Origin of the sequence: Neisseria sp. SLRRB23 (assembly GCF_050896295.1) — a bacterium.
In the GTDB taxonomy this organism is placed as follows: Bacteria; Pseudomonadota; Gammaproteobacteria; order Burkholderiales; family Neisseriaceae; genus Neisseria.
Window position 1 is genome coordinate 1 of sequence record NZ_JBPBFH010000004.1, and the last position, 57671, is coordinate 57671.

Annotated in this window: 49 protein-coding genes, 1 tRNA gene, 9 pseudogenes and 1 riboswitch (1 of these 60 running past the window's edge); of the genes and pseudogenes, 33 read left to right on the plus strand and 26 right to left on the minus strand. The window is 52.6% G+C overall.

All coding sequences use genetic code 11. From position 1 onward, the window contains the following. Positions 1–235: 235 nt before the first annotated feature. On the minus strand, positions 236–1459 hold the full coding sequence (locus tag ACRPFF_RS01500) for a sugar MFS transporter (RefSeq protein WP_115437602.1): 1224 nt from the start codon (positions 1457–1459) through the stop codon (positions 236–238). A gap of 205 nt (positions 1460–1664) precedes the next feature. Here ACRPFF_RS01500 and ACRPFF_RS01505 point away from each other — a divergent pair, with 205 nt between their 5' ends. The 6 genes from ACRPFF_RS01505 to ACRPFF_RS01530 all read left to right on the plus strand — a co-directional run bounded on the left by ACRPFF_RS01505 (position 1665) and on the right by ACRPFF_RS01530 (position 7410). Then, on the plus strand, positions 1665–2078 hold the full coding sequence (locus tag ACRPFF_RS01505; protein WP_432673609.1) for a YqaA family protein: 414 nt from the start codon (positions 1665–1667) through the stop codon (positions 2076–2078). Between the two features lie 45 nt (positions 2079–2123). After that, positions 2124–2753, plus strand: coding sequence for an endonuclease III (gene nth / locus ACRPFF_RS01510; RefSeq protein ID WP_432673610.1), 630 nt, complete (start codon positions 2124–2126; stop codon positions 2751–2753). Positions 2754–2890: 137 nt separating this feature from the next. Further along, positions 2891–4390, plus strand: coding sequence for a DegQ family serine endoprotease (locus tag ACRPFF_RS01515; RefSeq protein ID WP_432673611.1), 1500 nt, complete (start codon positions 2891–2893; stop codon positions 4388–4390). A 200-nt stretch (positions 4391–4590) separates the two neighbouring features. Beyond that, positions 4591–6111, plus strand: coding sequence for a Na+/H+ antiporter NhaC family protein (locus ACRPFF_RS01520; protein WP_432673612.1), 1521 nt, complete (start codon positions 4591–4593; stop codon positions 6109–6111). Positions 6112–6167: 56 nt separating this feature from the next. Further along, a complete protein-coding gene (gene nagZ, locus ACRPFF_RS01525) occupies positions 6168–7253 on the plus strand; it encodes a beta-N-acetylhexosaminidase (protein ID WP_432673638.1) in 1086 nt (361 codons plus the stop codon). 80 nt (positions 7254–7333) lie between these two features. Beyond that, positions 7334–7410, plus strand: a tRNA-Pro gene (locus tag ACRPFF_RS01530). A gap of 332 nt (positions 7411–7742) precedes the next feature. Here ACRPFF_RS01530 and ACRPFF_RS01535 read toward each other — a convergent pair. Further along, on the minus strand, positions 7743–8381 hold the full coding sequence (locus tag ACRPFF_RS01535) for a 7-carboxy-7-deazaguanine synthase QueE (protein ID WP_432673613.1): 639 nt from the start codon (positions 8379–8381) through the stop codon (positions 7743–7745). Beyond that, positions 8378–8749 (minus strand): DUF1304 domain-containing protein, encoded by a 372-nt coding sequence (locus ACRPFF_RS01540; protein ID WP_432673614.1) that lies wholly within the window; start codon positions 8747–8749, stop codon positions 8378–8380. The genes ACRPFF_RS01535 and ACRPFF_RS01540 overlap by 4 nt, the downstream gene beginning before the upstream one ends. 71 nt (positions 8750–8820) lie before the next feature. Between ACRPFF_RS01540 and ACRPFF_RS01545 the strand changes: the two are divergent. After that, positions 8821–8934 (plus strand): annotated as a pseudogene (locus tag ACRPFF_RS01545) (IS5/IS1182 family transposase); the annotation flags it as partial. Positions 8935–9121: 187 nt separating this feature from the next. On the opposite strand, the gene queD reads toward ACRPFF_RS01545, so the two are convergent. The 4 genes from queD to wrbA all read right to left on the minus strand — a co-directional run bounded on the left by queD (position 9122) and on the right by wrbA (position 11491). Then, on the minus strand, positions 9122–9544 hold the full coding sequence (queD, locus tag ACRPFF_RS01550; RefSeq protein WP_411713116.1) for a 6-carboxytetrahydropterin synthase QueD: 423 nt from the start codon (positions 9542–9544) through the stop codon (positions 9122–9124). 10 nt (positions 9545–9554) lie between these two features. Next, a complete protein-coding gene (locus ACRPFF_RS01555) occupies positions 9555–10070 on the minus strand; it encodes a DUF1543 domain-containing protein (protein WP_432673615.1) in 516 nt (171 codons plus the stop codon). Between the two features lie 32 nt (positions 10071–10102). After that, positions 10103–10762, minus strand: coding sequence for a 7-cyano-7-deazaguanine synthase QueC (gene queC / locus ACRPFF_RS01560; protein WP_432673616.1), 660 nt, complete (start codon positions 10760–10762; stop codon positions 10103–10105). 126 nt (positions 10763–10888) lie between these two features. Further along, positions 10889–11491, minus strand: a complete 603-nt coding sequence (gene wrbA / locus ACRPFF_RS01565) for an NAD(P)H:quinone oxidoreductase (RefSeq protein ID WP_118792013.1) — start codon at positions 11489–11491, stop codon at positions 10889–10891. Between the two features lie 98 nt (positions 11492–11589). Here wrbA and ACRPFF_RS01570 point away from each other — a divergent pair, with 98 nt between their 5' ends. Next, positions 11590–12816, plus strand: a complete 1227-nt coding sequence (locus ACRPFF_RS01570; RefSeq protein WP_411713119.1) for a YihY family inner membrane protein — start codon at positions 11590–11592, stop codon at positions 12814–12816. Positions 12817–12836: 20 nt separating this feature from the next. On the opposite strand, the gene ACRPFF_RS01575 is transcribed toward ACRPFF_RS01570, so the two are convergent. From ACRPFF_RS01575 to ACRPFF_RS01600, 6 genes and pseudogenes are all read right to left on the minus strand, one after another. Further along, a complete protein-coding gene (locus ACRPFF_RS01575; protein WP_002244020.1) occupies positions 12837–13118 on the minus strand; it encodes an ATP-binding cassette domain-containing protein in 282 nt (93 codons plus the stop codon). A gap of 197 nt (positions 13119–13315) precedes the next feature. Continuing rightward, a pseudogene (locus tag ACRPFF_RS01580) lies at positions 13316–13444 on the minus strand (ABC transporter ATP-binding protein); the annotation flags it as partial. Beyond that, positions 13430–13569: pseudogene (locus tag ACRPFF_RS01585) on the minus strand (cupin domain-containing protein); the annotation flags it as partial. The pseudogenes ACRPFF_RS01585 and ACRPFF_RS01580, both read right to left, overlap by 15 nt. A 16-nt stretch (positions 13570–13585) precedes the next feature. After that, a complete protein-coding gene (locus ACRPFF_RS01590) occupies positions 13586–13858 on the minus strand; it encodes a hypothetical protein (RefSeq protein ID WP_432673644.1) in 273 nt (90 codons plus the stop codon). Between the two features lie 70 nt (positions 13859–13928). Continuing rightward, complete coding sequence (locus tag ACRPFF_RS01595; protein WP_432673639.1) at positions 13929–14156, minus strand: hypothetical protein; 228 nt, start codon at positions 14154–14156, stop codon at positions 13929–13931. Positions 14157–14164: 8 nt separating this feature from the next. Further along, positions 14165–14511: pseudogene (locus tag ACRPFF_RS01600) on the minus strand (winged helix domain-containing protein); the annotation flags it as partial. Positions 14512–14778: 267 nt separating this feature from the next. Between ACRPFF_RS01600 and ACRPFF_RS01605 the strand changes: the two are divergent. Continuing rightward, the gene (locus ACRPFF_RS01605) at positions 14779–16554 is read left to right on the plus strand and encodes an extracellular solute-binding protein (protein ID WP_432673617.1); all 1776 of its coding nucleotides are present in this window, start codon (positions 14779–14781) and stop codon (positions 16552–16554) included. 164 nt (positions 16555–16718) lie between these two features. Here ACRPFF_RS01605 and recG read toward each other — a convergent pair whose 3' ends face one another. The 3 genes from recG to grxC all read right to left on the minus strand — a co-directional run bounded on the left by recG (position 16719) and on the right by grxC (position 19569). Beyond that, a complete protein-coding gene (recG, locus tag ACRPFF_RS01610; RefSeq protein ID WP_432673618.1) occupies positions 16719–18761 on the minus strand; it encodes an ATP-dependent DNA helicase RecG in 2043 nt (680 codons plus the stop codon). Between the two features lie 86 nt (positions 18762–18847). After that, positions 18848–19291, minus strand: coding sequence for a protein-export chaperone SecB (gene secB / locus ACRPFF_RS01615; protein WP_003754271.1), 444 nt, complete (start codon positions 19289–19291; stop codon positions 18848–18850). Positions 19292–19311: 20 nt separating this feature from the next. Further along, a complete protein-coding gene (gene grxC / locus ACRPFF_RS01620) occupies positions 19312–19569 on the minus strand; it encodes a glutaredoxin 3 (RefSeq protein WP_002221441.1) in 258 nt (85 codons plus the stop codon). A 213-nt stretch (positions 19570–19782) separates the two neighbouring features. Here grxC and rng point away from each other — a divergent pair, with 213 nt between their 5' ends. After that, entirely contained in the window at positions 19783–21276 is a 1494-nt protein-coding gene (rng, locus tag ACRPFF_RS01625) for a ribonuclease G (protein ID WP_003754268.1), read from the plus strand. A 36-nt stretch (positions 21277–21312) separates the two neighbouring features. Here the strand turns inward: rng and ACRPFF_RS01630 are convergent. The 3 genes and pseudogenes from ACRPFF_RS01630 to ACRPFF_RS01640 form a co-directional block, all read right to left on the minus strand. Beyond that, a pseudogene (locus tag ACRPFF_RS01630) lies at positions 21313–21477 on the minus strand (two-component sensor histidine kinase); the annotation flags it as partial. A 59-nt stretch (positions 21478–21536) separates the two neighbouring features. Continuing rightward, complete coding sequence (locus ACRPFF_RS01635; RefSeq protein WP_432673640.1) at positions 21537–22787, minus strand: sensor histidine kinase; 1251 nt, start codon at positions 22785–22787, stop codon at positions 21537–21539. An 81-nt stretch (positions 22788–22868) separates the two neighbouring features. Further along, entirely contained in the window at positions 22869–23513 is a 645-nt protein-coding gene (locus tag ACRPFF_RS01640) for a response regulator transcription factor (protein WP_411713133.1), read from the minus strand. Between the two features lie 18 nt (positions 23514–23531). Between ACRPFF_RS01640 and ACRPFF_RS01645 the strand changes: the two are divergent. Beyond that, positions 23532–23597: pseudogene (locus ACRPFF_RS01645) on the plus strand (transposase); the annotation flags it as partial. Positions 23598–23807: 210 nt separating this feature from the next. On the opposite strand, the gene ACRPFF_RS01650 reads toward ACRPFF_RS01645, so the two are convergent. After that, on the minus strand, positions 23808–24374 hold the full coding sequence (locus ACRPFF_RS01650; protein WP_432673619.1) for an NADPH-dependent FMN reductase: 567 nt from the start codon (positions 24372–24374) through the stop codon (positions 23808–23810). Positions 24375–24538: 164 nt separating this feature from the next. Here ACRPFF_RS01650 and dacB point away from each other — a divergent pair, with 164 nt between their 5' ends. Beyond that, positions 24539–25948, plus strand: coding sequence for a D-alanyl-D-alanine carboxypeptidase/D-alanyl-D-alanine endopeptidase (gene dacB, locus ACRPFF_RS01655; RefSeq protein ID WP_411713123.1), 1410 nt, complete (start codon positions 24539–24541; stop codon positions 25946–25948). 214 nt (positions 25949–26162) lie between these two features. Here the strand turns inward: dacB and metK are convergent, their stop codons facing one another. Next, positions 26163–27332: a methionine adenosyltransferase gene (gene metK, locus ACRPFF_RS01660; protein ID WP_411713124.1), complete on the minus strand. Its 1170-nt coding sequence runs from the start codon at positions 27330–27332 to the stop codon at positions 26163–26165. A 174-nt stretch (positions 27333–27506) separates the two neighbouring features. Next, positions 27507–27616: riboswitch (SAM-I-IV-variant riboswitch) on the minus strand. 97 nt (positions 27617–27713) lie between these two features. On the opposite strand from metK, the gene ACRPFF_RS01665 reads away from it, so the two are divergent. Further along, a complete protein-coding gene (locus tag ACRPFF_RS01665; protein WP_432673620.1) occupies positions 27714–28565 on the plus strand; it encodes a lysophospholipid acyltransferase family protein in 852 nt (283 codons plus the stop codon). 43 nt (positions 28566–28608) lie between these two features. Here ACRPFF_RS01665 and tsaD read toward each other — a convergent pair whose 3' ends face one another. The 4 genes from tsaD to ACRPFF_RS01685 all read right to left on the minus strand — a co-directional run bounded on the left by tsaD (position 28609) and on the right by ACRPFF_RS01685 (position 33822). Then, positions 28609–29673, minus strand: a complete 1065-nt coding sequence (tsaD, locus tag ACRPFF_RS01670) for a tRNA (adenosine(37)-N6)-threonylcarbamoyltransferase complex transferase subunit TsaD (RefSeq protein WP_432673621.1) — start codon at positions 29671–29673, stop codon at positions 28609–28611. A gap of 115 nt (positions 29674–29788) precedes the next feature. Beyond that, a complete protein-coding gene (ccsB, locus tag ACRPFF_RS01675; RefSeq protein ID WP_003750256.1) occupies positions 29789–30976 on the minus strand; it encodes a c-type cytochrome biogenesis protein CcsB in 1188 nt (395 codons plus the stop codon). Further along, complete coding sequence (locus ACRPFF_RS01680; RefSeq protein ID WP_411713134.1) at positions 30969–32921, minus strand: cytochrome c biogenesis protein ResB; 1953 nt, start codon at positions 32919–32921, stop codon at positions 30969–30971. Before ACRPFF_RS01680 ends, ccsB begins: the two co-directional genes overlap by 8 nt. 277 nt (positions 32922–33198) lie before the next feature. Next, positions 33199–33822, minus strand: a complete 624-nt coding sequence (locus ACRPFF_RS01685) for a c-type cytochrome (RefSeq protein WP_127231103.1) — start codon at positions 33820–33822, stop codon at positions 33199–33201. 205 nt (positions 33823–34027) lie between these two features. Here ACRPFF_RS01685 and yihA point away from each other — a divergent pair, with 205 nt between their 5' ends. Beyond that, positions 34028–34657 (plus strand): ribosome biogenesis GTP-binding protein YihA/YsxC, encoded by a 630-nt coding sequence (yihA, locus tag ACRPFF_RS01690; RefSeq protein WP_314169388.1) that lies wholly within the window; start codon positions 34028–34030, stop codon positions 34655–34657. A gap of 119 nt (positions 34658–34776) precedes the next feature. On the opposite strand, the gene ACRPFF_RS01695 is transcribed toward yihA, so the two are convergent. Further along, positions 34777–37173 (minus strand): penicillin-binding protein 1A, encoded by a 2397-nt coding sequence (locus ACRPFF_RS01695; RefSeq protein WP_308031168.1) that lies wholly within the window; start codon positions 37171–37173, stop codon positions 34777–34779. 152 nt (positions 37174–37325) lie between these two features. On the opposite strand from ACRPFF_RS01695, the gene pilM reads away from it, so the two are divergent. From pilM to ACRPFF_RS01790, 19 genes and pseudogenes are all read left to right on the plus strand, one after another. Continuing rightward, positions 37326–38435: a type IV pilus biogenesis protein PilM gene (gene pilM / locus ACRPFF_RS01700; protein ID WP_250314846.1), complete on the plus strand. Its 1110-nt coding sequence runs from the start codon at positions 37326–37328 to the stop codon at positions 38433–38435. A 2-nt stretch (positions 38436–38437) separates the two neighbouring features. Continuing rightward, positions 38438–39037: pseudogene (locus ACRPFF_RS01705) on the plus strand (PilN domain-containing protein). After that, complete coding sequence (locus tag ACRPFF_RS01710; protein ID WP_250314844.1) at positions 39038–39706, plus strand: type 4a pilus biogenesis protein PilO; 669 nt, start codon at positions 39038–39040, stop codon at positions 39704–39706. Positions 39707–39723: 17 nt separating this feature from the next. Further along, entirely contained in the window at positions 39724–40275 is a 552-nt protein-coding gene (locus ACRPFF_RS01715; RefSeq protein ID WP_250314843.1) for a pilus assembly protein PilP, read from the plus strand. Between the two features lie 17 nt (positions 40276–40292). Next, positions 40293–42231: pseudogene (gene pilQ / locus ACRPFF_RS01720) on the plus strand (type IV pilus secretin PilQ). 151 nt (positions 42232–42382) lie between these two features. After that, a complete protein-coding gene (locus tag ACRPFF_RS01725) occupies positions 42383–42895 on the plus strand; it encodes a shikimate kinase (protein ID WP_432673622.1) in 513 nt (170 codons plus the stop codon). Between the two features lie 10 nt (positions 42896–42905). Beyond that, entirely contained in the window at positions 42906–43985 is a 1080-nt protein-coding gene (gene aroB, locus ACRPFF_RS01730; RefSeq protein WP_432673623.1) for a 3-dehydroquinate synthase, read from the plus strand. Between the two features lie 788 nt (positions 43986–44773). Beyond that, positions 44774–45616, plus strand: a complete 843-nt coding sequence (locus ACRPFF_RS01735) for a class II glutamine amidotransferase (RefSeq protein WP_432673624.1) — start codon at positions 44774–44776, stop codon at positions 45614–45616. 29 nt (positions 45617–45645) lie between these two features. After that, entirely contained in the window at positions 45646–46110 is a 465-nt protein-coding gene (locus ACRPFF_RS01740; RefSeq protein ID WP_219221974.1) for a transcriptional regulator NrdR, read from the plus strand. Positions 46111–46142: 32 nt separating this feature from the next. Further along, positions 46143–47252, plus strand: coding sequence for a bifunctional diaminohydroxyphosphoribosylaminopyrimidine deaminase/5-amino-6-(5-phosphoribosylamino)uracil reductase RibD (gene ribD, locus ACRPFF_RS01745; RefSeq protein WP_432673625.1), 1110 nt, complete (start codon positions 46143–46145; stop codon positions 47250–47252). Positions 47253–47339: 87 nt separating this feature from the next. Continuing rightward, on the plus strand, positions 47340–48647 hold the full coding sequence (locus ACRPFF_RS01750; RefSeq protein ID WP_432673626.1) for a nucleotide sugar dehydrogenase: 1308 nt from the start codon (positions 47340–47342) through the stop codon (positions 48645–48647). A gap of 57 nt (positions 48648–48704) precedes the next feature. Then, positions 48705–50126 carry a lipopolysaccharide biosynthesis protein gene (locus ACRPFF_RS01755; protein WP_432673627.1) on the plus strand — a complete coding sequence of 474 codons (1422 nt, stop codon included), beginning with the start codon at positions 48705–48707 and terminating at the stop codon, positions 50124–50126. Further along, entirely contained in the window at positions 50123–51193 is a 1071-nt protein-coding gene (locus tag ACRPFF_RS01760; protein WP_432673641.1) for a glycosyltransferase family 4 protein, read from the plus strand. The genes ACRPFF_RS01755 and ACRPFF_RS01760 overlap by 4 nt, the downstream gene beginning before the upstream one ends. A 19-nt stretch (positions 51194–51212) precedes the next feature. Then, positions 51213–52385: a glycosyltransferase gene (locus tag ACRPFF_RS01765; RefSeq protein WP_432673628.1), complete on the plus strand. Its 1173-nt coding sequence runs from the start codon at positions 51213–51215 to the stop codon at positions 52383–52385. Next, positions 52378–53619, plus strand: a complete 1242-nt coding sequence (locus ACRPFF_RS01770; protein ID WP_432673629.1) for a NeuD/PglB/VioB family sugar acetyltransferase — start codon at positions 52378–52380, stop codon at positions 53617–53619. Before ACRPFF_RS01765 ends, ACRPFF_RS01770 begins: the two co-directional genes overlap by 8 nt. Before the next feature lie 7 nt (positions 53620–53626). After that, a pseudogene (locus tag ACRPFF_RS01775) lies at positions 53627–53752 on the plus strand (IS5/IS1182 family transposase); the annotation flags it as partial. A gap of 109 nt (positions 53753–53861) precedes the next feature. Then, on the plus strand, positions 53862–55037 hold the full coding sequence (locus ACRPFF_RS01780; protein WP_432673642.1) for a DegT/DnrJ/EryC1/StrS family aminotransferase: 1176 nt from the start codon (positions 53862–53864) through the stop codon (positions 55035–55037). Between the two features lie 47 nt (positions 55038–55084). After that, positions 55085–56995 carry an NADH-dependent dehydratase PglD gene (gene pglD, locus ACRPFF_RS01785; RefSeq protein WP_432673630.1) on the plus strand — a complete coding sequence of 637 codons (1911 nt, stop codon included), beginning with the start codon at positions 55085–55087 and terminating at the stop codon, positions 56993–56995. Positions 56996–57050: 55 nt separating this feature from the next. Then, positions 57051–57671: the start of a valine--pyruvate transaminase gene (locus ACRPFF_RS01790; protein WP_432673643.1), read on the plus strand. 672 nt of this gene lie beyond the right edge of the window; the window shows 621 of its 1293 coding nt (coding positions 1–621); it begins with the start codon at positions 57051–57053; its stop codon lies off the right edge, out of view.

The window sequence follows — 57671 nt, forward strand, 5'->3', positions numbered from 1 at the left end:
GGATTAACAAAAATCAGGACAAGGCGACGAAGCCGCAGACAGTACAAATAGTACGGAACCGATTCACTTGGTGCTTCAGCACCTTAGAGAATCGTTCTCTTTGAGCTAAGGCGAGGCAACGCCGTACCGGTTTTTGTTAATTCACTATATTAAAACCTCGGCACACACGCCGCAAACACCGGTACGCAAAAATGCCGTCTGAAAGATGTTCAGACGGCATTTCTCAAGAAAAAGATTATTCGTCCGCCCTATATCCGTACACCGCAAAAAACACGATATACAGGTAACAGATAACGGAAACGACAAACGAAGACATCAGGGTGTAAGTATCCGCCGCCCAACCTTGAATCACCGGCACGACCGCACCGCCGACAATCGCGGTACACAGCACACCGGAAGCNGCGTTGGTGAATTTGCCCAATCCTTTGGTTGCCAAAGAGAAAATCGTCGGGAACATAATCGAGTTGAAAAAACCGATGGCAAGCAGCGACCACATCGCCACATCCGCATTGCCGCTGCCCGTCGCCATCGCGACGGCAAGCAGCACGACCGCAGCCGATGCGTTAAACGCCAAATAACGGTTGGGCGCGAATTTCGCCATCACCGCCGAACCGAGGAAACGTCCGACCATCGCGCCGCCCCAATAGAACGACAGGTAATGCGCGGCAGAAGCATGATCCAGCCCTTTCAGATAACCCAATACGTTGACCATCAGCGAACCGATAGACACCTCCGCGCCGACATAGCAGAAAATGCCTGCCGCACCGAACACGAGATGTTTGTATTGCCATACGCCGGTTTTGCCGTCGTGGTTGTGCGCGCTTTCCTCGGCGGCAATTTTTTGCGCGTCGGGCAGCCGGATCATTTTCACGAAAACGGCAAGGATAATCAGCAGCCCCGCCAGTCCCAAATAGGGAATCTGTACGGAAGAAATCTGTTCCGCCTTGCTGACGGTTTGGGTTGCGTCTGCCAGAATCAGGAACGCGCCGATTTGAGGCGCAATGGTCGTACCCAAAGAGTTAAACGCCTGAACCAGCGTCAGCGTTGCCGATTCCTTGCCGGGTTTCGCCAGCAGGGTAACATAAGGATTACCGGCGACCTGAAGCAGCGTTACGCCGGAAGCCAAAATAAACAACGCGCCCAAAAATACCGCATACGAATGGCTGCCCGCAGCAGGATAAAACAACAGGCATCCGACCGCCGTCAGCAGAAAGCCGCCGATAACGCCGTTTTTATAACCGATTTTGCCCACCAGCGTACCCATGGGAATCGACATCACCGCATAGGCGGTAAAGAAACAGAATTGAATCAGCATCGCCTGAACGTAAGTCAGGTCGAAAATTTCTTTCAAATGAGGAATAAGGATGTCGTTCATGCAGGTAATAAAACCCATCATGAAGAACAGCGTGGTCAAGACGACCAACGGGGACGTATGGTTGTTTTGTGATTGCGCAGACATGATTTGCCTTTCATTTTATTGGAATACATTACACGGTTCGGACGGCAAAAATTGACATTCTTCAAGGGCGGCGTGAATCATACTGACATTTCACAAATTTGCAAGCCGTCGGCATATCCTTGCCGGACAACATCCGCTATTATCCCGACAAGCACGCCGACGCTGTATTTTTTCAATCCTCATTTTGATTTATCACAAACCGTACATGACCGTCTTTTACGCCTACGCCGCACTCGCCTTTTCCGCCTTCACTTCCGCCACCCTCCTGCCCGGCACATCGGAAGCCGCCTTTGCCCTATTCGTCCACCGCTTTCCCGAACACGCATACGGCGCGTTGCTGTGCGCCGGCCTTGCCAACGGATTGGGCAGTATGGTTTCCTATTGGATGGGGCGTTTGCTGCCTTCCCGAAAAATGCCGTCTGAAAAAACAATCAGGATAATGAAGCGTTACGGCGTATGGCTGCTTGCGTTTGCCTGGCTGCCCGTCATCGGCGACGCACTGCCGCTTGCCGCGGGCTGGCTGCGGTTGAATCCGTGGACAAGCGGGCTGATGCTGGTTATCGGCAAAACGGCGCGTTACGCCTTCATTCTGTGGGGAATGCAATATTACGCCGCCTGAACCATACGTTATAATGCCGAACACACAAACCCACCGTATAAAAAAATGAACAGACACATCCGCCAAGAAATTTTCGAACGCTTCCGCGCCGCCAACCCCCATCCGACCACCGAGCTGAATTTCAACTCCCCTTTCGAGCTTTTAATTGCCGTTTTACTGTCGGCACAGGCAACCGACGTCGGCGTAAACAAAGCGACGGCGAAGCTGTTTCCGATTGCCGATACGCCGCAAGCGATGCTGGATTTGGGTTTGGACGGCGTGATGGAATATACGAAAACCATCGGGTTGTATAAAACCAAGTCCAAGCACATCATGCAGACCTGCCGCATCCTGCTGGAAAAATACAACGGCGAAGTGCCGGAAGACCGCGAGGCTTTGGAATCCTTGCCGGGCGTGGGGCGCAAAACGGCAAACGTGGTATTGAACACGGCGTTCGGCCATCCCGTTATGGCGGTCGATACGCATATTTTCCGCGTGTCCAACCGAACCAAAATCGCACCCGGAAAAGACGTTCGCGAAGTCGAAGACAAACTGATGCGCTTCATCCCAAAAGACTTCCTGATGGACGCGCACCACTGGCTCATCCTGCACGGACGCTACACCTGCAAGGCACTCAAACCGCAATGCCAAACCTGCATCATCAACGACCTGTGCGAATATCCCGCCAAAGCCTGACCGCTGCCGCCCTTCAAAATGAAATGCTTGAAAATTCGGACGGACGTTGTAGAATTTCATCCCATGCCGTCTGAAGCTGACAAAATGCGCTTCAGACGGCATTGAAGTCAATATCGGCACNACACAAAGGACGAAACGTGTTCAAAAAATACCAATACCTCGCTTTGGCAGCACTGTGTGCCGCCTCGCTGGCAGGCTGCGACAAGGCAGGCAGCTTTTTCGGTGCGGACAAAAAAGAAGCATCCTTCGTAGAACGCATCGAACACACCAAAGACGACGGCAGCGTCAGTATGCTGCTGCCCGACTTTGCCCAACTGGTTCAAAGTGAAGGTCCGGCAGTCGTCAATATTCAGGCAGCCCCCGCCCCGCGCACCCAAAACGGCAGCGGCAATGCCGAAAACGATTCCGACCCGATTGCCGACAACGACCCGTTCTACGAATTTTTCAAACGCCTCGTCCCAAATATGCCCGAAATCCCCCAAGAAGAAGCAGATGACGGTGGATTGAACTTCGGCTCCGGCTTCATCATCAGCAAAGACGGCTACATCCTGACCAATACGCACGTCGTTACCGGCATGGGCAGCATCAAAGTCCTGCTCAACGACAAGCGCGAATATACCGCCAAGCTCATCGGCTCGGATGTCCAATCCGATGTCGCCCTTCTGAAAATCGATGCAACGGAAGAGCTGCCCGTCGTCAAAATCGGCAATCCCAAAGACTTGAAACCCGGCGAATGGGTAGCCGCCATCGGCGCACCCTTCGGCTTCGACAACAGCGTTACCTCCGGCATCGTCTCCGCCAAAGGCCGCAGCCTGCCCAATGAAAGCTATACACCCTTCATCCAAACCGATGTTGCCATCAATCCGGGCAACTCCGGCGGCCCGCTGTTCAACTTAAAAGGGCAGGTCGTCGGCATCAACTCGCAAATATACAGCCGCAGCGGCGGATTTATGGGCATTTCCTTCGCCATCCCGATTGACGTTGCCATGAATGTTGCCGAACAGCTGAAAAATACCGGCAAAGTCCAACGCGGACAACTGGGCGTGATTATTCAAGAAGTATCCTACGGTTTGGCGCAATCGTTCGGTTTGGACAAAGCCGGCGGCGCACTGATTGCCAAAGTCCTGCCCGGCAGCCCCGCAGAACGTGCCGGCCTGCAGGCGGGCGACATCGTCCTCAGCCTCAACGGAGAAGAAATACGTTCTTCCGGAGACCTTCCCGTTATGGTCGGTGCCATTACGCCGGGAAAAGAAGTCAGCCTCGGCGTATGGCGCAAAGGCGAAGAAATCACAGTCAAAGTCAAGCTGGGCAACGCCGCCGAGCATACCGGCGCATCATCCAAAACAGATGAAGCCCCCTACACCGAACAGCAATCCGGTACGTTCTCGGTCGAATCCGCAGGCATTACCCTTCAGACACATACCGACAGCAGCGGCGGACACCTCGTCGTCGTACGGGTTTCCGACGCGGCAGAACGCGCAGGCTTGAGGCGCGGCGACGAAATCCTCGCCGTCGGGCAAGTCCCCGTCAATGACGAAGACGGTTTCGGCAAAGCTATGGACAAGGCAGGCAAAAACGTCCCCCTGCTGGTCATGCGCCGTGGCAACACACTGTTTATCGCATTAACCCTGCAATAACCCACATAATTTGACCAAAATATTTTTTTAGATGATAAAATGCCCGTCAACACTGATTAACGGGCATTTTAAAAAATCAGTTAATTGATTTCAAATAAGTATTTTCCGGAACAGAAAATACTTTCGCCCATTTTGCCAACAAAATCCGAACCGTTGCGGACAGAAACCGCCCCATCCGGACGCTTAACACCCCCATAACCATGCAGCTGATCGACTATTCACATTCATTTTTCTCGGTTGTGCCACCCTTTTTGGCACTGGCACTTGCCGTCATTACCCGCCGCGTACTGCTGTCTTTAGGCATCGGTATTTTGGTCGGCGTTGCCTTTTTGGTCGGCGGCAACCCCGTCGACGGTCTGACACACCTGAAAGACATGGTCGTCGGCTTGGCTTGGTCAGACGGCGATTGGTCGCTGGGCAAACCAAAAATCTTGGTTTTCCTGATACTTTTGGGCATTTTCACTTCACTGCTGACCTACTCCGGCAGCAATCAGGCGTTTGCCGACTGGGCAAAACGGCACATTAAAAACCGGCGCGGCGCGAAAATGCTGACCGCCTGCCTCGTGTTCGTAACCTTTATCGACGACTATTTCCACAGCCTCGCCGTCGGGGCGATTGCCCGCCCCGTTACCGACAAGTTTAAAGTTTCCCGCGCCAAACTCGCCTACATCCTCGACTCCACTGCCGCGCCGATGTGCGTGCTGATGCCCTTTTCAAGCTGGGGCGCGTCGATTATCGCCACGCTTGCCGGATTGCTCGTTACCTACAAAATCACCGGATACACGCCGATGGGGACGTTTGTCGCCATGAGCCTGATGAACTATTACGCGCTGTTTGCCCTGATTATGGTATTCGTCGTCGCATGGTTCTCCTTCGACATCGGCTCGATGGCACGTTTCGAACAAGCCGCCTTGAACGAAACCCATAATGAAACAGCCGTTTCAGACGGCATCGAGGGCAGGGTTTACGCGTTGATTATTCCCGTTTTGACCTTAATCGCCTCAACGGTTTCCGCCATGATCTACACCGGCGCGCAGGCAAGCGAAACCTTCAGCATTTTGGGGGCATTTGAAAATACCGACGTAAACACTTCGCTGGTATTCGGCGGCACTTGCGGCGTCCTTGCCGTCGTTCTCTGCACGCTCGGCACGATTAAAACCGCCGACTATCCCAAAGCCGTTTGGCAGGGTGCGAAATCTATGTTCGGCGCAATCGCCATTTTAATCCTTGCCTGGCTCATCAGTACGGTTGTCGGCGAAATGCACACGGGCGACTACCTCTCCACACTGGTTGCGGACAACATCCATCCCGGCTTCCTGCCCGTCATCCTCTTCCTGCTCGCCAGCGTGATGGCGTTTGCCACCGGCACAAGCTGGGGGACGTTCGGCATTATGCTGCCGATTGCCGCCGCCATGGCGGTCAAAGTCGAACCCGCGCTGATTATCCCGTGTATGTCCGCCGTGATGGCGGGGGCGGTATGCGGCGACCACTGTTCGCCCATATCCGACACGACCATCCTGTCTTCCACCGGCGCGCGCTGTAACCACATCGACCACGTTACCTCGCAACTGCCTTATGCCCTGACGGTTGCCGCCGCAGCCGCAGCCGGTTACCTCGCATTGGGTCTGACAAAATCCGCGCTGCTCGGCTTCGGCACGACCGGCATTGTATTGGCGGTGCTGATTTTTCTGTTGAAAGATAAAAAACGCGCCAACGCCTGACCCCTTTCCCTTTTCAGACGGCATATGCCGTCTGAAGCTTTTTGGAGCAAACCGAAATGACTGTTCCCCATATTCCGCGCGGCCCCGTCATGGCCGACATTGCCGCCTTCCGTCTGACCGAAGAGGAAAAGCAACGCCTTCTCGATCCCGCTGTCGGCGGAGTCATCCTGTTCCGCCGCAACTTCCAAAATATCGTACAGCTCAAAGAACTTACCGCCGAAATCAAAGCACTTCGCACACCCGAACTCATTATCGCCGTCGATCACGAAGGCGGCAGGGTTCAACGGTTTATCGAAGGCTTTACCCGCTTGCCCGCAATGAACGTCTTAGGGCAAATTTGGGACAGTGAAAGCGCATCTGCCGCCGAAACCGCAGCCCGGCAGATAGGCTGGGTTTTGGCAACCGAGCTTTCCGCCTGCGGCATCGACTTGTCCTTCACTCCCGTCTTGGATTTGGACTGGGGAAACTGCCCCGTCATCGGCAACCGCAGTTTCCACCGCAATCCCGAAGCCGTAACCCGCCTTGCCCTCGCCCTTCAAAAAGGTTTGGAAAAAGGAGGCATGAAATCATGCGGCAAACATTTTCCCGGACACGGATTTGTCGAAGGGGACAGCCATTTGGTGCTGCCCGAAGACGGGCGCAGCCTCGACGAACTCGAAGCCGCCGACCTTATCCCTTTCCGCATTATGAGCCGCGAAGGTATGGCGGCGGTTATGCCCGCCCACGTCGTTTATCCGCAAGTGGACACCAAGCCCGCAGGGTTTTCCGAAATCTGGCTCAAACAAATTTTGCGCCGCGATATCGGATTCAAAGGCGTGATTTTCTCGGACGATTTGACCATGGAAGGCGCGTGCGGAGCCGGCGGTATCAAAGAACGCGCCCGACTGTCGTTTGAAGCAGGTTGCGACATCATATTGGTCTGCAACCGTCCCGACTTGGTCGATGAATTGCGCGACGGCTTCACCATTCCCGACAACCCGGATTTGGCCGGACGTTGGCAATACATGGAAAACTCGCTCGGTCATGAGGCAGCACAAGCCATTATGCAGACAACGGATTTCCAAGCGGCGCAAGCCTTTGTTGCCGGTCTGGCCTCGCCGCAAGACACGGCGGGCGGCGTGAAAGTCGGAGAGGCCTTTTAAATCCTCCCGACACGCGGCAAAAAGGCAAAACGGTATAGGCATGCCGCTCTTTTTACGTTATAATCTCGTTCCAATTCATTCGGAATGTAGCGCAGCCCGGTAGCGCACTTCGTTCGGGACGAAGGGGTCGGAGGTTCGAATCCTCTCATTCCGACCAAATCCAAACCGCCTCGGCATCCATTGCCGGGGCGGTTTTTCCTTTTGACGTCAACAGAAAAATGCCGTCTGAAACAGCATTCTGTTTCAGACGGCATTTCGTTTTCCCTAACCCTGCTATTTGCGTGCACTGACAAAGGGTATCGGCAAGGTTCAAAAGACTATCGGAATTTAGGAAGCCGAGCTTGTACTCAACGACGGCATCTTATTCAGTAAGGTTACAAACCAATTAGACAGCGGAAATGTCGGCAATTTCACGCGGAAGCGGTACACTTCCCGTATGTCAAACATCGGTAAAACGGTAAGCCGACCCTTTGAGTTGCACTGCATAAACTACTCTATCCCCGCCCATTTATGCGTCTGCACGCTCAACTGCCAATGGATGGACGCGTCGGGGCGGCTGTTCAGAATACCGATTTGGCGGATGGTGTCGTAGATGTTCATCGCACCGTCTTGTTCGCAGGGCGAAAGGTAGTAATGATGCGCGCGGATTTTGCGTTCCATATTTTCACAGAACGCAACGACATCGCCGTCGGCAACAATCCGCACTTCGTCGGCTGTTTCGATACAGCTTTTTTCGTATTTGGCGGCATAGCAGGCTTTGGGGCTGGTGGCGACATAGTCGATTTGCGGCGGTGCGGGATTGAGTCCGTTGGTTTCGAGACAGAGGAAATAGCCTTCCGCCTTGAGCGCGTCCAGCAGCGTATCGAGATGCGGCTGTATGGTCGGCTCGCCGCCGGTGATGATGATGTTGCGAGCGGCGTAGGTTTTCAGACGGCCTAAAATGTCGGACAGGCTCATCATTCCGAATGTCAAATAATCGGTATCACACCAGCCGCACGCCAGATTGCATTTGCCCAAGCGGACGAAAACGGCAGGCATGCCCGTGTTCCAGCCCTCGCCTTGCAGGCTCTCAAAAATTTCGACGATGCGGTATTGCGGATTTCCGGGGGCAACATTGATTTTTTTCATACCGCCAATACCGCAGCAGCTGCCAGCATCGCGGGCAAACCCTGTTTGACGAGTATGCCTTTGTTGCAAGAAGAGAACGCGCCCCATGCGGCGGCAATCAATACAAAACCGAGAAACAGAATCGTCGCGCCGTACACCGCGTTATCCGGCACGGCAAACCGCGACCACACCAACCCAATGCCGAGAAAGCCGTTATACAGCCCTTGGTTGCTAAACAGGGTCTGCACGCGCTTTTGTTCCATAAATTCATAAGGCAGCTTGAATATTTCCGCCGCCTTTTCGCTGGGAATCTGTGTCATTTCAAGCCAGGCGATGTAGAAATGTTCGGCGGCGACGAAGAGGACGAGAATGGTGGAGAGGAGTTTCATGGGTGTTCCTTTTAATGGGTGTATTTGATATGGAAGGTCGTCTGAAAAAACGGGGGAATCCTTACTGGAAAAAACCGTTTTATAGTGGATTAAATTTAAATCAGGACAAGGCGACGAAGCCGCAGACAGTACAGATAGTACGGCAAGGCGAGGCAACGCTGTACTGGTTTAAATTTAATCCACTATAAAGCAGATTCAAATAAGGACGCCCCACATCGTCATTCCCGCACAGGCGGGAATCCAGAGATTCGGAATTGCTGCAATTTTTAAATATTCCTGATAAATCAAGGTCTGGATTCCCGCCTGCGCGGGAATGACGCGGTTGGACATGTCTTATTTGAATTTACTATATCGATACGTTCAAGATATTCCCTACTCCCCTTCATACTCTGCGCACGATGTCGGCGTTTCCCACAATTTGACGCGGCACACGTTCAGCCCCGCGTTTTTCAGACGGCCGTACATTTCGACCGCCATATTTTCGGCAGTGGTGCGGCAGGGCAGGCTCAGGGTTTTCATGTTCCAACCCTCCAAAAGCGCGGCGATTTGGCATTCACGGCTGTTGCCGCCGTCGTAGATAAACGCGTGGTCGAAGGGGTCGGTAATATATTGTTTCACAATGGCTTTAAGGTCGGTGAAATCCATTACCATACCGTCTTTCGGCCCGCCACTGACGATGCCGTCTGAAACGGTGATTTCGAGTTTGTAGGTATGCCCATGCAGGTTTTGGCATTTGCCGTCATGCCCGTCAAGCATGTGTGAAGAATCGAAGGTAAATATCTTGGTAATTTTCATGGTGGGTACTTTAAATCGGTAGATAGCCCTGAAAACCGATTTCGGCAGGCTTGCCGTGCGGATTCGGGGTCAGGCGGATGGTGTACTTGCCGATGCGGTCGAGTCGGAGCAGGTTGTCCACGTCTTTTAAGTTGTCTTTATGTTGCTGAACATGGTCGGTCAACAGGGTTTGCAGGGCTTTTTGTTTGGCTTCGGCAGGCGTGGCGGCGGCGAACAGCCCGAAAGCGTGTGCCTCGGCAAGCTGACCCGCGCGATAACCGCCGACATTGGCAAAATACAGGCGCGGAGTGTGTTCAGACGGCATTTTCGTTTTGGGCGTTTCGGATACGGCGATGTCGTAACCGTCCGCCCATTCGACAATCTGCCAGCCGTCAATGTGGATTTTGTCCGCATCGCCGAACCACGCGGCTTTGAGTGCGGGGACGGCTTCGCGGTAGTCGTCGCACACGGCAAACTGAATGTCGTGCACTTCGATATTGGAGCGGCCTGCGTTACCGCCGAGATAGAACATATAAAGTTTGGGCATGATAAGGCTTGTATCGGATGATGGTTGTATTTTCAGACGGCCTTTTTACTTTCCAAATATTCCGCCAATCCGCGCTCGCGCAACACGCAGCTCGGGCATTCGTGGCAGCCGCCGACGATGCCGTTGTAGCAGGTGTGGGTCTGCTCGCGGATATAGTCCAGCGCGCCCATTTCATCCGCCAACGCCCAAGTTTGCGCCTTGGTCAGGTACATCAGCGGCGTGTGGATTTGAAAATCGTAGTCCATCGCCAGATTAAGGGTAACGTTCATCGATTTGACGAACACGTCGCGGCAGTCGGGATAGCCGGAAAAGTCGGTTTCGCACACGCCTCTGATAATGTGCCGTATCCCCTGCCCTTTGGCGTAAATCGCTGCGTAGAGCAGGAAAAGCGCGTTGCGGCCGTCTACAAAGGTATTCGGAATGCCGTTTTCGGCAGTTTCGATGGCGGCGGCTTCGTCCATCAGGGCGTTGTGCGTAATCTGCCGCATCAGGCTCAAGTCGAGTACGGTTTGTTTGACGCCCAAATCCTGCGCAATCCAGCGGGCGCGTTCCAGCTCGACGGCGTGGCGTTGCCCGTATTGGAAAGTGATGGCTTGGACGTTTTCGCGCCCGTAGGTTTGAATCGCCTGAATCAGGCAGGTAGTGGAATCTTGGCCGCCCGAAAAGATGACCAAGGCTTGTTGGTTTGACATACTGAATCCTAGTTTTGGTAACGCGGGAGGTTTTCGAACCGCGAATGCGGAAAGGCAAAGATGCGGATTATACAGGCAAACGCTTTCAGACGGCATCATTCCTCATGCCGTCTGAAAGGAGGCTGTTTAAGCCAACTTGACGGCAAGCTCCGCAAGCCGTCTGCCTTGTGCGAAGGCGATGTCGTTTTCTTCTGCGGTCAGGACGGGTTTGCCGTCATGTCCGGCAACGTGGGACGCGCCGTAAGGGGTACCGCCGCTTCGGGTATTGCCGAGGGCGGATTCGGTGTAGGGGATGCCGCTGATAATCATGCCGTGGTGCAGGAGGGGGAGCATCATGGTAAGCAGCGTGGTTTCTTGTCCGCCGTGGAGGGAGGCGGTGCTGGTGAAGACGGTGGCGGGTTTGCCGACGAGTTCTGCGCCGAGCCACAGGGGGATGGTGCCGTCGATGAAGTATTTCATGGCGGCCGCCATGTTGCCGAAGCGGGTGGGGCTGCCTAGGGCGAGGGCGGCGCAGGTTTTGAGGTCTTCGGCAGTGGCGTAGGGCGCACCGCTGTCGGGGATGTCTTCTTCGACGGCTTCGCAGACGGTAGAGACTTTGGGGACGGTACGCAATACGGCTTCACAGCCTGCGACGCTTTCGATGCCGCGTGCGATTTGGCGGGCAAGGTTGAGGGTGCTGCCGTTTTGAGAGTAGTAGAGGACGAGGATTTTGAAGGGATTTGGGTTCATGGGCGGATTCCGTTAAAATAGTTTGGCGTTCAGACGGCATAACGGTTGTCCAGATGCCGTCTGAAACAGTTTGAAAACATGAAATCTGGTAAGAGATTATGACCTTTTTACAACGTTGGCAAGGTTTGGCGGACAATAAAATCTGTGCATTTGCATGGTTCGTCGTCCGCCGTTTCAGTGAAGAGCGCGTACCGCAGGCAGCGGCGAGCATGACGTTTACGACGCTGCTGGCACTCGTCCCCGTACTGACCGTAATGGTCGCGGTCGCTTCGATTTTCCCCGTGTTCGACCGCTGGTCGGATTCGTTCGTCTCCTTCGTCAACCAAACCATTGTGCCGCAGGGCGCGGATATGGTGTTCGACTATATCGACGCATTCCGCGATCAGGCAAACCGGCTGACCGCCATCGGCAGCGTGATGCTGGTCGTAACCTCGCTGATGCTGATTCGGACGATAGACAATGCGTTCAACCACATCTGGCGGGTTAACACGCAACGCCCCTGGATGATGCAGTTCCTCGTTTATTGGGCGTTGCTGACTTTCGGGCCACTGTCTCTGGGTGTGGGCATTTCCTTTATGGTCGGGTCGGTTCAAGACTCCGTACTCTCCTCCGGTGCGCAACAATGGACGGACGCGTTAAAGACGGCGGCAAGGCTGGCTTTCATGACTGTCTTGTTGTGGGGGCTCTACCGCTTCGTGCCCAACCGCTTCGTGCCCGCTCGGCAGGCGTTTGTCGGGGCTTTGATTACGGCATTCTGCCTGGAGACGGCACGTTTCCTGTTCGCCTGGTATATGGGCAATTTCGACGGTTACCGCTCGATTTACGGCGCATTTGCCGCCGTGCCGTTTTTCCTGTTGTGGCTGAACCTGTTGTGGACGCTGGTCTTAGGTGGCGCGGTGCTGACTTCGTCGCTGTCTTATTGGCAGGGCGAGGCCTTCCGCAGGGGGTTCGACTCGCGCGGACGGTTTGACGATGTGTTGAAAATCCTGCTGCTTCTGGATGCGGCGCAAAAAGAAGGCCGAACCCTGTCCGTTCAGGAGTTCAGACGGCATATCAATATGGGCTACGACGAGTTGGGCGAGCTTCTGGAAAAGCTGGCGCGGTACGGCTATATCTATTCCGGCAGACAGGGCTGGGTTTTGAAAACGGGGGCGGATTCCATTGAGTTGAGCGAACTCTTCAAGCTCTTCGTTTACCGTCCATTGCCTGTGGAAAGGGATCATGTGAACCAAGCTGTCGATGCAGTAATGACGCCGTGTTTGCAGACTTTAAACATGACGCTGGCGGAGTTTGACGCTCAGGCGAAAAAACGGCAGCAGTCTTGAGTATTTTTGAAACTGTATTTTTATCCTAAAGACATTTTCCTATCTGCTGATTCCACCGTTTCTTTTCTGTGTGCCGCCATAATTTTTATGATAGACAAGCCATTCAAGTTTGCATTGACTGCTTTTTCATTGGCAATATCCAAATGGCTGGTCGCTTCATCTAAAAATAGGATTTTCGGTTCGCAATATAAGGCCCGCGCCAATACGATGCGTTGTTTTTGTCCGCCTGACAGTGCGCTGCCCATATCGCCGATCAAGGTTTCATAGCCCATAGGCATGGCGGAGATTTCTTCGTGAATCATAGCAAGGCAGGCGCAATGTTCGATTTTTCCTCTATCTGGTTCTGTATCGAAAAAACAGATATTCTCTGCAATTGAGCCAGCAAATATAGTGGATTAACAAAAATCAGGACAAGGCGACGAAGCCGCAGACAGTACAGATAGTACGGCAAGGCGAGGCAACGCCGTACTGGTTTAAATTTAATCCACTATAAAACATCGTCCTTGACCATCGCACTCAAATTGCGGATAAAACGTGGCGGTAAGCTGTAAATGTCGTGTCCATTTATCATGACTTTGCCTGATTCGGGAGGTAGATTGCCGCTTAAAATATCCAAAAGTGTCGATTTTTCCAACGTATCCAAATTATTGGCATTTAGTCTCAACCTGACGTTGTCTGAAAGCGGAGTAGCGTTGGGATTCGCGAACTGTTCGAGATGAAAAGCGGTATCGGTACGTTCTTTTAGAGGTCGTCTGAACAATGAGAAATATCAGCAGTAATTTGTGCCGTCAGTGTAGCCGTTTCCTGATTTATCTGCTTTTGTTGCGGGAGCAGTTGATCCATGTTCAATCTCAAAGATTGGTCTTCCGTTATAAGGAGGTACATTAACGGCATCATTTATCCAATCACGAGTCACATTGCATACAGCACTTGCACCAACAGTACCGAAAGCATTTTTCGGCAGAAAATGAACTATCGCTGCGGCAGCAAGTATTGCAACAAAATCCCCCCCATGTGGGACCTCCTTTGGTTGTGGCAGCATTAGCTACATTTCCAGCTATATTGTCTGTTACAGCCCCCCTGAAACCAGCTTCAATTCATGAAGTTGAAGTTCAATCATTTTTATACTCCTTTTCTTGGTTAGTATTCCTAAAAACTCGGCTAACAAAAACATATGGCAGATATATTGAAAAAAAATTCAAAGTACCCTGAATAAAATTCAAATTCCAACTATATTTGTTAATGTAGTCGAGAAGAAACATATCTGATAAAAAATATAGCAATTGATAACAAGCTATTACTAATATTACGAAAAATGTAAATTGCTTCCAGTTTTTCATAGAATCTCTCACAAAATTTCCAGAAAATCTAACTCTATCAACTGATAAATCAACTTCCTAACTTCTTCATGTTTTTCCTGATTGAAGTTAACCAGTAGATTTTTCAACAATAACATAACGGTTCATTCTTACCGATATGTTCTAGCACTTTTTTCCCCAACTCATCTACACTTATCTTCATCCCATTCCCAATCAAATATCCCTTTTCCAACGTATCCAAATTATTGGCATTTAGTCTCCACCCGATTCAAGGATAATATCCATATCGATATGTTCAGGAATGGAAATAATCAGTATCTTTAGTCTGTTGCATATACAATGGCATAGGGAAATCAGGGGCAGAATGCCGAAGTCGAGATGGATGCCCATTACTTCCCCTTACTCAGAAAATATTTAAAATTTATAATGTTACATATAGTTACAAATATTAGAGTTTTTTTGTGTGTGCGTCAAGGAATTGTTGACAATTTTAGTTAAAAATTTGTCTCCAAACGGAAAAAAGCGGTTTGTTTTTTTGTTGTTAACATTTTTATTGTAATTAAATAAAAGGTCGTCTGAAAACGGTTTTCAGACGGCCTTTTGCTATAATCAGGCTTCATCGCCCCGTTCGGTTTGGAACCTTATGAAAACCCTCGTCCTGCTCCTGCTTTCCTTCTCCACGACCACCGCTTTTGCCGCATACGGTTTGGGTTTGGGGCAGACGCCGAAATATCCCGCCGGCTTTCGCGCCTACGAATATGTCAATCCCGACGCGCCCAAAGGCGGAGTATTTTCCCTGCCGATGCAGGGCGGTTTTGATACGTTCAACCCGTTTACCCTCAAAGGCGACAAAGAAGTCGGCGTTCTTATGCTGACCGTGGACAGACTCACCGACAACAGTTGGGACGAACCTTTCTCCATGTACGGCTTGCTGGCGCAAGACTTTTGGCTTGCCGAAGACGGATTGTCGGCAACATTCAAGCTCAACCCGAAAGCCAAATTCCACAACGGAGACCCCGTCCTTGCCAAAGACGTTGCCGCCTCCTTCCGCCTGCTGACCGAAGACCGGGCCGCCTCGCCGTTTTACCGCATGTATTGGAACGATGTTGCCAAAATCGAAATGCCCGATGACAGGACAGTCGTTTTCCGCTTCAAACAGCGCAATGCCGAATTACACATGGTCTTAGGACAACTGCCTGTATTTTCACACAAAAGTTATCCAGAAGGACTGGAAAAAGGCGCAAACAAAATGCCCATCGGCTCCGGCCCCTACCGCTTCGTCAAAGCAGACATCGGGCGCATAAGCGAATACGCGCGCGACAAAAACTACTGGGCGCAAAACCTGCCGACACGCAGGGGGCGGTACAACTTCGACACCGTCCGTTTCAAATATTTCAAAGACGACAGCGTCCGTCTCGAAGGCCTCAAAGCTGGACAATATGATTTCGTATACGAAAACATCGCCCGTAACTGGGCGCGTGCCTATCCTGCCGACATACTTGCCAAACGGGACTTGGGCAAACACGAATGGAAACAGGAAAGCACCGCCGGTATGCAGGGTTTTGTCATGAACCTGCGCCGTGCGCCGTTCAACCATCCCCTTGTACGGCAGGCAATGGTGGAAAGTTTCGATTTTGAAAGTACCAATGCACGCCTTTTCTACGGCGCATACCGCCGAAGCAACAGCTTTTTTACCAACAGCAACATGGCGGCATCGGGCAGGCCGCAGGGTTCGGAACTCAGGCTGCTGCAATCTTTAGGCAATACGCTCAATCCCACCGTTTTGAGTCAGAATGTTCCCGAACCGCCGCAAACCGATTTGAAAAACGGCATACGCCCCAACCTTATCAAAGCCCGTACCCTTTTGGAAAAGGCAGGCTACCGCTACCAGAACGGCAAACTGACCGACCGCCTCGGCAATCCGCTGGCTTTTGAATTCCTGAACGCAGGCAAGGCATACGGGCGCATTACCGCCAAATGGCAGCGCGACTTGGCAAAAATCGGCGTAACCATGCACATGCGCACCGTCGATCCCGCCGTATACCAGAAACGCCTCGACAACTTCGATTTCGACATGACCATTACGGTTTACGGCAACAGCGAAAGCCCGGGCAACGAACAGCGCGACTATTTCGGCTGCGAGGCGGCAAAAACCGAAGGCAGCCGCAACCTTGCCGGCATCTGCCGCCCGGAAATCGAAAAGCTGCTCACCCATTTCGGCAGCTTCCGAAACCGTGCCGAACTACAAACCGCTGCACGCGCGCTCGACCGCACCGTCCGCCACCAATACATCATCGTCCCCGCATGGTATGCCGACCGCTACCGCGTCGTGTACCGCAACGACTTGGGTATTCCGCAGATGCTGCCCAAATATTACGATCCCGTATCTTTCGTTTTAAGCACCGCATGGAAAAAATAATGCCGTCTGAAACCCCCTGCCCTTCAGACGGCATATCATTCGCAGCCACGCATTCAATCATTAATCCTTAACTCCGCCTGTGAAACTGCGGTTGCAGCCGCACATTTGCGGATATTCTTCCCATTGGTTCCGCCCAAACCGAAGCCACCCACGGCAACACCTTCCTACACACCCAGATACCCTTCCCTGCTGGAAAGCCATCTTGCCAAATGCGCTTCGACGATTTCGGGGTTTTGCTCAATCAACATGGGGGCGATTTCGCGCGCTTGTTCCAAGAGGTGCAGGTCTTCTTCAAGGTTGGCGAAGCGCAGCATGGGAACGCCGCTTTGGCGCGCGCCGAGAAATTCGCCTGGGCCACGGATGTTGAGGTCTTGACGGGCGATTTCAAAGCCGTCGGTATGTTCGTAGATGACTTTCAGCCGCGCTTTGGCGAGTTCGCTCAAGGGTTCGGCAAACAGGAGGACGCACACGCTTTCTACCGCGCCGCGCCCTACCCGTCCGCGTAATTGGTGCAGCTGCGCCAAGCCCATGCGCTCGGCGTGTTCGATCACCATCAGGGCGGCGTTGGGCACATCTACGCCGACTTCGATGACGGTGGTGGCGACCAAGACGTTCAGACGGCCTGCGGCAAACTCTGCCATGACTTCGGCTTTTTCGGCGGCTTTCATGCGTCCGTGTACCAAGCCGATGTTGAGTTCGGGCAATGCCGCCTGAAGCTGCTCTAGGGTTTCGGTGGCGGTTTGCAGTTGCAGGGTTTCACTTTCTTCAATCAGCGGGCAGACCCAGTATGCCTGCTGCCCTTTACGGCAGATGTTTAGAACGAAGCCTTCGACTTCGGCGCGGCGGACGTTGTTGACGAGGCGGGTTTTAATCGGCGTACGTCCGGGCGGCAACTGGTCGATGACGGACACGTCCAAGTCGGCGAAGAAACTCATGGCAAGCGTGCGCGGGATAGGCGTGGCGGACATCATCAATTGGTGGACGTCGCGCCCTTTGTTTTTGAGGGCGAGGCGTTGGGCGACGCCGAAGCGGTGTTGCTCGTCCACAATCACCAAGCCCAGATTTTGGAACTCGACGTCGTCTGAAAACAGGGCATGCGTGCCGACGGCGATTTTGACGGTGCCATCGGCGAGTTTGGCTTTGGCTTCGTCTTTTGCTTTTTTACGCAAACTGCCAAAAAGGCGGACAACTTCAATACCCAAAGGTTCGAGCCATTGTTTAAATTTAATAAAATGTTGTTCGGCAANGATTTCGGTCGGCGCCATTACAGCCACCTGCGCACCGGATTCGATAGCCGTCAAAGCAGACAAGGTGGCGACTATGGTTTTGCCACTGCCGACATCGCCTTGCAGCAGGCGGTGCATCGGGTGCGTTTGCGCCATATCGGTTTGAACTTCCGCCAACACGTTTTCTTGTGCATCGGTCAGGGCAAACGGCAGGGCTTGGCGCAGGGCTTGGGTCAATACGCCATTGCCGCGCAATGCCGCCGCCGAGCCGCCGATACGCTTCTGCCGCGCCAGCCGCATGGACAACTGTTGTGCCAAAAGTTCGTCAAATTTGAGCCGTTGCCATGCAGGCAGCGTGCCGTCTGAAAGTTGATAAATAGTGAAACTCGGCGGCGGCGAATGCAAAAAGCGCAGGCTTTCGGCGAGGTGCGGCAGTTTCAGACGGCCTAATAAAGCATCAGGCAAGGTGTCGTGCAACGGCGTAACGTCCAACGCCGTCTGAATAATGCGGCGCAAAGTGGGCTGATTCAAACCGTTTACGGTCGGATAAATCGGCGTGAGGCTTTCCGCCAAACCGCTGCCCTCGGCATCGCGGATTTTGGGATGAATCATCTCATCGCAGTAAAACCCGTGTTTGATTTCGCCCACGGCGCGGATGCGTTTGCCGACCGCCATCTGTTTCTGATGGCTGGCGTAAAAGTGGATGAAGCGCAGGAAAAGGACGCTGCCGGAACCGTCGGCAATTTGGACAATCAGCTGCTTGCGCGGCTTAAAAGTTACTTCCTGATGGATGACCTCGCCCTCGACCTGACACGGCACGCCAATCGGCGCGTCCTTAATCGGCATAATGTGCGTCTCGTCCTCGTAACGCAGCGGCAGGTGCAACACCAAATCCCACGCGGTATGGAGGTTGAGTTTGTCGAGCTTCTTGGCGGAAACATCGGTGATTTTGAGCTGTTTCTGGGTTTCGGGCGACATCATAGGCAGATTCCTTTGGACGCGCTTATTTTATCCGAAAACAAAAATGCCGTCTGAAACGGATTCAGACGGCATCGGACAGGCAGGAATCAAGCCCCGGCGGCTTCGGCTTCCTGCTGTTGTTGGTAAATCGCCTCAAAATTAATCGGCGCGAGCAGGACGGGCGGGAAGCCGGCGCGCGTTACCGTACTGGAAACGGCTTCGCGCGCGTAAGGGAAGAGGATGTTCGGACACGCCACGCCGAGCAGCAGGTCGGCATCTTCTTCGGGGATGTTTTCCAGACGGAAAATACCGCTTTGGGTTACTTCGTTCAAAAACATCGTGCGCTCGTTATCCAGCTTGGCGGTAACGGTTACGGTAACGTCCACGTTGTAGTAGCCGTCTTCCAGCTTTTGGCTGCCGGTGGAAACGCGCATATCCACTTCGGGCTCGCCCTGTTCCAAGAAGATTTGCGGCGCGTGCGGCACTTCCAAAGACAAGTCTTTGACATACAGTCGCTCGATGCTGAATACGGGTTGCAGTTCTTCGCTCATTTTGTTTTCCTAGTTGGGGGTTAAGGGTTCAGCAGTCCGTCCAGCCCGCCTTCCTGCTGGAGGCGGTAGAGGTCGGTAAATCCGCCGACGTGCGTTTCGCCGATGAAAATCTGCGGCACGCTGCGCTGTCCCGAAAGCTGCTGCATTTCGGCAAAGGCTTCGGGGCTTGCATCGACACGGATTTCGTCGATATGTCCGACACCTGCCGCGTGCAGCAGCCTTTTCGCCATCGCGCAGTAGGGGCAAAACGGACCTGTGTACATGGTAACGGTCTGCATATTGGGTTTCCGAAAGTTTTGCAATGATAATCAATATAGGGGCAATCGCTCCGTTTGGCAAGTGCGGAACAGATGCACATTCAGACGGCATGTGCGGAATGTGTCAAAGTTTCTTTTTTAAAGTATGATAGGCATTGTGAAAAATATTTTTGCACCCGCGCTGCGCGGCGGAACGGATGCAAAAATATTTTTATTACATTTTCAGGAAAAACCATGTTGTCAGGACTCCCCATCCCCAAAGACATCGCGCGCCCGCCCGAAACGATATTGGTCAACATCACGCCGCAGGAAACGCGCGTGGCGGTGTTGGAGGAAAACAATATCTGCGAACTGCATATCGAGCGTAACAGCGGACACAGCCTGGTCGGCAATATCTATCTGGGCGTGGTGCGCCGCGTGCTGCCCGGGATGCAGAGCGCGTTTATCGATATCGGTTTGGAACGCGCGGCATTTTTACACATCGTCGATGTCCTCGAACAACGCCGCAACCCCGAAGAAACCCAGCGCATCGAACATATGCTGTTTGAAGGGCAGTCGGTTTTGGTGCAGGTCATCAAAGACCCGATCAACACCAAAGGCGCGCGCCTTTCCACACAAATCTCGCTGGCAGGGCGTTTCCTCGTCCATCTTCCGCAGGAAGAACATATCGGCGTATCCCAGCGTATCGAGGACGATACGGAACGAAGCAACCTGCGCGAGCGTCTCAACAAGCTCCTGCCGGAAAAGGCATGCCACGGCTACATCATCCGCACCAACGCCGAAAACGCCACCGACGAACAGCTCCAGTCCGATATCGACTACCTGACCAAAGTGTGGGAACACATCCAAGAACAGGCAAAAATCCAACCGCCGGAAACCCTGCTTTATCAGGACTTGCCTTTAAGCCTGCGTGTGTTGCGCGATATGGTCGGCTGCGACACGCAAAAAATCCTCGTCGATTCCACCGTAAACCACGGGCGCATGACGCGTTTTGCCGAACAATACGTCCACGGCGCATTGGGCAGGATAGAATTGTTTAAAGGCGAACGCCCGCTGTTTGAAACCCACAACGTCGAACAGGAAATCGGCCGAGCCCTGCAACCGCGCGTCAACCTCAACTTCGGCAGTTACCTGATTATCGAGTCCACCGAAGCGATGACCACGATAGACGTGAACACCGGCGGCTTCGTCGGCGCGCGCAATTTCGATGAAACCATCTTCCGCACCAACCTTGAAGCCTGCCACACCATCGCCCGCGAATTGAGGCTGCGCAACCTCGGCGGCATCATCATCATTGACTTCATCGATATGGCACAGGAAAGCCACCGCGAAGCCGTGTTGCAAGAGCTTGCCAAAGCCCTCGCCTTCGACCGCACGCGCATCACCCTGCACGGCTTTACCCATTTGGGGCTGGTCGAGCTGACGCGCAAACGCTCGCGCGAAAACTTAAACCAAGTCCTCTGCGAACCCTGCCCTTCCTGCCAAGGCAGAGGCCGTCTGAAAACGCCGCAAACCGTGTGCTACGAAATCCAGCGCGAAATCGTCCGCGAAGCCCGACGCTACGATGCGCAATCTTTCCGCATTCTTGCCGCACCCAACGTCATCGACCTTTTCCTCGACGAAGAATCGCAATCCTTGGCAATGCTGATAGATTTCATCGGCAAACCGATTTCTCTGGCAGTCGAAACCGCTTACACACAGGAACAATACGATATTGTGCTGATGTAAAAAAAATGCCGTCTGAAGCCTTCAGACGGCATCTGTCTATTTCAGGGTTTCCTTGTCCAACAAGGCGCGTATCAGCAGACCGTGTCCGAACCTGCGGCTGTCGGACAATTCCAAATGTCCGCCGTATTTTGTGGCAACAGGCTTTATCGGCAACCCGATTTCTTTATTTCTCTGGCAGTCGAAACCGCCTACACGTAGGAACAATACGATATTGTGCTGATGTAAAAAAATGCCGTCTGAAGCCTTCAGACGGCATCTGTCTATTTCAGGGTTTCCTTGTCCAACAAGGCGCGTATCAGCAGACCGTGTCCGAAACGTCGGCTGTCGGTCAGTTCCAAATATCCGCCGTATTTTTTGGCAAGCGTGTCGGCGATGGACAGACCCAGCCCCGTCCCCTGCTGCTCCGTTCCCAAAATACGGTAAAACGGATCGAGGACACGGGCGCGTTCGGATTCGGGAATGCCGTTCCCGTTATCTTCCACCCACACGGCGAGATATTTCCCTTCGTCCGTGAAACCCAAATCTATCCTGCCTTCGTGCGGCGTGTAACGTACCGCGTTGTCGGCAAAGGTTTTAATCAGCGTATAGATTTCCGTTTCGTCGGCAGACACTTCGACATCGCCTCCGACCGCCACGCCGATGTCCTGACGTTTTTCCAAAGCCAGCGGCATCAGTTCCTGCAACACTTGGCGGAAACGGCTTTGCAGACCGAATGTCGTTTTCGTCAGAGGGGTTTCGTCCGACTGCGAACGCGCCAGTACCAAAAGCTGCTCGAGCAGGTGTTTGTTGCGCCTGATGCTCTGCTGCAAAACGGCAGACTGCCGCGCCGCATCGGGTGGGAGCGGCATATTGTTGAGGCGTTCCGCCTGAAGGGAAAGGGCGGTCATCGGTGTCCGCAACTCGTGCGCCGCATCGGCGACAAACCGCTGACGGTGGCGGATGTCTTCATCCGCACGTTTCAAAAGCAGGTTGATGGCGGTTACGAACCCTCTGATTTCACTGGGAATATTGTCCACACTCAAGGCAGACAGGTCATTGATTCGGCGTTGTTCGAGACTTTGCGACAATTTGCGGACGGGGCGCATGACTTTGTGCGTAATCCACACGGTCAGCAGTATCATCAGCGGCAGTGCCGCCAGCAGGGGCAACACGCTTTGCCGTGCCGCATCCGCCGCCAAATCTTCACGGTATTCGTTTTCCTGCATGACGGCAATCCGTCCCTGTTCAGTCGTGCGGATATAGACGCGGTAATAATCGTCGTCATCGTCCGCCTGAAGCGTGTGCAGACCGTCCGCCAGATGCGCGGGCAGGCTGACAACAGGGTCTTCCTGCTGTGGCATCTGTACCAAAATACGCGTATCGCCGTCGCCCTCGGGCAAAGTTTCGGGTTTGGAATCGGGGCCGACGTACAATGCCGCCTGACGGAGCAGGTCGTCCTGCAACTCTTCCGTTTCGTGGAAGGTTTCGTAGTAGGAAAACATACCTGCAAGCATTGCCAGCGGAACAAACATCCAAATCAGGGCACGGCTGATTCTGACCTGAAGCGAATGTTTTAAAATTTTAAAAAAACGGTCCGGCATCTTCGTTCCTGTTCAGACGGCATCTTGATGCGGCATCAGCCAGCCGACACCGCGTACATTTTGTATGCTTTCCTTACCCAGTTTCTTACGCAGCGCGTGAATCAGAAAATCCACCGCATTGCTTTCGACTTCCTCGCCCCAACCGTAAATCTTATCTTCCAAATCCGAACGCGACAGAATGACACCCAGCCTCTCCAACAAAGCCTGCAATACTGCAAACTTCTTGTTGCTCAATGCCACCTGCCTCCCCTCGGCAATAATTTCTACCTGATACGTTGCAGGATTGAGGGATAACGCACCATTTGACAGGCACGCCTGCACCTGTCCGCTCCCGCGCCGCAACACCGCCCGCATCCGCGCCTTAAGCTCCACCATATCGAACGGCTTGACGATATAGTCATCCACACCGCCGTCCAAACCGTTCAGCCGGCTGTACAAATCATCCCGCGCCGTCACAATCAGCACGGGGACGGTACAGCCTGCCGCGCGTATTTCTGACAAAACATCCAAACCATCGCGCCCCGGCAAACCCAAATCCAGCAGCATCAAGTCATAAGGCTGGGCAGCGGCCGCCGCCGCAACCTGCGCGCCGTTTTTGACCCAATCCACTGCATAACCACCGTCTTTCAAATTTGCCGACACCGCCTCCGCAATCATCGCATCATCTTCAACCAACAATATAGTGGATTAAATTTAAATCAGGACAAGGCGACGAAGCCGCAGACAGTACAAATAGTACGGAACCGATTCACTTGGTGCTTCAGCACCTTAGAGAATCGTTCTCTTTGAGCTAAGGCGAGGCAACGCCGTACTGGTTTTTGTTAATCCGCTATAAACACGCTGATCATTTGCCGCGCATTATCCGGCAAACGGCAAACCTTGACACTGCCCAGCCCATATAGAAAGGCCGCAAAACCCGAACCGGTTTTGCGGCCTTTCGACTTGGTTTGTTTATTTGGCATTTCTTTCAATCAAACCGACAAACTGATTAATATATGACTGGACAAAATCCCTTGCCGAGTCGATCAATTTGCCGTTTTCATCNAACAGCGTCGGCGAATTGCCCAAAAACACCTCAGGCTGCCCTGTCAGCGGCATATCGAAATAAGACAGGGCAAGNCGCAGGTTTTTTTGGGAACTGTAGCCCCCCATCTTGCCGACGGAATGGCTGATGATGCCGGCCGGTTTGTTTTTCCACGCCACGTCGGCATTCGGTTTCGAGCCGATGTCCACCGCATTTTTCAAACAGGCGGGAACGGTGCGGTTGTTTTCGGACGTAACGAACAAAATGCCGTCCGAAGCCTTAATCGTTTCGCGGAAAGCCGTGTAGCTTTCGGGCAGCGGCACATCTTCCACCGCAGGGTCGTCATAATCGAAATTGTAAAGCGGCAGATGCCCGATTTCGACAATTTCCGCCTGATAGCCTTCTGGAAACATCTGTACCGCATTCAATGCCACTTTGCGCGCAAACGAAGCACGGCGCAGGCTGCCCACCAAAATACTGATTTTCTTAGCCATAATCATTCCTCCTGAATATTAAGTTTCTGCGTTTCAATCATTTCATAATGGTAACGATTATTATATATGTGATTTCCCCTGCAAACAAGCCGGTCCGCCGCCCCGGCGTTCCCACTTATCCGGCTTTGCCTTATAATTGCTTTTTTTATGTAACAGATTCACCTATGAATTTCCCCAAAACAGCGGCCTCCCTGCTGCTGCTTCTCGCCTCCCTCGCCGCACACGCGCTCGATACCGGCCGCATTCCGCAAAACGAAATCGCCGTATATGTCCAAGAACTCGGCAGCGGCAGGGTCGTCATCGACCACCGTGCGGATGTCCCCGTCAATCCCGCTTCCACGATGAAACTCGTTACCGCGTTTGCCGCCTTCAAAACCTTCGGCAGCAATTACCGCTGGGCGACTGAGTTTAAAAGCAACGGCAAAGTGAGTAACGGCACGCTGGATGGCGATTTGTATTGGGCAGGCAGCGGCGACCCCGTTTTCAATCAGGAAAACCTGCTTGATGTTCAAAAACAGTTGCGCGACAAAGGCATACGCAATATCACGGGACACCTGATACTCGACCACAAGCTGTGGGGCGAAGTCGGCAGTCCCGACCATTTTGAAGCCGACAGCGGTTCGCCGTTTATGACGCCCCCAAATCCGACTATGCTGTCTGCCGGTATGGTTATGGTGCGCGCCGAACGCAATGCCGCCGGCAGTACCGACATCCTCACCGATCCGCCTTTGCCGCATATTTTCGCCCAAAACAACTTGAAAATTACCGCCTCCCAAGCTGCCTGCCCTTCGGTCAAAAAACTGATGCGTGCATCTTTTTCGGACAATACGCTGAAATTGCGCGGCAATATTCCTGAAAGCTGTTTGGGCAAGCCTGTCGGTGTCCGGATGTTCGCGCTTGACGAACTGATCCGGCAAAGTTTTACCAACCACTGGCTGCTCGGCGGCGGACGGATTTCAGACGGCATCGGCATAGCCGACACGCCGGAAGGCGCGCAGACGCTTGCCGTTGCACACTCAAAGCCGATGAAGGAAATTTTGACGGACATGAACAAGCGTTCGGACAATCTGATTGCGCGTTCCGTCTTCCTCAAACTCGGCGGCAACGGCAAACTACCCGCGGTTTCCGAACAGGCAGCGTCTGCCGTCCGGCGTGAACTTGCCGTGTCGGGCATCGATGTTGCGGATTTGGTTTTGGAAAACGGTTCGGGTCTGTCCAGAAAAGAAAGGGTAACGGCGAGAATGATGGCGCAAATGTTGGAAACGGCTTATTTCAGCCCGTTTGCACAAGATTTCATCGACACGCTCCCTATCGCCGGTACAGACGGAACTTTACGCAACCGCTTCAAACAAAGCGGCGGGCTGCTGCGCCTGAAAACCGGCACGCTCAACAATGTCCGCGCCCTTGCAGGTTATTGGCTGGGCGACAAACCGATGGTGGTGGTCGTCATCATCAACAGCGGGCGCGCCGTTTCCCTGCTGCCCGACTTGGACAACTTCGTTGCCAAAAACATCATCTCTGGCGGCGACGGCTGGCTGGATGCGAAACTGATGTGCAAAGAACGCCGCGCCTGAAACAGGAAAATATAGTGGATTAACAAAAACCAGTACGGCGTTGCCTTGCCTTNGCTCAAAGAGAACGATTCTCTAAGGTGCTGAAGCACCAAGTGAATCGGTTCCGTACTATTTGTACTGTCTGCGGCTTCGTCGCCTTGTCCTGATTTTTGTTAATCCACTATATAAAAATGCCGTCTGAACCTTCAGACGGCATTTCTTTATTCAGACCAAATTACAGACCGGCGGCTGCTTTCAATGCGGCCGCTTTGTCGGTGCGCTCCCAAGTAAACTCGGGTTCTTCGCGGCCGAAATGTCCGTAAGCGGCGGATTTTCCGTAAATCGGGCGCAACAGGTCGAGCATTTGGACGATGCCTTTGGGGCGCAGGTCGAAATGTTCGCGAACCAGGACAATCAGTTTTTCTTCGCTGATTTTGCCTGTGCCGAAAGTGTCGATGGAAATCGAAGTCGGTTCGGCAACGCCGATGGCGTAGGAAACTTGGATTTGGCATTGGGTTGCCAAACCGGCGGCTACGATGTTTTTCGCAACGTANCGGCAGGCGTAAGCGGCGGAACGGTCCACTTTGGACGGGTCTTTGCCGGAGAATGCGCCGCCGCCGTGCGGAGCTGCGCCGCCGTAGGTGTCGACGATGATTTTACGGCCAGTCAAACCGCAGTCGCCTTGCGGGCCGCCGATAACGAAGCGGCCGGTCGGGTTGATCAGGTATTTGGTTTCGTCGGTCAGCAGTTCAGACGGCAGAACCGGTTTGATGATGTGTTCGATCACGGCGTTTTTCAGCTCTTCGTAACCGATAGACGGATCGTGTTGGGTCGACAGGACGACGGTGTCAATGCGTTTTACTTTGCCGGTTTCGCTGTCGTAAACCACGGTCAGTTGGGCTTTGGCATCAGGACGCAGCCAAGGCAGGCGGCCGTCTTTGCGCAATTCGCTTTGACGCTGCATCAGGCGGTGGCTGTAATAGATGGCAAACGGCATCAGGGTAGGGGTTTCGTCGCAGGCATAGCCGAACATTAAACCTTGGTCGCCCGCACCTTGGTTCAGGTCGATGCCTTCGCCTTCGTTCACGCCTTGGGCGATGTCGGGGGATTGTTGGTCGTAATACACGCCGACCGCGCAGCCGTTGGCATCAAAGCCCAGCTCGGACGAGTTGTAGCCGATGCGTTTGATGGTTTCGCGTGCGACTTTGATGTAATCCACTTGGGCGGTAGTAGTAATTTCGCCTGCCAATACGCACAAGCCTGTGTTGACCAAGGTTTCTGCGGCGACACGCGCCTTGGGGTCTTGCGCCAAGATGGCATCCAAAATCGCATCGGATACTTGGTCGGCAACTTTATCCGGATGGCCTTCGGATACCGATTCGGAAGTAAACAGATATTCGCTCATTGCTATTCTTTCATTAAAAACAGGCTGCTGTGTTTTCAGACGGCCTTTTATTTCGGACAGCGGAAATCATAACAAAAACTCCGCTTTTTCTCTATACAAGTGAGAAACATTCGCACTTGCCTGCTGTTTCGGAATCCTGTTGCGCGTTTCTTACAGGCAAAAAAATTCCCGCATCAAGCGGGTTTGGATTGCCCTTGCGGACCACATCGGCTTTTCAACCGTCCACCTTACCTTTCCTTTTGAAAAGCAGGTTGGCATGGAATTCCCAACTCTTAATGCAGCGCGCATCGTAGCAGAAAAGGCATATTGCCGCAATACTTCCCTTTTTCAGACGGCATATTTCGTTTACAATTCGGGCTGTTTCCCCCGTTGCGAACCGCCATGCACATCCTGTTGACCGCCCTGCTCAAATGCCTCTCCCTGCTGCCGCTTTCCTGTCTGCACACGCTGGGAAACCGGCTCGGACATCTGGCGTTTTACCTTTTAAAGGAAGACCGAGAACGCATCGTCGCCAATATGCGGCAGGCAGGTTTGAACCCCGACACGCAGACGGTCAAAGCCGTTTTTGCGGAAACGGCAAAAGGCGGTTTGGAACTCGCCCCCGCGTTTTTCAAAAAACCGGAAGACATAGAAACAATGTTCAAAACGGTACACGGCTGGGAACACGTGCAGCAGGCTTTGGACAAACACGAAGGGCTGCTATTCATCACGCCACACATCGGCAGCTACGATTTGGGCGGACGCTACATCAGCCAGCAGCTTCCGTTCCCGCTGACCGCCATGTACAAACCGCCGAAAATCAAAGCGATAGACAAAATCATGCAGGCGGGCAGGGTTCGCGGCAAAGGCAAAACCGCGCCTACCCGCATACAAGGGGTCAAACAAATCATCAAAGCCCTGCGTTCGGGCGAAGCAACCATCGTCCTGCCCGACCACGTCCCCTCCCCTCAAGAAGGCGGGGAAGGCGTATGGGCGGACTTTTTCGGCAAACCTGCCTATACCATGACGCTGGCGGCAAAACTGGCAAACGTCAAAGGCGTAAGTACGCTGTTTTTTTGCAGTGAACGCCTGCCTGACGGGCAGGGTTTTGCCTTACACATCAGCCCCCTTCAAGGAGAATTGTCTGGCGACAAAATCCATGATGCCGCCGTATTCAACCGCAATACCGAATATTGGATACGCCGTTTTCCGACGCAGTATCTGTTTATGTACAACCGCTATAAAACGCCGTAACGAAAATAAAAATGCCGTCTGAACAATTTCAGACGGCATTTTGTCATTTGACGATTTCGGACAACGGCCAGCGCGGGCGTACATTGAATGCGCCGGCCTCACTGCCCGTTTTCAAATGCATTGCACCTGCAAAGGCAATCATTGCGCCGTTGTCCGTGCAATATGCCATCGGCGGGAAAAACACGCTGACTTTTTCGGACGGATGTTTCGGCTTGCCTTTGGGGGTCGGGATTTGCACCGTCATGTTGCCGAAAGTTTCGCGGAGTTTGCGGTTTGCACCGACCCCGCCGGCGACCACTACGGTTCTGAACCCTGTCTGCAACAGGGCTTTTTTCACTTTTGCCTCCAACACATCTACCACCGCATCTTGAAACGCACGGCAGATGTCGTTGCGGGTCTGCTCGGGAATGGTTTCCGAACCGTTTGCCTCACGCACTTTTTCAACGGCAGTCAAAACAGCGGTTTTCAAACCTGAAAAACTCATCTGCAAATCGTCGGAATGAATCATCGGGCGCGGAAAAACAAACGCTTCGGGTCTGCCCGATTCCGCAAGTTCCGACAGTTTCGCACCGCCCGGATACGGCAAACCCAGCAGTTTCGCCGTTTTGTCGAATGCCTCGCCCGCCGCATCATCGACGCTCTCGCCCAAAAGCTCGTAGTCGCCTATGCCCCTGACCGCCATAATCTGCGTATGCCCGCCCGAAACCAACAGCGCGACAAAAGGAAAGTCGGGTTTTTCCTCCGCCAACAGCGGCGACAGCAGATGTCCTTCCAAATGATGGACGGGAATCACGGGCTTGTCCAACGCTAAAGCCAGCGCGTTGGCGTAGCTCGAACCCGCCAGCAGCGCACCGCCCAAACCAGGCCCTTGCGTAAAGGCAACCGCCTCAATGTCGCCATACGATGCGCCCGCCTGCGCCAAACAGCCTTCAGTCAACGGAACAAGGCGGCGGATATGGTCGCGGCTTGCCAATTCCGGCACAACCCCACCGTATTCGGCGTGCATTGCCATTTGAGTGTGCAGGCAATGCGCCCGCAATCCGCGTTCAGTGTCGTACAGCGCAACGCCGGTTTCGTCGCAAGAAGATTCGATTCCTAATACCAACATGGTCTGATGCCGTTAAAAACTGAAAAACGTATTTTAGCGGATTTCGGCACGACTGCCGTATCCCAAAAACGGAACATGCCGTCTGAAGCCCTTCAGACGGCATCGTTGCACCGTATCAAAGCGTTCCGTAAGAATGCAGCCCGCTCAAAAACATATTCACGCCGATAAAGGCAAATGCGGTTACGAACAAACCGATAATCGCCCACCACGCCAGCACTTTGCCGCGCCAACCGGCAACCAGCCGCAAATGCAGCCAAACGGCGTAATTGAGCCAGACGATGAACGCCCACGTCTCTTTCGGGTCCCAACTCCAATAGCGTCCCCAAGCATCCGCCGCCCACAGCGCACCCAAAATGGTCGCAATGGTGAAAAACAGAAAACCGACGGCAATCGCCTTATACATCACCTCGTCGATCAATGCCGACGGCGGCAGCCACAGTTTTCCGCCTTTTTCTTCCGCACGCAGGGAAACCAGTTCGGCAATACCGAGCATCGCGGAAATGCAAAACGCGCCGTAACCAATAAAGTTTGCCGGAACGTGGATTTTCATCCACCAGGACTGGAGCGCGGGAATCAGCGGCTGGATGGTATGCGCCTCACGCGACACGCTGTACCACAAGACAAATCCAACCACGACCGCCATAAAACCGAACACAAAGCCGCCCAATTTCTGTACGGCGAATTTGCCCTCGTAATACAAATACATCAGCGCGGTAATGACCAAAAACAGAATGAACACTTCATACAGGTTGGAAACCGGAATATGCCCCGCATCGGGACGGAGCAGATAGCTTTCGTGCCAACGTACCAGCAAACCAGTAAAGCCTGCTACGGCAGACACCCATGCAAACACGGTTCCCATACCCAACAGCGTGTTGGTCGGCACATTTTTTACGCTTGCCAAAACCGCGCCCGAAATATAGGCGAACAGGGCGAAAAAGACAAAGGCGCACTGCCACATAATCGCCGATTGGCTGCTGAGGAAATACCGCAACAGGAAAATCTCTGCCGATTTGATGTTGCCGCCATACAGACCGACGGCGGCATAGGCAAGCAATACGCTTAAAGGAACAAACCAGCGCATCGGTTTGAAAAACCAACCCAAAAACACGGCAATACCGGCACTCGCCCACAACATGACCGTTTCGTAAATATCCATATGCATACCGGAACGGGTCTGTACGAAAACCGTACCCGAAAAAACCAGCGCGGCAAATACCCAATCCCAGATATTCAAATTACGGATAAAAGACTTTCGGACCAGCAGTTCGTGTTCAGGAAGGGTTTTATAGTGTTCAGTCATGATTCAAGTCCTTGCCGAGCCGTTGCAGACTCTCAACATGTTTTGGAAATTCCTTCTGCAAATCCCGTTCACTGCGGGTAGAAGACATGGCAAAACGGATTTTGCCGTCTGAAAACAATATCCATGCCCGTTTTTCGCGCACATAAAACATAAATACCGTACCCAAAACCAACAATACCGAACCAAGATAGACCAAAAGCGAACCGGGCGAGCGGGTCATCTGCAAACCTGAAGAGCGCACTTCCGAAAACCCGTCAAGTTGCAGCAGCATAGGCGCGGGATATTCCGTCAGCCCCGTATAGGCATCCATACTGTGCAGCAGGAAACGGTTTCGCGCTTCATCCTGCTGCCATTCCGGCAATCCGTATCGGCGTATGGTTTCATCCAAAGCTGCGTTCATCACGCCGTAAAGCATTTCGTAGAAATAGCCCTGCATCTTATCCTGCTGCTCTTTCGGGATATTGGACGTAATAAATTCGTCCAATCCCAAATAGCCTTTTTGTGCAAAGATGTTCAGCGTGTTTTCCGCAGCCAGCATGAATTGTTCGCGGATTTCGGCAGGTGCGTCTTTGGTTGCGTCGGCAACCAGACGTTTGCGCCCTTCCCCATCTTTCAAAAACTCACGCAATGCCATGAAAGTGTCCGCTTTCCCTTGTTTGTCCAAAGGAATACGCAGCCAACGGTATTGCTGTTGCAAACCGCTGCGCGTGCCGGTCAGCCAAAAATAATCTTTGTCCTGCAAAATCGGCAGCATATAGTTTTTATATTCGACCGCCTGCCCCGCCGCATCACGGATGCGGTACACGATGGAAGGACCGATATTAGTGTATTTTTTACCTTCCTGAGTAACGGCGCGGACATCGTTCAGCGTGGATTTCAAGCTTTTTTCCCGTTCCGCGCCCTCGCTCATGTCCTCCACATTCATCGAAGTAAATTGATCAAATTCAAGACGGTATTTATGCCTGCCGATATCCAGCGGGAACTGCCGCATGGATGTTGCCTTCAACACGACAGGCTCGCGCGAAGCATCACCCAAATTCCACGCCTTGAATGTCAAATCCGAACCGCCGTCGGCAAAACTCGCCTGATAAATCGTGATGCCGTGCAAAGTCAAAGGATGGTTCACGCGGATGGTCCGCTCGAGTTTCTCACCGGTTGCCTTGTCCGTTACTTCAATATCACTGGCAAAATCGCGCGGCATACCCGTATTGTAAAAATCGATATGGAATTTTTTCAGTTTGACTTCAAAAGGCAAGTCCTGAACCAACATCCCGTTGTCGGCATTCAGGAAAACCACATCCGCACTTTGCCCCTCGGAAATATTGACGTTGCCCCTAAATGAGAGATTGGACGCACCCAAAATACTTTCGGGCTTGAAATCCTTAGCATAAACTGCCTGATTGTCCGGAACAATCCGACCGGTCAGCATACCCAGTTTCAACAGCAGGTTACTGTCTATCAGCCCGCCCAAACAAATGACAATCAAAGCAATATGGGCAAAGATATAGCCCCATTTGTTCATCGTGCCTTTTTTGGCGGCAATCAAAACCGAACCGTCTTCACGGTTAATGGTTTTTCCCTGAAAACCCTGCACCTCCAGATAACGTTTGGCAACTTCGGGGGCAATTTTTACATCCAACAGCGAAGAGTGGCGCATTGCCGCCAGAGATTTTTCTTTAACCTTTTCTCGAAAAGACTTCATTTCGCACCAGAACGGCGGCACATTGCGAATCAGGCACAAACTGGTCGAGATAACCAAAAAGAGCATAATGACAACGAACCATGCCGAAGCATAGACATCATACAGTCCCAGAAAACCAAAAATCTGCACCCAAAACGGTCCGAATTTGACCAAATAATCCGTCTGCGGCTGGTTTTGCTGTAACACCGTGCCGATAACCGATGCAATACCCAGCAGACTGAGCAAAGCGACCGCAAAGCGCATGGAGCTGAAAAAAGCGAACCACGGATGTAAAAGAAGCGGGGTAGATCTACGGGATTTACTCATTGTGTGTTTCTTCCGCAATCAGGAATATAGAAGACGGAATCGGACAATAAAGGACACTCTGCTCCGATTCTACTGTCTTGATGCCTTTTATTTCAAGACTATAAAGATGGTTTATATCAATCCCAACAAATGCGATTTAGAAAACTTATCGCAAAATTGTCTGAAGCCGTCTGAAAACCTTTTCAGACGGCTTCTGAAGCAGACCCTTGGATGATTAACGCAAACCCTGGATAAAGTTAGCAACTGCTTTTAAATCTTCTTCGGACATTCGGTTTGCAATATCCGCCATAATGGCATTTTTGCGCTGACCGGATTTATAAGCGTTCATCTGGTCGATAATATATGCCTGATGTTGTCCTCCCAAGCGCGGATAAGCCTGAATTTCACTTCCCCCCCCGGGCATACCTGCACCGCTCGGACCGTGGCAGGACATACACGCCGGCAATTTTTTATCGCTCAAACCGCCACGATAGATTTTCGCGCCCAATTCGGGATTTTCCTTAGGATTGGCTTCGCCGGATTTGGGCTGCTGTTTGGCATAGAATGCGGATACATTCAAAATATCCTGATCGCTCAAATTCATTACCATTGGCTTCATCACAGCTGCCGAACCGTGGGTACGTTTGCCGTCACGGATACCGATAGTTTGATGATAGATGTAAGCAGTATGCTGTGCCGCCAAACGCGGATACATCGCAATGCCGCTGTTACCGTCTGCTGCATGGCAAGCCGCACAAACCGTTGCGGCAACCTGTTTGCCTTTTTCCACGTCTGCTTTGGGAGATGCGGAAACCGCACCGGCAGCCAAAACAAAGGCCAATAAAGTCAATCGTTTCATGGAGTGCTCCTGATTACAGCATTGGATAACGCAACAATGCTCTTTTTATATTCAAATACGGGATTTTTAATCCGATTAAAACCGATAATTCTGTAAACGTGTTATTCTATACTAAATTTACATTAAATTACTACTCTGTTTCATATAAAACCAACCGCATATTTTTGCTGTCGGTCAAACGGCGGCAGAAAACAAGGATATGCCTATGAATCTTTTTCAAAACGCCAAGTTCTTCACAACAGTCAACCACCTTAAAGACCTGCCCGACACCCCTCTCGAAATTGCCTTTGTCGGCAGGAGCAATGCCGGAAAATCCAGTGCTATCAACGCCCTGACCAACCACGTCCGCCTCGCTTATGTTTCCAAGACACCCGGACGGACGCAGCATATCAACTTCTTCGAGCTTCAAAACGGTAATTTCCTGGTTGACCTGCCCGGCTACGGTTATGCACAAGTTCCGGAAGCAATACGGGCTCACTGGGTCAAGCTGCTCGGCGACTATCTGCAACAACGCAAACAGCTTATCGGTCTGATTCTGATTATGGACGCACGCCATCCTCTAAAAGAACTCGACATCCGTATGTTGGATTTTTTCCACACCACAGGCCGACCGGTTCACATCCTACTTTCAAAAGCCGACAAGTTATCCAAAAACGAACAGATTAAAACCCTGTCCCAAGTTAAAAAACTGCTTAAGCCATACTCTGAAAGGCAAAACATCAGCGTACAGCTGTTTTCCAGCCTGAAAAAACAAGGTTTAGAAGAAGTAAACCAAACCGTTGGAAGCTGGTTTGCTGCAACAGATGTTGCCTTATCCCTCTCAGTAGAAGACTGAACCCATTATACGGCAAATGTATTTACCCCACTTGACCAACCGCAAACATTTAAAAAATTACCTTCCCTAAATATAAAATGCCGTCTGAAAACCTTTTCAGACGGCATTGTCTACAACCTTTAAAACAGGGAATCCAGTTGCGGCTGTTTGGAGCCCGTATTACTTGGCAACACAGGGGTTTCCTGTACATCTTGACGTACTTCGTCAGCCACTCCGCGTTCAACGTCTTCAGCCCGCACCTCTTTATCCTCCCTAATCCGACGGGAGGGTTGCGGTGCGATACCGCCGTTTTCCAGCATCAAACCGGGGTCTGTTACCATACGCTCCTTCATATAGTATTCGCCGTTGCTGGCAACTACGCCATCGGGCATTTTCATTCCCCTGCCCGGCCTGCCCTTCAGCGCAAAGCGCATATAATCTACCCAAACCGGAACGGCAATCGTACCGCCGTAACCGGCACGCCCCATACTTTTAGGTTTGTCAAAACCGATATATACGGCAGTGACCACATCGGGGTTAAACCCGACAAACCATGCATCTTTATTGTCGTTGGTCGTACCCGTTTTACCGGCGATGTCCGACCTGCCCAGCGCGGTCGCGCCCCTTGCCGTACCGACACGGACGACATCCTGCATAATCTTATACATAATATAGGCATTGCGCGGATCGATTGCCTGAGGCGCATTTTGCCCCGCCACCAAAGGCTGCATTTGTGCGCGCAACCTGCCCTCGCTGTCATAAATTTTATCGATGACGTACGAAGAAACCCTATAACCCCCGTTTGCGAACACGCTGTATGCCTCCGCTATCCTCAACGGTGTCGTCTCGCCCGTACCTAAAGCCATAGACAGGCTGACAGGCAGCTCGGACGGTTTGAAGCCGAAACGCCGGATATACTGTTGCGCGTAACCGACACCGATAGACATCAAAATACGGATGGAAACCATATTTTTGGAAGCCGTCAGCGCCTGCCTTAAAGTGATATATCCCGAATATCTGCCGTCTGAATTTTTAGGTGTCCAAACCGAACCGTTCGGCCCTTTTCCCGGCAAGGAAATTGGCGCGTCGTTAACCATTGTAGAGGCAGTCATACCCTTAGATAAAGCTGCCGAATANACAAACGGTTTAAATGTCGANCCCGGCTGCCGCATAGCTTGGGCGGCACGGTTGAATGTTTTGCTGTGGAAGTCATAACCGCCGACCAGCGCGCGCACCGCACCGGTTTTGGCATCCAAGGAAACCAAAGCACCCTGCAGGAGCGGCTCTTGAACGACTACCCAACGCCCGCCATTGTTCCTAACACGTATAACCGAACCCCTGCGGATACGGTCCTCTCCCATTTTCTCATTATTGACCGCGCGGGCTGCAAAACCTAAGGAACGGCCGTCAAGCGTAACCCGCTTACCACTGGGCAACTGTATGACGACATTTTTCTTTTTAGTCACATCCAATACGACAGCGGGAACCATTTTATCGACGGTATAAAGTCCCGAAAGATACTGGCTGACAGTCTCTTCGACATCTTCACTCTTACTCAAATCGATATAGTTTTCCGCACCACGATAACTGCTGCCGCGATCAAAATTCCGCAACGCTTTACGCAACGCCTCTGTTGCTACTTTCTGATGATCGGTACGTACAGTCGTATAAACCTTAAAACCCTGCGTATAGGCATCTTCACCATATTTCTCATACAGTTCCTGACGCACCATTTCTGCAACATATAGAGCACTCTGATCAATTTTCTGGACAAACCGCTCATAATGCAGTTCCTCACTCAACGCCTGATCGCGCTGTTGCAAGGTAATCATCTTTTCCTCAAGCATGTTGTTCAAAATATACTTTTGACGCAACTTGGCTCGTTCCGGATTAACAATAGGGTTATAGGCAGATGGAGCCTTAGGCAACCCCGCCAGCATGGCGGCTTCCGCCAGAGTCAACTCTTTGACATCTTTATTAAAATAGATTTGCGCAGCAGACGCGAAACCATAAGCGCGCTGACCCAAATAAATTTGATTGAAATACAGCTCAAGGATTTTATCCTTACTCAAAGACTGCTCGATTTTATAAGCAAGCAACGCCTCATTGAACTTCCGTGTAAATGTCTTTTCACTGCTCAAATAAAAATTCTTCGCCACCTGCTGCGTAATCGTACTCGCACCCGACTGCATGCTGCCGGACACGATATTACCAACAGCCGCCCTTGCAACACCCCAAACATCCACACCCCAATGCTGATAAAACCGTTTATCCTCGGCAGCAATAACCGCATTCCTCAATACCTCAGGGAAATCGCCGATTTTTGTAAATTCTCGCCGTTGCTCACCGTATATACCGATAACCTCTCCATCTGCTGAATAAATAGTTAACGGCATCTTAGGTTGGTAATGTTGCAATGAATCTAAGGAAGGTAATTTCGGATACGTTACCAAAATAGCAATCGCAACCAAACCGACGCCAAACACACACAATCCCAAAACCAAACCAAAACAAGTTGTTACAATCTTTTTAATCATAATTGAAATGATAATTTACCATTATTGGTATTAAATAAAGTAAAATAGCAACCGATTTCTACAAAACACAGTTTTAATGTGCAAAGCACTAGAAATCCATTACGGACACCGAAACGGTTACCCATTAAAAATATGAAGCAGGAACTTCCATCATGCGATTATTTAACAGCTTGAAAAACCTTAAAAAAACAGATGCCAAGTTCTCTAAGAAATCCTTTGAACTCAATAACCATGCAGCAATCGGCATCGATATCGACCAATATTCTATTAAAATGGTTCAATTGTCAGGACGTAGTTTAAACCAAATTCAGCTGGAAAAATACGTCATTGCCAAATTACCAAAGAATATCGTCCAAGGCAATAAAGTTCAAAATCACGATCAGCTTGTTACATATTTGCAACAGGCATATGTCAAACTGAACAGTTCCTGTAAAAATATTATCGCCGCCATACCGCAAAATTTGGCAACTGCCGAGCAGCTGGTATATACCACAAAAGATACCGATTTAGATTTAGAAGAATTTGTCGAATCCGCCATTTCCGAAATAAGTTCATTAGAAGAAGTCAATTACGATTATCAGGTTCTGACACCGCCTTCTGCCGACCAAACCGTTTTAGCCGTCGCAGCAAGAAAGGACGATATCGAACCTCTGATTGATGCATTTGCCGAGGCAGGCATGAAACTGTCCGCACTCGACATAGACATTTTCGGACAATATAACGCCTACACATTGTGGATGAATAACTTTGCTCCCGAACTTTCAACGGAAAAGGTCGCCATTTTTGGCATATATGCCACACGAACCTACGCGTTGATTATCCAAAACGGAAAAGTCCTTTACAAACAAGAAACCTCTATCTGTGAAGAACAGCTTAACCAGCTCATTCAACGCACCTATCAGGTAACAGAAGAAAAAGCTGAAGAAATCATCAACTCCCCGCAAAAGCCTTCTGATTACCAGGAAAACGTCGCCGACCATTTTAATGAACAAATCACTCAAGAAATACAAAGGGTCTTGCAGTTCTATTATACTACCCAGACTGCGGATGATATGACCAATGTCAAGCATATCCTACTGACAGGCACAGCAACACGTCAGGAAGGTATTGCACAGGCCGTAGCCTCTCAAACGAACGCAGACGTGCAGTGTATCCATCCTGCAACCTACTTTTCCAATAATCTAAAAACAGACAAAAAACAATTTGAACTTGATGCGCCCATATTAACTACGGCATTTGGTTTAGCTGCACGGGGACTATAAACATGAATAATTTAATTAAAATCAACCTTCTTCCCTATAGGGAGGAAATCAACAAGCGCAAACAGCAACAATTCAAAACGCTGATGTATGGTGCCGTATTAATTGGCCTCGCTTCCGTTGCGGGAACTTACCTGTTTATTGACAACATGACCAATAACCAGTTGGAAAGAAATGCCCTTCTAGAAACCTCTATCGCACACTTAGATACTGAACTGACTGAAATCCAAAAACTAAAACAAGAGAAAGATGCCTTTCTACTTAAGAAAAACAAAATTGAGGAGCTTCAGCTCAAACGTCTCCAGGCAGCAAAAATCCTTGATAGTCTAAACGAGACCATTCCGGACAACACTTATCTGACTTCACTCTAAGCCGTTACTGCCGATTCTTACCGACTAAACGGCAGGACATCCAGCGATAACCGCGTCGCCAATATGATGAGGGCCATGCCCAATACCGGCATATTCAATCAACCTGAGCTATTGAGTATTAAGAAAAATAATTCATACCAAGAATTTACCTTACAAGCAACATTGCAACCTATCGTAAAGGCAACAGGAACCACAGAAAACCCGGCTCAAGAAAACAAACAGGAGGCAAACTAAATGGCTTCTAACTCACTAAAAAACATAGATATTAATAATCTTCATCTGCTTAACTTGCCTATCAAACTGTTTATTGCCCTAATGACCATCGCCGCCATACTGGGGCTTGGTTACATCGGCTTGTTCGAAAATCAAATCGAATCCCTCAGTGAGTACGAGGCCAAAGAGGTTGAACTGAAAGATACCTATAAACAAAAAAGTATTAATGCAGCCAGCCTGAATAACCTGAGAGATGAACTGGCCGCCATCCGTTCCGCTTTTAACATCATGTTAAAACAATTACCTACTGATGCCGAAATTCCCAATTTGGTACAGGAACTTCATCAGGCAGGCTCAAGTAACGGACTACGGTTGGACAGTGTCATGCCTCAGCCCCCGGTTGATGACGGTCCTATTAAAAGATTACCCTATTCCATTTCCATTACCGGGAATTACGAACAAATCAGTCAGTTTACACGGGATGTCGGCAGCCTTTCCCGAATTATTACCCTTGAATCACTGAAAATTATCCAATCCCCGGAAAATGGGGGCGGTTCAGACGGCAAGAGCAGCATCCTGAACCTCAGTGCCATTGCCACCACCTACAAAGCAAAATCCGTAGAAGAACTGGCTGCAGAAGCTGCACAGCAACAAGCTGCAGAAGCAGCGCAAAATACTGAGCAAAAATAACTTACGTTAGGGAATCCATGAAATATTACGCCATACTCACTAGCCTTTTGGTCCTATCTGCGTGCTCCCAAAATTCCGATGAACTAAACGAATGGATGGCTCAAACAAGGCGTGAAGCCAAAGCAGAAATCATACCTTTCCAAGCCCCAACCCTACCGGTTTCACCGGTATACAGCCCCCCGCAACTTACAGGACTAAATGCATTTGACTTCCACCGCATGGAAACTGCCAAAAAAGGGGAAAATGCTCCCGATACAAACCGTGTTAAAGAAACACTGGAAAAATTCAGCTTAGAAAACATACGTTATGTCGGCATCTTAAAATCCGACAAAAAAATATCAGGTTTTGTTGAAGCTGAAGGTTATGTCTATACTGTTGGCATCGGCAACTATTTAGGGCAAAACTACGGTAAAATCCAAGACATTACCGAAAACAGTATCATTTTGAACGAATTGATAGAAGACAGCACAGGCAACTGGGTCTCCCGCAAAGCAGAACTGCTGCTGCAACCTTCCGACAAAAATACCGATACCGAACAAGCGGCAGCATCTGCCAAAGAGCAAAATTAAGAAGGGGATTATTCCATATGAATACAAAACTGACGAAAATTATTTCCGGTCTGTTTATCGCAACCGCTGCCTTTCAGACGGCATCGGCAGGAAACATCACAGATATTAAGGTTTCTTCCTTACCCAATAAACAAAAAATCATCAAAGTCAGCTTTGATAAAGAGGTTGTGAGCCCTACCGGTTTTGTAACCTCCTCACCTGCACGTATTGCTTTAGACTTTGAACAAACCGGCATTTCTATGGATCAGCAAGTTCTAGAATATGCAGATTCCCTGTTAAACAAAATTAGCGCGGCTCAAAACAGCAACCGTGCGCGCTTAGTTCTTAATTTGAACAAACCAAGCCAGTACAATACCGAAGTACGAGGAAACGAAGTTTGGATTCTTATTAATGAATCTTCCGATACCACATCAGCTCCTGTACGCGCACCCGCACAAACCGTGCCGCGAACACAACCTTCCGCCCCATTTAGCGAATCCGTAGTATCCGTATCCGCACCGTTTAGCCCTGCCGCCGCGCAACAAACGGCTGCAATGCCAGCAAAACAAACCAATATCGACTTCCGCAAAGACAGCAAGAATACCGGTATAGTCGAATTGTCTGCCTTAGGTTTTTCCGGGCAACCCGACATCCGTCAACAACGTGACCGAGTAATCGTTACCCTGAAAAACCACACCCTGACAACTGCACAACAACGCAGCCTGGACGTGGCAGACTTCAAAACACCGGTACAAAACGTTACCCTGAAACGTATTAACAACGATACCCAGCTCATTATCAAAATGACCGGCAACTGGGAATTCATCAACAAATCCGCATCTTCAGGACGTTTTACCTTTCAAATCCTGCCTAAAAAACAAGATCTCGAATCTAGCGGTTTAAGCAATACCCCAAAAACCTTCAAAGGCAGAAAAAGAAATTGCCGAACTCGGTTCCCTCTATTCTCAGAACTTCCAATTAAAATATAAAAATGTGGAAGAGTTCCGCAAAATCCTTCGTTTGGATGAAATTGACAGCACCAACTCACGCAATACGCTTCTAAGTAACCGCGGCAGTGCATTGATTGACCCTGCCACCAATACCCTGATTGTTACCGATACCCGCAGCGTCATTGAGAAATTCCGCAAACTGATTGACGAATTGGACGTACCCGCGCAACAAGTGATGATTGAAGCGCGTATCGTTGAAGCAACCGACGGTTTCGCACGCGACTTGGGTGTAAAATTCGGTTACGGAGGCACCAACCGGCAAACCGCATGGGGATTCAACTCCGGAAGCGGCGGGATTTCCGCAGCGAATAACGGCGGAACAGGCGGCAATACCGGAACATCCAGCGGACGTTGGTCGGTCAACACCAACATCAACCTGCCGGTTGCCGCTGCCGCAAACAGCATCGCACTGGTACGCGCACTTTCGTCCGGTGCCCTGAACCTGGAACTGTCAGCATCTGAGCAACTTTCCAAAACCAAAACGCTTGCTAATCCACGCGTGCTGACCCAAAACCGTCAGGAAGCCAAAATCGAATCCGGTACGGAAATTCCTTACCAAGATACTTCAACCTCAGGTAGCAGCACCAGTACGACCACAACCTTCAAAAAAGCCGTATTGGGCTTGGTTGTTACCCCGAATATCACTCCTGACGGTCAAATCATCATGAATGTCAAAATCAATAAAGACACTCCGATTGACTGCCGTGTGAAAAACGAAGCAACCAAATGTATCCAAACCAAAAATCTGGATACTCAAGCAATGGTTGAAAACGGCGGCACATTGATTGTCGGCGGCATTTATGAAGAAGAAAACGGTAATACGCTGACCAAAATCCCCTTGTTGGGCGATATTCCCGTCATCGGCAACCTGTTCAAAACGCGCCAAAACAGCCAAAGCCGTCGAGAACTGCTGATTTTCATTACTCCGAGAATTATGGATACGGTCGGCAGCAACCTGCGCTATTAATCCGTAAACGTAAAAGGGCATATGTTTTAAAACATATGCCCTTTTTTTATCTGAAATCCAACATCCGTCAAAATACCGCCTGAAACTGAATTCCCATCCCGATACACCTTAAGCCCCTACCAGTCCTGCCAATATCGTTTAAAATTACGCCATGAAAAATTTTACCGACAAACTTATCCTCATCGGGCTGATGGGTGCTGGCAAAACCACTCTGGGCAGACAGGTTGCCCGCTCCCTAAATTACCGCTTTTACGACTGCGACCATGAAGTTTCGGCAGCCGCCGGCGTTTCCATCCCCACCATATTTGAAATGGAAGGCGAACAGGGATTCCGTTCGCGCGAAACCGCCATACTCAAAAAACTGGTTATCCTGCCGCATATCGTCCTGTCCACCGGCGGCGGTGCCGTGTTAAAAGAAGAAAACCGCGCCCTTATCCGCAAAAGCGGCACGGTCGTTTATCTGCACGCCCCACCCGAAACCCTGCTCGAACGGACGCGCTGCGACAGTAGCCGCCCCCTTTTACAAGTTGCCGATCCCTTGGGCAGATTGCGCGAACTCTACACCGCACGCGACCCGCTTTACAGGCAAACCGCCGACTTCACTATCGAATCGGGAAACTGCCGGCAAACCGTACAAATCCTACTCAACCTTTTATCCGAATAAAAACCGACGCATGAAAACACTGACCGTACACGCACCTTCGCACAGCTACCCCATCTTTATCGGCAACGGGCTACTGCCGCAGGCGGGAAGCCTGCTCAAACCGCATTTGGGAAAACGCGCCGCCATCATCACCAATGAAACCGTCGCCCCGCTCTACCTCGGCACGCTTCAGACGGCATTAGACGAGGCAGGCATTCCCCATTTCAGCATTATCCTGCCCGACGGGGAAATATATAAAAACTGGCAGACGCTCAACCTTATTTTTGACGGACTGATTCAAAACCGCGCCGAACGCAAAACCACGCTGATTGCACTGGGCGGCGGCGTTATCGGCGACATGGTCGGCTTTGCCGCCGCCACCTACCAGCGCGGTGCCCCATTCATTCAAATACCGACTACGCTGTTAAGCCAGGTTGACTCATCGGTTGGCGGCAAAACCGCCATTAACCACCCGCTCGGCAAAAATATGATCGGCGCGTTTTACCAGCCGCAGGCGGTGCTTGCCGACTTGGATACGCTGCACACCCTGCCCGTCCGTGAATTGTCCGCCGGTATGGCGGAAGTCATCAAATACGGTGCGCTCGGCGACATCGGTTTTTTCGAATGGCTGGAACAAAACATATCCGGACTGATGACGCTCGATAAAGGAAAACTCGCCGAAGCCGTGTACCGTTGCTGCCAAATGAAGGCAGACATCGTCGCCCAAGACGAGACCGAACAAGGCATACGCGCATGGCTCAACCTCGGACACACCTTCGGACACGCCGTCGAAGCCCAAATGGGTTACGGCGTATGGCTGCACGGCGAAGCCGTTGCCGCCGGATGCGTGTTGGCGGCGCGTTTGTCCGAACAACTGGGCAACATCTCCGCCGCAGATACCGCACGGCTCGCCGCCCTGTTTGAAGCCGCCAGACTGCCGTCCACACCGCCCGTGTTCCCATTCGAAAAATGGCTCGAACATATGAGCCACGATAAAAAAGTCAGCGGCGGCGTGATGCGCTTTATCGGTCTGAACCGGCTGGGCGAAGCCAACATCACCGAAATTACCGATACGGACATCCTCCGCCGCACCCTGCAACCGTATCTCTGATTAGCCATACCGATGCCGTCTGAAGGGCGTTCAGACGGCATCGGCTTTACCGGTGTGTTGCCGCGCAGGTTTGACGCACGATGATAACTTTCCATCATCATTCTCCGCGAAAGCGGGCATCCGGTTATCCCATATCGCAGGGATTTATCCGGAATAACGACAATCTGTCCGCCGTCATTTCCGCGCAGATGGAAATCCGGAAATTCAAAATCACTGGAATTTATCCGGAATATAGTGGATTAACAAAAATCAGGACAAGGCGACGAAGCCGCAGACAGTACAAATAGTACGGAACCGATTCACTTGGTGCTTCAGCACCTTAGAGAATCGTTCTCTTTGAGCTAAGGCGAGGCAACGCTGTACTGGTTTTTGTTAATCCACTATAACAGCAACCCTGTCGCCGTCATTCCCGCAAAAGCGGGAATCCAGTCCGTTCAGTTTCGGTCATTTCCGATAAATTCCTGTTGCTTTTCATTTCTAGATTCCCACTTTCGTGGGAATGATGGCGGAAGGGTTTTGGTTTTTTCCGATAAATTCCTGTTGCTTTTCATTTCTAGATTCCCACTTTCGTGGGAATGACGGCGGAAGGGTTTTGGTTTTTCCAGATAAATTCTTGAGGCATTGAAATTCTAGATTCCCGCCTGAGCGGAAATGGCGGAATCTTAAGTTTCCGTCTTTGTTTTCCGTTTTCGCGTGAACAATGGGGGAACAAGCCGTATTTCAGACGGCATTTTCAGTTCGGGGTATAATCCGAATACTTGCGACCATCTGAATCATTTGGACAAACTATGTGTCAACTGCTGGGCATGAACTGCAATACGCCGACCGATATTATGTTTTCCTTTGAAGGCTTCCGCCGCAGGGGCGGCATTACCGACCATCACGCCGACGGTTTCGGCATCGGCTTTTTCGAAGGCAAAGGCGTGCGCCTGTTCCACGACGACAAGCCGAGTGCCAATTCGCCCGTCGCCGACCTCGTGCGCGCCTACCAGATTAAATCGGAAAACGTCGTCGCCCATATCCGCAAAGCATCGCAAGGACAAACCTCGCTGGCGAACACCCATCCCTTTATGCGCGAAATGTGGGGCGGCTACTGGCTGTTTGCCCACAACGGACATTTGGTCGACTTCTTTCCTGAACAGGGAGAATTTTTCCACCCCGTCGGCACAACCGACTCCGAACGCGCGTTCTGCCACATCCTCAACCGTCTGCGCACCCGCTTTGCCGTCCGTCCCGACGACGAGACCCTGTTTGACGCGATTGCGGGGCTAACGCACGAAATCCGCAAGTTCGGGCTGTTTAACTTTATGCTTTCAGACGGCATTTCCCTGTTTGCCCACGCCAGCACGCTGCTGCACTACATCATCCGCCAAGCCCCGTTCGGCAAGGCACGCCTGCTCGACGACGATGTAATGGTCGATTTTGCCGAAGTAACCACGCCCGACGACCGCGTTGCCGTTATCGCCACCCTGCCGCTGACCCGCGACGAATCATGGTCCCAACTTGCCGTGAACGAACTGGTCATGTTCCGCGAAGGCAAAATTATTTTAAACGACCGACCCCGTAACCCCGTCTATATGAGTGCCGAAGAAGGCCTAGAAATCGCACGCGCAGCCGGCGTATCGGTTTGACGTTCAGACGGCATCAGTGAGGAAATACCATGAAATGCCCGTTTTGCAGCCACCCAGACACCCGAGTTGCCGATTCCCGCCTGATGGAAGAGCGCAATACCGTCCGCCGCCGCCGCCACTGCCCCAGCTGCGGCAAACGCTTCGGCACACTCGAAACCGTCGAACTCAAAATGCCCGTCGTCATCGGTCCGGACAAAAAACGTTCGCCCTTCAATGCACAACGTCTCCGCAACGACCTGACCGCCGCCGCCCGAAAATCCGCCCTGACACCCGAACAGATTGACGAAACCGTCCGCCTGACGGAACACAGGCTCTACACTTCGGGTCTTCGCGACATCCCCTCTGCCGAACTTGCCGACATGGTGCTAAAAGAGCTGCTTGAGCACAACACGGAAGCCGCCGTCCGTTTCGCCGCACTGCACAAACACTTCGACAATCCGGCAGACTTTGCCTCGTGGCTGGCGCAAGCCGTCAAAACAGACCGCAAAGCCTGATTCCCCCCAACCCATACTGATACGGTATCCCCATGTTTTCGGACACAGATATATCCATGATGGAAAACGCCCTCCAACTTGCCGCTTTGGGGCGTTTTTCCGCTTCGCCCAATCCGCGCGTCGGCTGCGTTATCGCACACGGCAGCCAAATTGTCGGGCAGGGCTTCCACGTCAAAGCGGGCGAACCCCATGCCGAAGTCCACGCATTGCGTCAGGCGGACGAAATGGCACAAGGCGCGACCGCCTTTGTTACCCTCGAACCGTGCAGCCATTACGGGCGTACCCCGCCCTGCGCCGACGCTCTGCTCCGTTCCGGCGTAACACGCGTTGTTGCCGCCATGCGCGACCCCAACCCGCTGGTTGCAGGCAAAGGGCTTGCCCTGCTCGAAGCAGCGGGCATCAAGACGGAATGCGGACTACTTGAAAACAAAGCACGCGAACTCAACCGAGGATTTTTATCGCGCATCGAACGCCGCCGCCCCTTTGTCCGCCTCAAATGCGCCGTTTCGCTGGACGGCAAAACCGCCCTTTCAGACGGCAGCAGCTTTTGGATTACCGGCGAAGAAGCGCGTGCCGACGTACAGGTTTTGCGCGCCGAAAGCTGCGCGGTGCTAACCGGCATCGGCACGGTGTTGGCGGACAATCCCCAACTCAACGTCCGCGACTTCCCAACCCTGCGCCAACCCGCGCGCATCGTGTTAGACAGCCGCCTGCGCCTGCCCCCGTACAGCCATTTGGTTACCGACGGACAATCTCCGACCTACATCGCCACCTTGGAACGCGATGAAGACAAACTCCGCCCCTATCGGGAACACGCACACATCCGCATCCTGATGCCATCTGAAACGGCAGACGGCAAAATCGACCTGCACCACCTGATGCGCCTCCTTGCCGACGAAGGTTTCGGCGAAATCATGGTCGAAGCAGGCTCCGAACTCACATCCGCATTTTTGGCAGAAGATTTGGCGGACGAAATCGTTTTATACCGCTCGCCCAAAATCCTCGGCGGCGGCAGCGGTTTATTTTGCCTGCCCGAAAACCGCGCCGCCCTTTCCGCACCGCCCTTGTGGACACCTGTTTCAAGCGAAATCCTCGGACACGACATCAAAACCGTGTTCCGAAAAAACGATAACGTTTTTTGACGGATTCATGACAGTTTCACTATATAATACCGACACGAAATTACATTCTTCAGACGGCATACCCGTCCGAAACGCCGTGAGGACAATATGAAAGACCAGCTTATCCGAAAATTTGCAGACCGCACCGCCGTCATCGGCATCGTCGGTTTGGGCTATGTCGGGCTGCCGCTGATGCTGCGCTACACCGATGCCGGCTTCCGCGTCCTCGGCTTCGACATCGACACCTTCAAAACCGACAGGCTTAATGCAGGCGAAAGCTATATCGAACACATCCCTTCCGAAAAAATCGCAGCGGCACGCCGAAAAGGTTTTGAAGCCACTGACGACTTTTCTCGGATTGCCGAAGCGGATGCCGTCATCCTCTGCGTCCCCACACCCTTAAACAAATACCGGGAACCCGACATCAGCTTCGTTACCGGCACCACCGACGCGGTCAAACCCTACCTGCGCGCCGGTCAAGTTCTGTCGCTCGAATCGACCACCTACCCCGGCACGACCGAAGAAGAACTGCTGCCACGCGTCGAGGCAAGCGGTTTGAAAGCCGGTAGAGACATCTTCCTCGTCTATTCGCCCGAACGCGAAGACCCGGGCAACCCCAATTTTGAAACGCGCACCATCCCCAAAGTCGTCGGCGGACACACGCCCACCTGCCTCGAAGTCGGCATCGCACTGTACAGCCCCGCCATCGACCGGGTTGTCCCCGTCAGCTCGACCAAGGCCGCCGAACTGACCAAACTGCTGGAAAACATCCACCGCGCCGTCAACATCGGTCTGGTCAACGAAATGAAAATCGTCGCCGACAAAATGGGCATAGACATCCACGAGGTCATCGATGCCGCCGCCACCAAACCCTTCGGCTTCGTACCGTATTACCCCGGTCCCGGCCTGGGCGGGCACTGCATCCCCATCGACCCCTTCTACCTCACATGGAAAGCGCGCGAATACGGCGTAAACACGCGCTTCATCGAACTGGCGGGCGAAGTCAATTCCCATATGCCCGACTACGTTATCGGCAAAACCGCCCTCGCTCTCAACGGCATCAACCGCTCCGTCAAAGGCAGCAAAATTCTGATTCTGGGCATTTCCTACAAAAAAAACGTGGACGACATGCGCGAAAGCCCGTCGGTGGAAGTGATGGACAGGCTGCACAAACTGGGGGCGGACATCGCCTATTCCGACCCCCATGTCGCCGTTTTCCCCCATATTCCCGGACACCACTGCTTCAACCTTTCCAGTACCCCGATTACGGCAGAAACGCTGGCAGGCTTCGACTGCGTGGTACTGACCACCGACCATGACAAATTCGACTACCCGCTTATCGCCGAACACGCCAAACTCATCGTCGATACGCGCGGACGCTTCCGCGACGGCAGCCCGAAAGTCGTCAAAGCCTGATAGAGAAAGGTTTCAGACGGCATTGGAGAGCATCCCGATGCCGTCTGAACATTCGAAATGGACACAAAAAAAATCCTCGGCTACGCGGCAGGTTCCCTCGGCAGCGCGGTTTTGGGCATCATGACCCTGCCGCTGCTGTCGTGGTACTTTCCTGCCGCCGACATCGGACGCATCATACTGATGCAGACGGCGGCAGGCTTGGGCATATTGGTTTTGGGCATGGGTTTGGATCAGGCATACATCCGCGAATACTATGCCGCCGCCGACAAAGACACTTTGTTCAAAACCCTGTTCCTGCCGCCGCTGCTCTCTGCCGCACTTGCCGCCGCCTTTCTGCTTTCCCGTCCGGAAATGCCGTCTGAAATCCTGTTCTCGCTTGACGACTCCGCCGCCGGCATCGGGCTGGTACTGTTTGCGCTGACCGTCCTGCTGATTCGTTTTCTCTCCCTGATTTTGCGTATGGAAGAACGTGCGTTTGCCTTTTCTTCCGCACAACTCATACCGAAGCTCACCGTCCTGCCGCTGCTGCCACTGGCGGTCGGGCTGCTGCATTTTCCGGCACACACGGCAACCCTGACCGCCGTTTACACGCTGGCGAACCTCGCCGCCCTCGCCCTGTTGCTGTTTCAAAACCGATGCCGTCTGAAAGCCGCATGGCGCGCACCGTTTTCATCCGCCGTCCTGCATCGCGGCCTGCGCTACGGCATACCGCTCGCACTGGGCAACCTCGCCTACTGGGGGCTGACTTCTGCCGACCGCTTCTTTCTGAAAGGATACGCCGGATTGGAACAGCTCGGCATCTACTCGATGGGGATTACCTTCGGTGCGGCGGCACTGGTATTCCAAAATATTTTTTCAACGGTCTGGACGCCGCATATCTTCCACATGGTCGAAGAAAATGCCCCGATGCCGCACATTTCGGCAACCGCAGAATCCGCCGCCGCGCTGCTTGCCGCAGCCGTCTGCCTGACCGGTATTTTTTCACCTTTGGTTTCTGGCCTGCTACCTGAAACCTATGCGCCCGTCAGGTTTATCGTCGTATCGTGCATGTTACCGCCGCTGTTTTACACGCTGACCGAAATCAGCGGTATCGGTTTGAATGTCGTCCGCAAAACACGGCTGATTACGCTTGCCAACCTGACCGCGCTGTCGGCAAACCTGCTGCTGTTGAGGCTGCTCGTGCCGTCTGAAGGCGCGCGCGGTGCGGCGGTTGCCTGTGCCGCCTCATTCTGGCTGTTTTTTGTTTTAAAGACAGAAAGCTCTTCCCGCCTGTGGCAGCCGCTCAAACGCCTGCCGCTTTATATGCACACATTGTTCTGCCTGACCTCCGCGACACTCCACGCCTGTTTCGGCACACGGGAAAACCATCCCCTGTTCGCCGCCGTATGGGCCGTATATTTGGCAGGCTGCATCCTGCGGCACAAAACAGAATTAAACCGCCTGTTTTGCCGTCTGAAAAACATGGGTTCTACATCATGAAAATCGTTTTGACCACTTCTATGGCAGGCTTGGGCGGCACGGAAAACGCCACCTTCCGCCTCGGCCGGCTGCTCAGGCAGCACGGACACGACATCATCCTTGCCTCTTCGAACGGACCGTTGCTCAAAGAGGCGCAAGCCTTGGGCATACGTTGGCAACCCGTCGATTTCTATCGCGGCGGCCTTTTCGGCTACTTCAAAGGCATGATTACCTACGCCCGAATGCTGCGGCGCGAACAACCCGACATCATCGACTGCCAAATGGCGCGCGTCGTCCCGGCCTGCGCCCTTGCCGCCAAAATCGTTTCGCCGAAAACCAAAGTGTTCTACCACGCACGCGGGCTTAACCCCGAAACCTATCCGAAAATCGCCCGGCTGTTCGACCGTTTGGGCGTGTACATCATCGGCAACTGCAAACACGAGCGCGACAAACTCATCCGCTACGGTTTTCCCGCCCACCGCATCACTTATACCTACAACGCGCTGCACCGTCCCGATTCCGTTCCCGAAAAAACCGCCAAAGGCTGCGTCATGCTCGGCACGCTGTCGCGTCTGGACACTGTCCGCGCCGTGCATCTGATGCTGGACATTTTCAAAAAAATGGTCGACCGCGATATGCCCGTACGCCTGAACGTGGCGGGCATAGGCGAAGAAATGGACAATTTGAAAGCGCAGGCGGAACGTCTGGGCATAGACGGCAAAGTTACCTTCCTCGGCGGCGTGCGCGATTTGACCGCCTACTTCAAAGATGTGGATATTTTGGTGAACACGCCCCACTGCATCGGCGACCACGGCGCAGGTGTGGGCAACAACATCTTGGAAGCCGGACTTTACGACACGCCCGTCGTTACCTACGATATGGCGGGCATTTCCGAAATGGTCGTCAACGGGGAAACGGGTTACTGCATCCCCTTCGGCGACGAAGAAGCCTTTATCGCCGCCGTAGACACGCTCGTCAGACAACCGGAGTTGCGCGAAGCAATGGGCAAAAGGCTGCACGCACACGTCGCCGCACTCTGTTCCGACGACGAAATCTACCGTACCACCATGGCCGCCTATACCATGTAATGCCGTCTGAAAGCCGCCGATGAACATCACCATAGTCGCCCCCTACTGCTCGCTGCCGTCCGAACCGTATTTCAACCGCTTTTGGTATCTGGCAGAACGATTGTCGCAATCGCACGACGTGTTGCTGATTACCAGCCGTTTCCGCCACTACGACAAATCCTTCAGACGGCATGAAGATGCTGCCGCCACTTCAAACGGCAGGCTGCGCGTCAAGCTGCTGGACGAACTCGGCTACCGAAAAAACGTCTCCCTCGCCCGCGTCGCCAGCCACCGCGTATTCGTCCACAATTTGGCACGCTGGCTGCACAGCCCGCAGGCGGCGGAACAGGACATCGTCTATTCTGCCTATCCGCTGATGGCGACCAACCTGCTTTTAGGCAGGCATAAAGCGCGTTTGGGCTACAAACTCATCATCGACGTGCAGGACGTATGGCCGGAGTCCTTCTCATCGGTCGTGCCGTTTTTGAAAAAAATCCCGCACCGCCTGCTGCCCTTTGCCCGTCGCGCCGACCGTGCCTACCGTTGCGCCGACGCACTCGTTGCCGTCTCGCAAACCTACCTCAACCGTGCCAAAGAAGCCAATCCCGACGTTCCTGCCGAAGCCGTCTGTATCGGCGCGGATTTCGCCGCCATAGCATCCGCGCCCGCCAAAGATTTCGGCGACAGCACAACCCGATTTTTCTATTTCGGCACGCTCAGCCACAGCTACGATGTCGATACTGCCTGCAGGGGGATACAGAAACTTCTGGACAGCGGGAAAAACGTCGAACTGCACATCATGGGCGGCGGCCCCGACCTAGAAAAGCTGAAACAGCATGAAAACCGCGCCATCAAGTTTTACGGCTACCTCCCCTACGCCGAAATGATGTCCATCGCCAAAGGCTGCGACATCGCCGTCAACGCCATCCATAGCCACGCCATGCAGTCGGTTACCAACAAACTTTCCGACTATATGGCTTTGCAAAAACCCGTGCTGAACAGCCAGACCAATGCCGAAGTCCTCGACCTCCTGAACCTGCTGCCGCACGAAAACTACCGTTCCGGCGACATGGACAGCTTCGTTCAAGCCGCCAAAAATATTTTGAAACGCAAAAACGACCCCGTTCAGTCCGACGAAATCGTCCGCCGCTTCAGGCGCGACATCTCCTATCAAAAAATCGTCAACCTGATTGAAAGATTAGCCCATGAGTAAATTCTTCAAACGCCTGTTTGACATCATTGCCTCCGCCTCGGGACTGATTTTCCTCTCGCCAGTATTTTTGGTTTTGATATACCTCATCCGCAAGAATCTGGGTTCGCCCGTCTTCTTCATTCGGGAACGCCCCGGAAAGAACGGAAAACCTTTTAAAATGGTCAAATTCCGTTCCATGCGCGACGCGCTTGATTCAGACGGCATTCCGCTGCCCGACGGAGAACGCCTGACACCGTTCGGCAAAAAACTGCGTGCCGCCAGCCTGGACGAACTGCCCGAACTGTGGAACGTCCTCAAAGGCGACATGAGCCTGGTCGGCCCCCGCCCGCTTTTGATGCAGTATCTGCCGCTTTACAACAAATTTCAAAACCGCCGCCACGAAATGAAACCGGGCATTACCGGCTGGGCGCAGGTCAACGGGCGCAACGCCGTCTCATGGGACGAACGCTTCGCATGCGACATCTGGTATATCGACCACTTCAGCCTGTGCCTCGACATCAAAATCCTACTGCTGACGGTTAAAAAAGTATTAATCAAGGAAGGGATTTCCGCACAGGGCGAAGCCACCATGCCCCCTTTCACAGGAAAACGCAAACTCGCCGTCGTCGGTGCGGGCGGACACGGCAAAGTCGTTGCCGAGCTTGCCGCCGCACTCGGCACATACGGCGAAATCGTTTTTCTGGACGACCGCGCACAAGGCAGCGTCAACGGCTTTTCCGTCATCGGCACGACGCTGCTGCTTGAAAACAGTTTATCGCCCGAACAATACGACGTCGCCGTCGCCGTCGGCAACAACCGTATCCGCCGACAAATCGCCGGACGCGCCACCGCGCTCGGCTTCAAACTGCCCGTTCTGGTTCATCCGGACGCGACCGTCTCGCCTTCTGCAACAGTCGGACAAGGCAGCGTCGTTATGGCGAAAGCCGTCGTACAGGCAGGCAGCGTATTGAAAGACGGCGTGATTGTGAACACTGCCGCCACCGTCGATCACGACTGCCTGCTTAACGCTTTCGTCCACATCAGCCCAGGCGCGCACCTGTCGGGCAACACGCATATCGGCGAAGAAAGCTGGATAGGCACGGGCGCGTGCAGCCGCCAGCAGACAACCGTCGGCAGCGGGGTTACCGCCGGCGCGGGGGCGGTTATCGTGTGCGACATCCCGGACGGCATGACCGTCGCGGGCAACCCGGCAAAGCCGCTGCCGCGCAAAAACCCCAAGACCGGGACGGCATAAGCGATTAAAATATAGTGGATTAAATTTAAATCAGGACAAGGCGACGAAGCCGCAGACAGTACAAATAGTACGGCAAGGCGAGGCAACGCCGTACTGGTTTAAATTTAATCCACTATACACCCCCGTACAAACCGATTTTGACAACACCTGCGGCGTGCGACCGATTCATCGGGACACGCAAAACCCCTCCATCAGACGGCATATTGTCAGAAATGCCGTCTGAACCCGACGGACCAAACACCATGCTGAACACTTCCCTTTCCCCGTGGCCCTGCTTTACCCAAGAAGAAGCCGATGCCGTTTCCAAAGTCCTGCTGTCCAACAAAGTCAATTACTGGACGGGCAGCGAATGCCGCGAATTTGAAAAAGAATTTGCTGCTTTCGCCGGCACGCGGTACGCCGTCGCCCTTTCCAACGGCACGCTGGCACTCGATGTCGCGCTCAAAGCAATGGGCATAGGCGCAGGCGACGATGTGATTGTTACCTCACGCACCTTCCTCGCCTCCGCGTCCTGCATCGTTAACGCAGGCGCAAACCCCGTGTTTGCCGATGTGGATTTGAACAGCCAAAACATCAGCGCGGAAACCATCAAAGCCGCACTGACACCGAATACCAAAGCCGTCATCGTCGTCCACCTTGCCGGTATGCCCGCCGAAATGGACGGCATTATGGCTTTGGCAAAAGAACATAACTTGTGGGTGATTGAAGACTGCGCCCAAGCGCACGGCGCGAAATACAAAGGCAAATCCGTCGGCTCTATCGGACACGTCGGCGCATGGTCGTTCTGCCAAGACAAAATCATGACCACCGGCGGCGAAGGCGGTATGGTTACGACCAACGACAAAACCCTGTGGGAAAAAATGTGGTCGTACAAAGACCACGGCAAAAGCTACGATGCCGTGTACCACCGCGAACACGCTCCTGGTTTCCGCTGGCTGCACGAAAGCTTCGGCACCAACTGGCGCATGATGGAAATGCAGGCGGTCATCGGTCGCATCCAGCTCAAACGCATGCCCGAATGGACGGCGCGCCGTCAAGCGCACGCCGCCAAACTGGCTGAAAGCTTGGGCAAGTTCGCCAGCATCCGCTTGGTTGAAGTCGCAGACTACATCGAACACGCGCAATACAAGTTCTACGCCTTCGTCAAACCCGAACACCTCAAAGACGGCTGGACGCGCGACCGCATCGTGAACGAACTGAACGCGCGCAAAGTCCCCTGCTATCAAGGCAGCTGCTCCGAAGTGTATTTGGAAAAAGCCTTCGACAACACGCCTTGGCGACCGAAAGAGCGTTTGAAAAATGCTGTCGAACTGGGCGACACCAGCCTGATGTTCTTGGTGCACCCGACGCTGACCGACGGCGAAATCGCGTTCTGCAAAGAACACATCGAAGCCGTATTGACCGAAGCCACACGATAACCCTTCAGACGGCATATGCCGTCTGAAAAACACACGCCGCCGACAACATGACTCTGGAAACCCTGCTTGCCCTACCGCGCAACATCAAGAAAATCTGTTTCCTCATACACGATTTTCTGATGATTTTTACCGCCTTCTGGTTTACCCAAAGCCTGAAGGCCGACTACTCGAACGAATGGTTCGACCCTGCCAACTGGCAGTCTTTCCTATTGACCGCGCTGTTGACCATCGGCCTGTTCGTCAGAATGGGGCTCTACCGTGCCGTTACACGCTTTGTCAGTTTCCACGTCCTGACCACAGCCTTTGCCGGCAGCCTCGTCTCCGCCGTACTGTTTTTCCTCAATACGCTGATATTTGAAGAAAAATTGCGCCTCGCCCTGCCCGTCGTCTACTTTCTGCTGCTGCTTGTCTCCGTAACCGGCTCCCGCATGGTCATACGCGGCCTTTTATCCGACCACCAAAAAAAACATATGACCCCCGTCATCATTTACGGCGCGGGACGATCAGGCAGACAACTGCTCGAGGCCGTCAAACAGATACGCGAATATTCCGCGGTCGCCTTTGTGGACGACAACCCCAAGCTTTGGCACACCGTCATCTACGACCTTGCCGTTTACCAGCCCGATGCCATCGCCTTCCTCATCGAACGCTACGGCGTGGAAAAAATCCTGCTCGCCATTCCCAGCGCGACCCAGGAACAACGCCGCCGAATCATCAACAAACTGGAAGCCTATCCGTGCGAAGTGTTGACCATTCCCGGAATGAAAGACCTGATGGACGGAAAAATCAGCATCGGCACGCTCAAAAAAATCTCCGTGTCCGACCTGCTCGGGCGTGATTCCGTCGCGCCCGACGACCGCCTGATGAGTGCCGACATCGAAGGCAAAACCGTCATGGTAACCGGCGCGGGCGGCTCCATCGGTTCGGAACTCTGCCGCCAGATTATCCGCCGCCGCCCCGAAAAGCTGCTGCTGTTTGAGTTATCCGAATTCGCCCTGTACGCCGTCGAAAAAGAATTGCGCGAAACCTGCATCCAAAAACGCCTCAACACCGAAATCCTGCCCTTTCTCGGTTCGGTGCAAAACCGCACCCTGCTCGAACACGTCATGACCGCCTTTTCCGTTGCGACCGTCTATCACGCCGCCGCCTACAAACACGTCCCCATGGTCGAATTCAACACCGTCGAAGGCATACGCAACAACATCTTCGGCACACTCGAGTGCGCGCTTGCCGCCACGGCTTCGGGCGTAAGAACCTTCGTCCTCATCTCCACCGACAAAGCCGTCCGCCCCACCAACACCATGGGTGCCAGCAAACGCATGGCGGAACTCTGCCTTCAGGCACTCGCCGCCGAACCCGGACAGAAAACCCGCTTCAGCATGGTACGTTTCGGCAATGTTTTAGGTTCGTCCGGCTCCGTCGTCCCGCTGTTTGAAAAACAGATTGCCGAAGGCGGCCCGCTCACCCTGACCCACCCCGACATCACACGTTATTTCATGACCATACCCGAAGCCGCCCAACTCGTCATACAGGCAGGCGCGATGGGTACGGGCGGCGACGTATTCGTCCTCGACATGGGTGAATCCGTCAAAATTATCGACCTTGCCCGCCAAATGATTACCTTAAGCGGCCTCAAACCCAAAACACCCGAACAACCTGACGGCGACATCGAAATCCTCATTACCGGACTGCGTCCCGGAGAAAAACTCTACGAAGAGCTGCTCATCGGCGACAACGTCCGCAAAACCAGCCATCCGCGCATCATGACCGCCAACGAGACCATGCTGCCGTGGCACGAGCTCTCCGCCCTGCTCGACCGCATCCGTTCGGCCTGCGACCGTTACGACCAGCAGGCAATCCGTACCCTGCTCATCAACGCCCCTACCGGCTTTGCCCCGAGCGACGGCATCTGCGACCTGCTTTGGGTACGAGAAACACACAGAAAAAATGCCGTCTGAACCTTCAGACGGCATAACGTACAAACCAACCTACCTTACACACACGGAGTTTGACATGCAGTTTTCAGCATTCGGCGAAAAATTCACGCAACACAGCGGCATCCTCCAACTGATGGACGACCTCGGCGACGCGCTCAAAAGCGACAAGCCCGTCAACATGCTCGGCGGAGGCAATCCGGCGCGCATTCCGGAAATCGATCGGGCGTTTGCCGACATATTTTCCAAACTGGCGGCAGAACACGCCGTCGAAAACATCGGCAATTACTCCAATCCCCAAGGCGATGCCGCGCTGATTGACGCGCTGACCGCCTTCCTCAACCGCGAATACGGCTGGAACCTGACCGCCGACAATATCGCGCTGACCAACGGTTCGCAAAACGCGTTTTTCTATTTGTTCAACCTCTTCGGCGGCAAATTCAAGCTTTCAGACGGCACATCCGCAGAAAAAGCCATTTTGTTGCCGCTCGCGCCCGAATACATCGGCTATGCCGACGTGCATGTCGAAGGGCAGCACTTTGTTTCCGTCAAGCCCAAAATCGAAAACGTCGAACACGAAGGCGAAGCAGGCTTCTTCAAATACCGCGTGGACTTTGACGCACTGGAAAACCTGCCCGAACTCAAAGCGGGCAAAATCGGCGCGATTTGCTGTTCGCGCCCGACCAACCCGACCGGCAAT

Bases quoted from the DNA above. Each gene is read 5' to 3' on its own strand.
- dacB (WP_411713123.1), top strand. From the start codon at position 24,539: ATGAATTTCCCCAAAACAGCGGCCTCCCTGCTGCTGCTTCTCGCCTCC.
- ACRPFF_RS01680 (WP_411713134.1), bottom strand. From the start codon at position 32,921: ATGCGCTTTGCGGTCGCTTTGCTCAGTCTGCTGGGTATTGCATCGGTT.
- nagZ (WP_432673638.1), top strand. From the start codon at position 6,168: ATGACTGTTCCCCATATTCCGCGCGGCCCCGTCATGGCCGACATTGCC.
- aroB (WP_432673623.1), top strand. From the start codon at position 42,906: ATGAAAACACTGACCGTACACGCACCTTCGCACAGCTACCCCATCTTT.
- ACRPFF_RS01715 (WP_250314843.1), top strand. From the start codon at position 39,724: ATGAAATATTACGCCATACTCACTAGCCTTTTGGTCCTATCTGCGTGC.
- ACRPFF_RS01595 (WP_432673639.1), bottom strand. From the start codon at position 14,156: ATGAAAAACTGGAAGCAATTTACATTTTTCGTAATATTAGTAATAGCT.
- queD (WP_411713116.1), bottom strand. From the start codon at position 9,544: ATGAAAATTACCAAGATATTTACCTTCGATTCTTCACACATGCTTGAC.
- grxC (WP_002221441.1), bottom strand. From the start codon at position 19,569: ATGCAGACCGTTACCATGTACACAGGTCCGTTTTGCCCCTACTGCGCG.
- ACRPFF_RS01780 (WP_432673642.1), top strand. From the start codon at position 53,862: ATGCTGAACACTTCCCTTTCCCCGTGGCCCTGCTTTACCCAAGAAGAA.
- rng (WP_003754268.1), top strand. From the start codon at position 19,783: ATGTTGTCAGGACTCCCCATCCCCAAAGACATCGCGCGCCCGCCCGAA.
- ACRPFF_RS01590 (WP_432673644.1), bottom strand. From the start codon at position 13,858: ATGCTGCCACAACCAAAGGAGGTCCCACATGGGGGGGATTTTGTTGCA.
- ACRPFF_RS01505 (WP_432673609.1), top strand. From the start codon at position 1,665: ATGACCGTCTTTTACGCCTACGCCGCACTCGCCTTTTCCGCCTTCACT.
- ribD (WP_432673625.1), top strand. From the start codon at position 46,143: ATGTTTTCGGACACAGATATATCCATGATGGAAAACGCCCTCCAACTT.
- ACRPFF_RS01760 (WP_432673641.1), top strand. From the start codon at position 50,123: ATGAAAATCGTTTTGACCACTTCTATGGCAGGCTTGGGCGGCACGGAA.
- nth (WP_432673610.1), top strand. From the start codon at position 2,124: ATGAACAGACACATCCGCCAAGAAATTTTCGAACGCTTCCGCGCCGCC.
- ACRPFF_RS01770 (WP_432673629.1), top strand. From the start codon at position 52,378: ATGAGTAAATTCTTCAAACGCCTGTTTGACATCATTGCCTCCGCCTCG.
- ACRPFF_RS01575 (WP_002244020.1), bottom strand. From the start codon at position 13,118: ATGATTCACGAAGAAATCTCCGCCATGCCTATGGGCTATGAAACCTTG.
- ACRPFF_RS01635 (WP_432673640.1), bottom strand. From the start codon at position 22,787: ATGTTTGTTCCGCTGGCAATGCTTGCAGGTATGTTTTCCTACTACGAA.
- ACRPFF_RS01555 (WP_432673615.1), bottom strand. From the start codon at position 10,070: ATGCCCAAACTTTATATGTTCTATCTCGGCGGTAACGCAGGCCGCTCC.
- tsaD (WP_432673621.1), bottom strand. From the start codon at position 29,673: ATGTTGGTATTAGGAATCGAATCTTCTTGCGACGAAACCGGCGTTGCG.
- ACRPFF_RS01725 (WP_432673622.1), top strand. From the start codon at position 42,383: ATGAAAAATTTTACCGACAAACTTATCCTCATCGGGCTGATGGGTGCT.
- pilM (WP_250314846.1), top strand. From the start codon at position 37,326: ATGCGATTATTTAACAGCTTGAAAAACCTTAAAAAAACAGATGCCAAG.
- pglD (WP_432673630.1), top strand. From the start codon at position 55,085: ATGACTCTGGAAACCCTGCTTGCCCTACCGCGCAACATCAAGAAAATC.
- wrbA (WP_118792013.1), bottom strand. From the start codon at position 11,491: ATGAACCCAAATCCCTTCAAAATCCTCGTCCTCTACTACTCTCAAAAC.
- ACRPFF_RS01685 (WP_127231103.1), bottom strand. From the start codon at position 33,822: ATGAAACGATTGACTTTATTGGCCTTTGTTTTGGCTGCCGGTGCGGTT.
- ACRPFF_RS01535 (WP_432673613.1), bottom strand. From the start codon at position 8,381: ATGAAAAAAATCAATGTTGCCCCCGGAAATCCGCAATACCGCATCGTC.
- ACRPFF_RS01750 (WP_432673626.1), top strand. From the start codon at position 47,340: ATGAAAGACCAGCTTATCCGAAAATTTGCAGACCGCACCGCCGTCATC.
- ACRPFF_RS01605 (WP_432673617.1), top strand. From the start codon at position 14,779: ATGAAAACCCTCGTCCTGCTCCTGCTTTCCTTCTCCACGACCACCGCT.
- ccsB (WP_003750256.1), bottom strand. From the start codon at position 30,976: ATGACTGAACACTATAAAACCCTTCCTGAACACGAACTGCTGGTCCGA.
- yihA (WP_314169388.1), top strand. From the start codon at position 34,028: ATGAATCTTTTTCAAAACGCCAAGTTCTTCACAACAGTCAACCACCTT.
- ACRPFF_RS01710 (WP_250314844.1), top strand. From the start codon at position 39,038: ATGGCTTCTAACTCACTAAAAAACATAGATATTAATAATCTTCATCTG.
- ACRPFF_RS01520 (WP_432673612.1), top strand. From the start codon at position 4,591: ATGCAGCTGATCGACTATTCACATTCATTTTTCTCGGTTGTGCCACCC.
- queC (WP_432673616.1), bottom strand. From the start codon at position 10,762: ATGTCAAACCAACAAGCCTTGGTCATCTTTTCGGGCGGCCAAGATTCC.
- ACRPFF_RS01755 (WP_432673627.1), top strand. From the start codon at position 48,705: ATGGACACAAAAAAAATCCTCGGCTACGCGGCAGGTTCCCTCGGCAGC.
- ACRPFF_RS01765 (WP_432673628.1), top strand. From the start codon at position 51,213: ATGAACATCACCATAGTCGCCCCCTACTGCTCGCTGCCGTCCGAACCG.
- ACRPFF_RS01640 (WP_411713133.1), bottom strand. From the start codon at position 23,513: ATGATTGCGGAGGCGGTGTCGGCAAATTTGAAAGACGGTGGTTATGCA.
- ACRPFF_RS01735 (WP_432673624.1), top strand. From the start codon at position 44,774: ATGTGTCAACTGCTGGGCATGAACTGCAATACGCCGACCGATATTATG.
- ACRPFF_RS01665 (WP_432673620.1), top strand. From the start codon at position 27,714: ATGCACATCCTGTTGACCGCCCTGCTCAAATGCCTCTCCCTGCTGCCG.
- ACRPFF_RS01540 (WP_432673614.1), bottom strand. From the start codon at position 8,749: ATGAAACTCCTCTCCACCATTCTCGTCCTCTTCGTCGCCGCCGAACAT.
- ACRPFF_RS01740 (WP_219221974.1), top strand. From the start codon at position 45,646: ATGAAATGCCCGTTTTGCAGCCACCCAGACACCCGAGTTGCCGATTCC.
- secB (WP_003754271.1), bottom strand. From the start codon at position 19,291: ATGAGCGAAGAACTGCAACCCGTATTCAGCATCGAGCGACTGTATGTC.
- ACRPFF_RS01570 (WP_411713119.1), top strand. From the start codon at position 11,590: ATGACCTTTTTACAACGTTGGCAAGGTTTGGCGGACAATAAAATCTGT.